The organism is Pandoraea bronchicola, assembly GCF_902459805.1.
GTDB classification, from domain to species: Bacteria; Pseudomonadota; Gammaproteobacteria; order Burkholderiales; family Burkholderiaceae; genus Pandoraea; species Pandoraea bronchicola.
The window spans coordinates 57,332-114,142 of the sequence record NZ_CABPST010000009.1; the positions used below are offsets into that span (position 1 = coordinate 57,332).

Genomic DNA, 56,811 nt, shown 5'->3' on the forward strand with positions numbered 1-56,811 from the left:
ACGTTCGGTGTCCTTCATCTCGCGCCGCTGTGGCCAACGTTTCTCTCAAAACACCCGCAGGTGTCGCTCGATATCACATTGAGCGATCGCCTCGTGGATATCGTCGACGAAGGCTACGATCTCGCGATCCGGATCACGCGTCTGCCCGATTCGTCGCTCGTGCATCGACGCCTCGCCGGCACCCGGATGCTGCTGTGCGCCTCACCCGGCTACCTCGCGCAACACGGCACACCGAAGCACCCCAGCGAACTCGCCCATCACGAGACGGTGGGCTACAGCTATTTCTCGCACCGGCGCGAATGGCGCTTCGACGGCCCCGATGGCCCCGTTTCCGTGCGTACGCACGCGAGACTCATCGCCGATAACGGCGACACCTGCCTGGCGGCAGGCGTGGCCGGAGCGGGCATCCTTCTGCAGCCGGCATTTCTCGTGCAGGACGCCCTGCGCGACGGCCAACTCGTCGAGTTTCTGCCCGAATACACCCAGGGCGAGACGGGCATCTACGTCGTCTATCCGTCGCGCAAATACCTGAGCGCCAAGGTTCGCGCCCTCATCGATTTCCTCGCTGAGGCCTTCGCCATGCCCGGCTGGCGGGCGATCGACCGTCGCTGACGAACCAGAACTTGCCTGCATCCACCGCGAAAGCTCTGCGAATCACCTGCAACTGACAGCGAAAACACCGGAACGTGACGGTTATTTCTTGCCTTGGGCAAATGTCACTTATACTGGCGGGCCTGTTGTCCCATTTCATATATTTTGGAAAACCTTTTACTGATCGTCGCTGCGATCCTGCTGGTGTTGCTCAACGGCTTTTTCGTGGCGGCGGAATTCGGCCTCGTCAAACTGCGCCAGACGCGCGTTCAAGTCATTGCCCGCCAACGTGGTTGGCGCGGCCGTATCCTGGCCAAGGTTCACGGTCAGCTCGATACGTACCTCTCTGCATGCCAGCTCGGCATCACCCTCGCATCGCTCGGCCTCGGCTGGATCGGTGAGCCCGCCTTCGCGCGCATTCTCACGCCGATGTTCGCCATGCTGGGCGTCAGCTCGGCGGAACTGATTCACGCACTCGCCTTCTTCATCGCGTTCTTCACGATTTCGTATCTGCACATCGTCGTGGGCGAACTCGCGCCAAAGTCGATGGCGCTGCGCGTGCCGGAAGCCGTGTCCGTGTGGACGGCAGCACCGCTTTACGCGTTTTACTGGCTGATGTACCCGGCCATCTGGGTACTCAACCACAGCGCCAACCGCCTGCTGCGATGGACCGGCCTCGATCCGGCGCACGGCGCCGATGCGCATTACTCGGCCGACGAAATCAAACTGATCATGCGCCGGGGCGCGTCGAGCGAAAAACTCTCCCGCGACGACTGGAACGTGGTGGCGTACGCCATCGACTTCAGCGATCTCTCCGTATCCGACCTGATGCATCCGATGAGCGAAGTGGCCGCCTTCCGCCGCAACGCCACCTTCGAGCAGAACATGGACACGGCCTATCGTCACCGCTACAGCCGCTATCCGTTCTTCGACAACGATGGCGAGACCGTACTCGGCGTGGTTCACCTGAAGGACCTGTTCCTCGCGGAGCATCACGGCCAGCCTATCGAGGATCTTGGCAGCATGGCTCGCCCGGTCGAGCGTGTGCGGCCCGACATGCCTGCACGCGAACTGTTCGGCCGCTTCCGCCGGGGTGCGCCGCACTTTGCCGTTGTGGGATGGCCGGACCAGAAGCCCATCGGTTTCCTGACGCTGGACAACTTGCTCTCTGCACTGGTCGGCAAGATCCGCGACGAATTCCGTCAGACGGAAGACGATTGGACCCGCATGGAAGACGGCACGCTCATCGGACGCGGCAGCTTGCCGATTCTGACGCTGGAGCGCTCGCTGGGCATCGAGATCCCGAGCGAGCGCGCGGAATCGGTAGGCGGGCTGATCATGGATACGCTGGGTTATCTGCCGCGCGAGGGCCAGAAGATCGACTTCGAAGGCTTCTCCGTGGTCGTCAAGAAGATGCAGGGCCCGCGTATCGTGCTCGTGCGCATCTATCCCGATGGTGTACGCGAAGCGCGAGGCGAGCCGCCAGTCCATGTGGCGGTGCAGCAACGCGACGAGTAATACCGGATTGATCCCCGTGATGTCGCTTGCCAGAATACGCACCATGCGAGACATGCCCGTCAGAGGCGAAGTCGCAATGCGCTGAAGCGGGCACAAGGCAGCACATGAAGGGCCAACATAGCCACGGGAGGCGATGGTGGACGACACGGGGAAGTTGTCTCTCGACGCGCTGATCGGCACTTGCTACGACGGGGTGCTCGATGAAGCATGTTGGGATCAGGCGTTGCGCGATTTCAACCAGTTGGCTGGCGGCACCGGGTTTCATTCTGTGACGTGGGATCGCGCGCGGCACTGCGCCACGCGCGACGCTTGCTCGCTCGACGCGTCACCCGACATCATCCGCGAGTTCGTCGAAAAGCTCGCTCCCATCGATCCACGCGTGCCTCTGATACTGCGCCAGCCGGTCGGGTATGCCATGCGGTGCCACCATCATCTGAGCGATCGCTATGTGGCGCACAGCGAGCTATTCAACGACTTCCTGATTCCCAACGGCGTACGTTACACGTACGGCCTGCATCTTGACGGGGCCGACGGCACCAGCGAATTGCTGGCGATCCTGCGGGGTCCCGACCATGTGCCTTTCGAAGACGCTGACACCGCCCCCGAGCTGGAAATCGTCACGAAACATCTGGCGCGTGCGGCGCGTCTGCGTGCTGGCACGCGGCACCTGCAAGCGCAGGCGGCCATCGGCATGTCGGTACTCGATCAGTTGGAGATGGCCATCGTCATCACCGACGAGACGGGCCACGCGCACTACCTGAACGTGGCTGCCCATCAGCAACTAGGGGCGACGCGCAACGTGAGCATTCGCGGCGGGAAGTTCACCGCGCTGCTGCCGAGCGACGATCAGGCGGTGCAGCGTCTGATCGCGAACGCGACGGCGCCGATGCCCATTGCGGGCAGCCATCGTCTGCATGGCGACAAACAGCATTGGGTGATCACGGCGCTGCCGCTGCGCGAATCGCACGCTTGCGCAGCCCCCTGGCAGCGTCCGATGGTCATGCTCACCATCGGAGAGCTGGACCGGCGCGTGACACTCGGGCCCTACACGCTCAAGGTGCTTTTCGGCCTGTCGCCAGCGGAAGCCCGCCTTGCCCAGGCACTGTGCGAGGGCCGCGAGCTGATGCAATACGCCCAGGACGCCAACGTCGCCATCAATACGGCGCGCACACAGTTGCGTCATATCTTCGACAAGACGGGATGCCGGCGTCAGGCGGACCTGCTGCGGCTGCTGCACGCGATTCCGGCGCTGCGGATTCACGCGCCGGGCTGACGCAGGGCGGGCGCAACGCAAAAGGGCGGCCCCCAATGCCGCCTGGCCGCCCGGCCGCCCTTCGCGGTATCGCTTGTGGCATCCGTCAGACGGCGCAGAAACGAATACCCGAGGATGTCAAACGCTCAACCGCGCGCAAACGCCTTTCGATTGAGTTCGAGCTGCGTGATGAGCTTTTGCAGACGCGATTCGGCAGTGCGCGAAAGCGCAATGAAGCGGCAGCCGATGTGGTATTCGACGTCCTTCGCGAGCGGCACGCTGCGAATGGCACACACTTCGAGATCGACCTGAACGGTGCCGTAGTCACGCAATTCGATCTCGACGTGCATGAGCATCGAGCCCTTCGGGATCTCGGCGGCCACGTCGGACTTCGTGCGCAAGCCCACGCCTCCCAGCGAAAGATCGAACACCGACAGACGCATCGGCGTGTCTTCCGGAAATTTGACCGTGCACTGATACGGATCGAGGATCGGCGTCTTCACCCGGAAGTAATCGCGGCGCTGCAAGCGTACGAGCGTTTCCGGATACGACGAATAAAAGGCCGGATACCCTTCGTACTCACGCTCTTGCACGTCGCCGATGGGGAAATGCACCTGAATGCCTTCCGGCACGCCAACGAACAATGCGCGCCTGTTGGCGAGCAGGGCCCGGTTCTCCGTCTCCACACCGCCCCAGTCGAAATAAAAGCCGCGGGCTTGCGGCTCGACCTTGAGCAAACGCGTGACGAGCTGACGCTGGCCGTTCGCGAAGTACACCGTCATGAAGTCGCCGCGCGTCGCCAGATGACGCAGCACACCGCCAATCTCCAGCGGGTTGCTGATGCGATACGAGTCATGCAGTTGAGACTCTTCGTCCGTGGGCGCCGGTGTCACCTGCGGTTCTGTCGTTTCCATACCTGATCTTCTATTTATCCCCGTGACGGCCACGCAAACCGTCCGTATTAAAGCCTTTGCAACCCGCGACACCTCGTGGCATCACCGCAGCATGAGTGCCAAGCGGTACTCACTCGCCGTTTCATGCATCTGGTCATGAACGTTAACGGCCGCAGGCCGTAAATATTGAGTGTCCCGGCGCATGAATCTGCCGCTCCCCGAGCCGTGCGCCACACCCGTGGCGCTCCGATGCGCCCGTGTCGCCAGATCAGCGATGGACCGCCGCCATCAGTGCGCCGAAGCCCATGAACACGCCGCCGCTGATGCGGTTGAACGCCTTGAGCACACGGGCTTCACGCAGGTACGGCGCAATGCGCAGTCCGCCCGTGGCATAGACCAGGTACCAGCTCACCTCGATCACGGCAAACGTGCCGAGCAGAATCGAGAATTGCGGGAGCTTGGCCGCCGTCGGATCGATGAACTGCGGAAGGAACGCCGCAGCGAACAGAATGGCCTTCGGGTTGCTTGCGGCCACCAGAAAGCCCGCTTTGAACAACTTGCCGAAGCTCGAGTCGGCTGCCAGTGCAGGCGCGCCGAGATTGGCTGCCGCTTCCTTGGTGTCGACCGGCGAGCGCCAGCTCTTGTAGCCGAGATAAATCAGATAGGCCGCGCCGAGATAGCGCAGCGTGTCGAACAGCATCGGCCACGCCTTGAGCACCGCGCCCAGGCCTGCCGCCGAAATCGACATCATCGCGATGAGTGCCGTCATGCAACCGGCCATCGTTCCCAGCGCCGGACGCAAACCATGACGCGCGCCATGCGTCATGACGAGCAACATGTTCGGCCCCGGTGTCGCCGAGACGAAAAAAACGGTGACTACGTATAGCCACCACGTTTGCAGGCTCATGATTGCCTCGGAAAAATGCTTACGCGAATTCGATCAGGCATTGTAGCGTCGAACCGTGACGGTGGCATCGTTCGCGTGCACGTCTCATGCGAATCGGAAGGGAATCAAAAAGACAAACAGGCCCGATGACTTTCGCCATCGGGCCTGTTGATCGCGGGACGCCGCCTCGCCCTAAGGCTGGCGCGGCATCACGTGAAAGCGATGAAGCCGCTTAGATCGGCTTGATGTTCGCAGCTTGCTTGCCCTTCGGGCCAGTCTTCACTTCGAATGACACGCGTTGGTTCTCTTGCAGCGACTTGAAGCCGTCAACCTTCACTTCCGAGAAGTGAGCGAACAGGTCTTCACCGCCGGCGTCCGGGGTGATGAAGCCGAAGCCCTTTGCGTCGTTGAACCACTTAACAATACCGGTTTCCATGTTTTTTCCTAATAAAACAATAGCCTGGGGTCGGAATGACCCCTCCAGCGCTGACAATCAAGGGAAAATGAAGGACTAGAAACCAGCGAGAAGCAGGAAAACTACGTCTGACAACAACTTCGCGGCTTGACAATCTGCAGTTGGTTTTATACGTGTAGCGCCGACGCTTGTCAACAGGGGAAATACTGCAAATTGCGTAACAATTTCCGCAAATAGCGGGGAATTTGGGCACTCTTCGGGTGTCCGAGCCGGTGCCGCTGCCCGTACAATGGGCGTTTTGTCCCGTGTCCATGCTGTTGTCGCGCGTCTTGTCCGCGTTTTGCGCTGTTCGAAACCACTTTCCTGTGGTTTTCCCCTATTCGGCGCGCATTGCCTGACGCATTGCCTAAACGGCACTTCGAGCGACTGCCATTGGGCCTCTCACCTGCCTACGGATGGAGCCTACCCGTCTCATGTGCCCCTCGTGGCCGCAATCTGAAGTACGAAAGTCAAGCCGACCGCATTGGCTCGCCCGTTGTCGCACGCATGTGCTGAGTGTGGCCGTTTGTGCGACGCTCGCGGCCTGCGCCGGGTCGCCGACCTACGGTCCGGTGCCTGCCGGAAGCTACCGCGTGCAGTCGGGCGACACGCTTTACGGCATTGCCCGCAGCAATAATGCCAGCACGGCCGATCTGGTGCGCTGGAACGGGCTGACCGACCCCGACAAGATCGAAGTCGGTCAGGTGCTGCGCGTCGTGCCGCCTGCCGGTTCGTCCAGCCCGCCAGCGGCAGCCGCCTCGACAGGGGGCAGCGCGCCGTCTGGCACCGCCCGGCCGCGACCGCAAGCCAAGTCGGCGCCGAAGCCCGCTCCCGCCGCGCCACGCACGGCGACGAACAAGATTCCAATGGTCTGGCCGGCCGACGGCCCGGTACTGGCGAATTACAACGGCAGCAGCAACAAGGGGGTCGACATCGGCGGCAAGCCGGGCGATCCAATCTACGCAGCGGCCGCAGGCAAGGTTGTCTACGCCGGAAGCGGCCTACGAGGTTACGGCAACCTCGTGATGGTGCAGCACGACAACGGCTATCTCACCGCCTACGCCCACAACCGGGCCCTGCTTGTGAAGGAAGGCGCATCGGTCAGCAAGGGCCAGAAGATTGCCGAGATGGGCGACACCGACTCGCACGGCACCGTGAAGCTGCACTTCGAAGTGCGTCAAAAGGGCACGCCGTTCAATCCGCGCGACTTCCTGCCGTCACGCTGATCCGGTTCGCCTGGGCGAAGGCCTCGAAATAAAAACGGCAAGGCGTAATGCCTTGCCGTTTTTCATTCCGTCATCCCTGATGGGATGGGCACATCAGGCCGATGCGAGAAAGCCTTGCGAGAGCCCGTTGGCGCGTGCGTCGCGCCAATCGCGATGCGCACGCGGGTCCGTCCACACGAGCAGATGCAGTGCCGCGAGCGCTCGCGGATCGTTGAGCAACTCCCATTTCTGCGTGGTCGTGAGCTTGGCCGGTCCCTTGAGCAGCGCTGTCTCGACACGGCCGGCGCGCACGGCGTCGCGCTTCGCATCGTCGCGGGTCGGCACCACGCTTGCGGCGACGAGGGCATTGGCCATCGGATCGATCACGGCATCGACAAAGTCGACGCGCTTGGCGGCTTCCTCGGTGTACTTCTCCGTCATGCGGAGTTCCTTCGGCGGCCACGACTCTTCCGGAATCAGGAACAGGCGGGCGCGCTTGAAACCGCGTCCGAGTGACACACGGCTGGAGAACACCGAGACAGGAATCGAAATCATCATCGACCCGACGATCGGCATCAGCCACCAGATGAAGTCCGGGTTGAGCCAGTAGACGACGGCGCCCCATCCCAGCCCGATCAGCGTTTGCAGACCGTGGCGGCGAATCGCTTCGCCCCAGTGCGTCTCGGCGTCTTCACGCGGCGGCGACTTCCATTGAATCGCAATGCCCGTCAACGCAGCGAGCACGAACTGCGTGTGGAACAGCATGCGTACGGGCGCGAGGACGGCGGAGAACACCATCTCGATGAACATGCTCACCGTCACCGCAAACGCACCGCCGAAACGCTTTGCGCCCTTCACCCAGATCAGCAGCACGGCCAGAATTTTGGGCAGGAAAAGCAGCGTTGCCGTTGCCGAGAACAGGGCCAGCGCCCGCTCGGGATGCCACTCGGGCCAGACCGGGAAAAGCTGACGCGGCGTGGTGAAGTACTCGGGCACGACCAGCGTGTGTTTGGCGAGCAGGCACGTCGAGAGGATCAGGAAGATGAACCACAAGGGCGCGGAAACATAGGCCATGGCCCCCGTCACAAACACCGCGCGGTGCACCGGATGCATACCCTCGGCCAGGAACAGGCGGAAGTTCATCAGGTTGCCCTGACACCAGCGCCGGTCGCGCTTGAGTTCGTCGAGCAGGTTCGGCGGCATTTCTTCGTAGCTGCCGGGCAGGTCGTACGCAATCCATACGCCCCACCCTGCGCGCCGCATGAGCGCCGCTTCGACGAAGTCGTGCGAGAGAATTGCGCCGGACATCGCCCCTTTGCCCGGCAGCGGCGCGAGTGCGCAATGCTCCATGAAGGGCTTCAGGCGAATAATCGCGTTGTGGCCCCAGTAATGCGCTTCGCCCAACTGCCAGTAGTGCAGGCCGGCGGTGAACAGCGGGCCGTACACGCGCCCGGCGAACTGTTGCAGACGGGCATAGAACGTTTCGCGTCCGGCCGCGAGCGGCGCGGTCTGAATCAAACCGGCGCTCGGATGCGCTTCCATCATGCGCACGAGTTTGGTCAGGCACTCGCCGCTCATCACGCTATCGGCGTCGAGCACGATCATGTAGCGGTAATCGCTGCCCCATCGGCGGCAGAAGTCGTCGAGGTTACCGCTCTTGCGCTTCACGCGACGCTGGCGGCGACGATAGAAGATGCGGCCAAAACCGTCGACCTCGCGGCACAGTGCCTGCCATGCGTCGACTTCGGCCGTGCAGTTATCGGCCTCATTCGAATCGGACAGGATGAAGAAGTCGAAGCGTTCGAGCGAGTCGGTCTTCGCGAGCGACTCGTACGTCGCGCGCAAACCGGCGAACACTCGACCGACATCTTCGTTACAGATCGGCATGACAATCGCAGTGCGCGCGTCGGGCGCAATTGGCGCATCGCCCGCGGCCATCTTCGAGATCATATGGCGCTCGCCCCCGAACAGCAGAACGAAGAAGCCGAAGATCGCCGTCCAGAATCCGGCGGAGACCCAGCCGAAGAGCAGCACGAACAACACGAGCACCGCGAACTCAAGCGGATCGGCCCCGTGATACGGCAGCACGGATGCCATGAAATGCGTGGCCAGCGCCGTCTGGGCGACCATCAGCGTGAGCAACATCCAGCGACGGCGGCGGCCTGCCTGCGACCACTTGCCCTTGGGATCGGGCGCGTCGCGCACGAGCGGATCGGGGTCTTGGCGGCCGATCAGTTTGCGCCACAAGCGCACGAGCGGATTGAGCGACCAGGCACGCGGGATGAGCGACGTGCGACGCACTGGCGGCGCAAGACGCAAGGTCTGCACACCACGCACCTCTTTCAACCCGGCGGCGGCCGCCAGCGATCCGCCCTCCGTGATGTCGAGGCGCACCGGTTGCGAGGCGAGCACCGCATCGCTGCCGGATTCGATCTCGGCGATATCGTGCGGATGCCACACGGTCGCAGTCGCAGCGGACGTGACGACGCCGGCGTCGTTCTGCGCCGTCGCCTCACCGGTGTGAGCCGGCGTATCGCCCATGGGCGGCAACGCCTCACCCGCGCCGTTCGTGACACGCGCAGCGAGCAGGCGCTGCAAACGGGTGAGAACGTCGAGCGAATCGCCACCGTCACGCTGCGCTTGCGCAAGCAGGGCACGACGTTTCTCGGCGGGCAGGGGCAGCCGGTCGACGTAAAGCTCGTCGACCGGAATGTCGGAGCGGTCGCTCACTCGGGGGGTAACAGGTAGCTCCACGTTTCGGATAGGGTATTACTGCCGTTGCGCAGGTAAGCGCGCATTTCGACGGGTTTCTCGGAATCGAGGCGGCGCATGCGTAGCATGACGCGATAGCCTCCCGTGACGTCATTGCGCTGCGTCTGCACTTCAAGGATCTTGCCGTTGCCGTCGATGGACACGTTGCCTTCGACCTTGGCGTCATCCGGCAGCTTCTTTAATGCCGGGCCCTCGAAATCGAGCGCAAACAGCAGACTGTCGTCTGGTTTTCCCCGGTAGCCGTGCCCACGCCGGCTTTGCGACACCCACGCCATCGGCGGGCGCTTGTCGTTATCTTTCTGCCAAGAGAGCCGGTATTCGAGTGGATACGGTTGTTTGGGTTTGGGCGGCGCATCCGGCACCCAATACGCGACGATATTATCGTTGGTCTCGTCGGGCGTCGGGATTTGCACCAGCTCCACGCGGCCCTGCCCCCACTTGCCCTTGGGCTCGACCCAGGCGCTCGGGCGCGATTCGTAGTGATCTTCCAGATCCTGATAGTTGGTGAAGTCCCGGTCACGCTGCACAAGCCCGAATCCGGCCGGATTCGACAACGCGAAGGACGACACGAGCAAACGTTTCGGATTGACCAGCGGGCGCCAGATCCATTCGCCCGTACCCGACTGGATCGAGAGGCCGTCGGAGTCATGCACTTCCGGACGATAGTCAGCCACCGCTGCGGGCTGGTTTTCGCCAAAGAAGAACATGCTCGTAAGCGGCGCAATGCCCAGCTTGGTGACGTTCTCGCGCAGGAACAGTTCGGCCTTCACATCGACCGTCGTGTCCACGCCGGGACGCAAGGTGAAGCGATACGCGCCCGTCGCGCGCGGCGAATCGAGCAACGCGTAAATCGTCAACTCTTTGGCGCCGGGGGCAGGACGCTGAATCCAGAATTCGGTGAAGCGCGGAAACTCTTCACCGGAATTGAGCGCGGTGTCGAGCGCCAGCCCGCGTGCGGACAAGCCATATGTCTGGTTCTTGCCCAGCGCGCGGAAGTAGCTCGCGCCGAGGAAGACCATCACTTCGTCTTTGTACTTCGGCGTGTTGACCGGGAAGTGGACGCGGAAACCGGCGAAGCCCAGACCGCGCAATTGCTTCTGGTCGACTTTAAGCGCCCCGAAATCGAACATATCGGGGCTGTAGCGCAATTCACGCACGGTGTTACCCGTCAACTCGTTAATCTTGACCGGACGGTCGTAGTACGAGCCTTCGTGGAAGAACATCAGTTCGAACGGCAGCTTCTGCGCACGCCACAGCGCCTTCTCAGGCTTGAAGCGAATGTTGCGATAGCGGTCGTAGGTGAGGTTCTGCAGCGTTTTGGGCAGATTCGGATCTTTCGGCTTGTAGCGGCTGTTCGCGAGCGTGCGCGCCTCTTTGGCGACATCATCGAACGAGAAGGCATGCGCCGCACCGCCGGCCAGCGCGCAGACACTTAGCACACTGGCGAGCACCAGGCGCACGGCTCGGTGGGAAATCATGCGGGGAACCGCGTTGGGCAGGAATTCCATCGGCAGTGGGGGATAGCGTGAAACGCGCGTGCCGACCGTAGCCAGCGTGCGCCGAACGCGCAATTTTACCCGTTCATTCACCGATTGACTAAAGATGCATCGGCAAAACCTTCGAAGCGGGCGCTCACATTACCCCAATCGTCCGCCGGGACGCCGCTCCCCGCGACATCATAAATTTGTGACGATTTGTGACCAATGGGCAAAACGGTAAGGTTTCACACGCTTTCCAATCCGATTCGGGTCATGTGAACGCCTTTTTTGCGCCATTTCCATGCCACTTGAAGCGCATTTTCATCCGGTCCCGGCCACACTCACCGATTCGCGACAGCCAACAACCCGCCAAGCGCCATGAGCGCTCCGCCAATGCTGCGTCGGACAATGTCCTGACGCCGCACCATCGCCGCACGCATCCAACCCGCCGAGAATCCCAGCGCGACGAGGCTGAACCACGCCCAATGCGCGAACGACATGAATGCCCCATAGGCCAGCCCGAGCGCCCATCCCGTCCCCGGATGGACGACCTGCGTGAACGTGCTCACCACGAACAACGTCGTCTTCGGATTCAAGGCGTTCGTGAAGAAGCCCGTGCGGAAGGCGCTCGCGGCGTCTTGCCACGAGGTGCTTCCCGAAACGCCTGCTTCGACACAACGCGCCGAAGCACCCGCCGCCCCCTCACCCTCCATGACGTCCGCCACCGGCGAACGATCTCGCAACGTTCGCCAACCGATGTAAATCAAATACGCGGCGCCAATCCACTTGATCACCGTAAAGAGCCGCGGGATCTCCGCGATCAACATGCCTACGCCTACCAGAGTGTAGAAGACATGGACCTGCACACCCGCCGCAATGCCCACCGCCGCCCACATCCCCGCCCGCCGGCCATGCCGCCAACTCGCCCGCGTCACCATCGCGAAATCGGCCCCCGGGCTGATGACCGCCAACACCGTTATTGTCATTACTGCCAGCAGCTCTTGCATGATAAAACCTCACCGAATAAACCCCCGACGGCCCGGAGCCCCGTTCCGCCGCTCAGACATAAACCCAACTCGCTGCAGAACGGGGCCCCGGGCCGTCTCCCACAATTATTCCGGCCTCATGTTGCTTATGATGTCCGGAATTTGGGGTTATTCTGGCGGGATCTTCACGCCAGGAAAAACGATCTTTGTGCAGGGTTATTCGTGATAATTTCTCACCTATGAATCGATCGCTGCCGCTGAATGCCCTTCAAGTCTTCAACGTCGCCGCCAGCGAACTTAGCTTCGCGCGCGCCGCCGACCGCCTGTTTGTGACCCACGGCGCCGTCAGCCGCCAAATCCGTACGCTCGAAGATGCCCTCGGTCTGCCTCTCTTCGAACGCCGCAATCGCGCCGTCTTCCTCACCCCCGCCGGTGAGCGCCTGCACACCACCACCCGGCAAATGTTCGAACAGCTCGCCTCGACCGTCGCCAGCCTCCGAACCACATCACCCGCTCGCGCGCTCGTCGTCTCCTGCGAGCCCACCCTCGCCATGCGCTGGTTCATTCCCCGCCTCGGCGCGTTCGCCCAGATGCACCCGGACATCGCACTGCATCTCCACTCCGCCGGAGGCCCCCTCGATCTGGCAAGCGCTGGCGTAGACATCGCCATCCGGCGTAATGATTTCTTCTGGGGACATACGCTGGTCGCCGAGCCTCTCGCCGATGAATGGATTGGCCCCGTCGGATTGCCCGCCTCGTTCGATACGCCCCACCTCAAGCAACTCCACACTCGCTCACGCCCTCACGCATGGCAGGACTGGCATCGAGCGACCTCCCCCCGGCAGACGGCCGTCGACGAAGCCCCACACCTCAATGCGAGCCGCACAACGGCAACACCGCCGTTCGAACACTTCTATCTGAGTTTGCAGGCAGCAGGGGCCGGGCTAGGAACCGCCATCGGCTCTGTGTACATGGTGAGCGACGAACTCAACGCCGGACGCCTCGTCGCCCCCTACGGCTTCGTGCGCGATGGCTCAGCCTACGTCGCACTTGCCCGGGAACCGTTTGCCGAAGACCCCGCGCGCGAGACGCTCCTGCACTGGCTACGCGCCACCCTCGCCGAATCGGCGTCGCAATGGATCTCCGGCGTGGCACCAGCGCACACACGCTGATGCTGGCCGCCTACCGGCGGCTATCGTCGGGCACACGCTCCGGCGGCGTGGCAGCAGACACAGGCCGTGGCATCGGCGCCGGTGGCGGCCCGCCCGCAGCAACCGCAGCCTCCTCCGACGGGGAGACAACCGGCGGATCCCCCTTGGGCAACATGCGCACGCCGCGCCACCGCCCCCAACGGTAATAGGCAAGCGCCATTACCAGCGACACCGCAAAGCCGATCGGGAAGCTCCACCAGATGGCCTCCGCCCCCCACGACTTCTGCATCTGCCACGCGAAAGGCAGCCGGATGACCCACTGCGAGACGAACAGGATCACGAGCGGCGCCGCCACCGCCCCCGTCGCACGCACCACGCCGAAGAGCACGATCGTCACGCCGAACAGCACGAATGACCATGCCACCACGGCATTGATGTGCTGCGCGACGGAGATCGCATAGCCATCGCCCGGCAGGAAAGCATTCATGAACTGTCGATTGAAGAGCAGGATGGCCACGACCAGGGTTCCCGTCATGACGAAGTTCAATCCGACGCCCACACGTCCGATGCGCGAGACGCGGCCCCACAGCCCCGCCCCCACGTTCTGCGCCACCATCGACGACACGCCCGCCCCAATGGCGAGTGCCGGCATCTGAACATACGTCCACAATTGCGAGGCCACGCCATAGGCCGCCGTGGTCTGCGATCCATAACCATTGACGAACCCCATCATCACCATCGCCGACGATGAAATCACCACCATTTGCAGCGCCATCGGCAAGCCCTTGACGACGACCAGACGTAACAGACCGGGATCGATGCGCAGGTATTTCCAGTCCTTGCGTTGCAGCCACAGCGGATCGCGGCGCCGGTACAACGTGTACATCAGCGCAGCCAGACTCACGGTCTGCGCGATGAGCGTTGCCCCTGCCGACCCCGCGATACCAAACGGCGGCACCGGTCCCCAGCCAAAGATCAGCAGCGGATTGAGCGCGACGTCGAGTCCCGCCGAAAGCAGCATGAAGCGAAATGGGGTTCGCGCATCGCCCGCCCCTCGCAACGCCATCATCACGAAGTTGTAGAAGTACATCACCGGCAGCGCAATGAAGATGATGCGTAAATAGGCGACGGCGAACGCGCGAGCATCGCTCGGTGTTCCCAGCGCGTCCAGCAATTCGGGCGTGAAGAGATAGCCGACGATGGCGACGGCGGTCGACATCAGCACAAAAAAGGTTGCGCTCGTGCCGACGATCCGTTGCGTGAGTACATGATTCTTCGCACCGACGGACTGGCCGATGAGAATCGTGTTCGCCATGCTGATGCCGAACACCACCCCCAACAAGAAGAACAGCAGAATGTTGGCGTTCGACGCTGCAGTGAGCGCCGACTCACCGAGAAAGTGCCCGATCCACATGATATTGATCGAGGCATTGAGCGACTGAAGCACATTGCTGCCCAGCACGGGCAGCGAGAACCAGAACAAGGTCTTGCCGATGGGGCCGCGTGTGAGGTCATGTTCGGCCATGGCGCTTTTACTTCGTGTCGAACTTTACGCCGGGCGCCGGCACGGGCACCGCACATCGGTTCATACGCAGGTTGTCGAGAAAGCGCTGAACCAACGGCAGCACCTTGGCCTCGATATCACCGTGCCCGTAGCCGAAACCTGCGAAGTTGAAATGCGTGGCGCCATCGACCACGGCAAGCCAGTGACAGCCCGAAGGCAGATCCGTGTACGGCTCGGTGCGCGTCTGCCATTTGCCATCGAGCGGCGCGTCGCGCGTGCCGGTCACGAGCAACATCGGCTTGCGGATGTCATGCCATGCGCCCGCCGGAAAGATCGGCCCCGGCCCCTGCGGCGACAGTGCGATGTAGCCATCGAAACGATCGTCGCTATCGAGCCCGAGTTTGTTCTTCGCGCCCGCTTCGATCATCACCGTGGCCGCCCCCATGGAATGACCGGCGAAGACGGCCGGTCCCGAGCGGCACTGGGTTCGCGCCCAATGCAACGCCGCTCCGGCGTCTTCGAGACGGTCGTCATACGCTTCGGGGTCCGTAGTGAGCGCCAGCAATCCGTCACGCAACCCGCCATTGCGCACCCGATCGCGCAATGAGTCGCGTCCGCTTTCCTTATGCGCCATCGTCACCGTCAGCCAGCCATATTGAGAGAGGGCGCGCCCGAGCCAGGCCAGCGCATCCCGGTCATCGCCCGCACCGGGACTGAGTACCGCCACCCCATTACATGCAGACGCCGGCCGGAAGACATGGAGATTGGCGTATCCGCCGTCGCTGCGCAGCACTCGCTGGTCGACACCGGTCGGCGCAGTGGGCGGAGGTGCGGGCGTGGCGGGAGGTGACGCGGCAGGTGCGGGGGCGGATTTCACCGCCGGGCTGCCCGGCAAGGTCGTGTCGGCAGCCAAAGCGAGAGCGGGGAACGAAGCCAGCAAGGACATGCCGAGGCTGCAGGCACCGAGTGCGACGAGCATCGTCGCGAACGATCGTCCCACGGCCCTGCGCGACATTCCGAGCATCCGTTCTCCCCTGGTATCTGGCAGCACACAGCCACCCGGGCCACGCAGGCCGGCCGGGCCGGGAACAACGGTCTCGCGCCGAAGCCCCGCTGCGACATCACATGATGGATCATCTTAGCGCGGATTGCGTACGGTCTCGCATGAATTTTGCCTGCGCGATACCTGTCTCGCGTGCGCAACGCGCGTTTTGTGTGAGTCGCGCGGATCCTGCGTCACACGCATCAGGCGCGCTGATGACGGCCGCCGTGTGCGTCGCGCGACAAGCCGAGTGCCGACGCATACCCTGCCGGATCGAAGCGCCACGTCAATGCGATCAGCGCCACGTTGAGGACGATGAGCCCGGTCCATGACGGAACGAAACTCCCTGTCGCCGCCAGCACCGCGCCGGCACCGAACGGCGCCAGTGCCGCGATGCAAAAACCCACGCCCTGCATGAATGCCGCGAGCGCGGCGGCGTGACGCGGATGCGCGTGGTGATCGAGCGCCAGTACGAGCCCAAGCGAGAACGTACCGCCCAACCCGAACCCGATGGCACCGATCCACGCCCAAGGCGCAGCCTGTGGCGCAGCCACCAACCCCACGAGTCCGCCGAGCGTGGCCATGAGTGCGAGCGTCAGCCAGCGCCGGCGATCGACGTTACGGCGGGCAAGCCACGGCAACGTCAGTGCCGCGACCACCTGACATGCCGTCAGCGCCGCCAGCAGTGCGCCGCTGCGCGTCGCGCTCATGCCGTGCTGCTGATAGAACGGCGGCAACCACGCGACCATCGTCGTGTAGGTGCAGTTGATGAGACCAAAGTAGACGGCAAGCGTCCACGCGCGATGCTTGCGAAGCAGTTCGAGCATCGACGGCGCCCCACCGGCAGCATACGCAACGCGCTCACTCGCCCCCCGGCACGCCGCCCGCAGGTCTGCTGACGTCGTCGCCGCGGCCACCGCCGGTTCCGCCGCAGACCGCGCTAACGGCGCGCGCCACCAGGCAATCGCCGCCACGCAAACGACCGAAAACCACATGCCCAGCCCGACGCGCCAGTCCCCCGTCTCGGACGCCGCCCATGGACTTGCCGCCGCCCCGAGCCCGCCGCCGCCCATGAGCGCCGCCGAGTACAAACCCATCATCGCCGTCATGCGTGCGGCACTGTAGTGCGCCTTCACCACACCGGGCAGCAACGCCTGAATGATCGCGATGCCGACGCCCGACGCCAGCGCCGTGGCAATCATCGTCGCGGTATCGTCGGCCGCGAAACGTACGCCGCAGGCCAGCGCAAGCGCCGCCAATCCGAGCAGCACGCCACGACGTTCACCGAAACGGCGCGTCAATCCGTTCGCAGCAAAGGCACCCGCGCCCATCGCGAGTACCGGCAACGAGGTGAGCAACGCCGCCACGGGATAGGTCATCCCGGTCGCCTCGCGGATCTGCGGCAACAGCGGACTGACGGACGTCAGCGTCGGCCGCAGCGTCAACCCGACCGCGACGATGGCCAGCCAAAGGGTCATACCTCAACACCCTCGCTCACCACGACGTGACCGTTCGCCACCACCCAGCGCCGCGGCGCTCGCGTGACGATAGCCTGCGCGGCATTCATCGCATCGACCAGCACCAGATCGGCGCGCGCCCCGGCATGCAGCCCATAGTCGTCGAACCAGCAAGCCCTCGCCCCCTGATGGGTAACGCAATCGAGCGCGATCTCCAACTCGTCGTCACGGCGCAGGTTGTAGCGCAGACCGATCATCATGGCGCGCTCGAGCATGTCGGGTGTGCCGTACGGTGTCCACGTGTCGCGAATGCCGTCGTTCCCCCCCGCGAGCGGAACGCCCGCGCGACGGCACGCCATGAGTGGCGGCACGATGCGCGACGGCGGCGCCATCGTAATCAGCGCGACACCGGCATCCGCCAGACGTGCGAGCAAGGTATCCGCACGCGCCGCCTCCAGTTCCCCCAGGCAAAACGCATGCGACACGACGACCTTGCCTTGCATGCCCAGCGCGACAATGCGCTCGAGCATCAGCTCCAGTGAAAACACACCCATCTCGCCCGGTTCGTGCAGATGCATATCGACAGGGCAACCGTGCTTGTCGGCCAGCGCAAACATGGCGTCGAGCGATGCCACCGGGTCGCGGTCGATGGCGCACGGATCGAGCCAGCCCAGTACATCGGCCCCGCGCGCGAGCGAGTCGTCGAGCAAGGCGAGCGTGCCGTCGCGGTCCAGCACACCGGACTGCGGAAAGGCGACGATCTGCATGTCGAGCCTGTCCGCGAGCGTGTCGCGCGTAGCGAGCACGCCATCGAGATGGCGCAGACCCGCCTCGGTATCGATATCGACGTGCGTGCGCAACCGCGTGGTGCCTGCCGCGAGGAACGCACGCCCAAGCGCGAGCGACGCTGCCCCCGCATCGTGCCCGCTCTCGGCGCGCCAGCGGCGTTCGTTGTCGATGCGATCGATCAGCCGCGAGCCGCACTCGTTGACGTACCACGGCATGCCCCACACGGTCTTGTCCAGATGCGTATGCGACTCCACCAGACCGGGGAGCAGCAACGCACCGCGCGCATCGATCTGACGGGTGGCGTTATCTTGTGCGACAGGTAACGACGGCGCGATCGCCGCGATCCGCCCGTTCTCGACGCGCACCTCGACCGGCGCGCCATCGAGCCCGCGTGCGTTGCGTATGTCCAGTGTTGTCATGCCTTCCTCAAGTTGATTTCCGTAGCAGCGCTGCGTGAGCGCGTGAGCAAGCTCACCCCTACGAACGTCACCGCATTCACCGCGAGCGCCACGAGACCCATGTTGATCGACCCCACGGTATCCGGTGCCCCGGGCATCAGCGTGCGCAGATTGACGTCGAACCCCACGGCCGCAGCCAGCACGACAGCGCCCGCACCGATACCCGCAAACGCACCGTACTTGTTGCCGAACGGACGCGGCAGCAAGCTGGACACGAACGACGGGAACAGTTGCGTCAGCAAGCTCGACGCGAAGAGCGCCAGCGCCACGAACGTTGCACCGCCACGCAACACGAAGCACACCGCGACCAGCCCGAAGACCGGCAGCACGCGCTTGGCGAGCTTGCCCACGAAGGCCTCACTGGCGTGCGGCGCAAAGCCGTCACGGTAGATGTTCTTCGCGATCAGCGTCGACGCATTGAGCAGAATCATCGAGCCCGGCACGAGCGCGGTCAACACCCCGACGCCGCCGATCACCCCGACGAACCACGGCGAGAATGTCTGCTTCACGATACGCAGCAACGCCAGATCCGAATCCGTCCCGGTAAGACCCGGCACTTGCAGAATCGCGGCAAAGCCCACGAAGAACATGAACGCAATGACCATCTGATACAGCGGCATCAGAATCGTGTTTTTACGCACGGCGCTCTCGCTCCTGGCCGCATATACCGACGTGAACACGTACGGATACAGGTAGTAACCGAGCGACGTGAGCAGGATTGTCGAGTTGTACCAGGACAGCGTCAGGCCGCTGGTGGGCATCTGCAGGAAGCCCGGACGCGCCGCCTCGATGCGGTCGAACATCTCGCCGAAACCGCCGAAGTAGTGCAGCGGCAGATAGAGGCCGAGGAACACTGCGATCACGAGAATCAGAATGTCCTTGTAGATCGCAATGCTCGCGGAGCCGTGAATGCCCGACACCGTGATGTACAGCACCATCGCGATGGCCCCGCACCAGATCGCCACGGCGGGCGGAATCGTGCCGTACGAGGACTCCGACACAATGATGCCCAGCCCGCGCAGTTGAATGATGAGCAGCGCCGTCATGCCGAGCACCGCGACCAGCGAGACGACGACCCCCAGGGCACGGGAACGATACGCCGTGGCGAAGAAGTCCGAGAACGACACGCAGCCATGCCGCGTCGCATGCCGCCACGCCGCCGGCAACATCCAGTAGCCGAGCAGGTAGGCGAGTGCGCCATAGGCGAGGATGTAGAACGCGGGCGGCCCCTTGCTGTAAGCCCATCCGCTCGCGCCAAGGAACGTGAACGTCGAGAAGGCTTCCCCGGCCATCAACAGGAAGACGAGCAGCGTGCCGAAGCCACGGCCGCCCACGGCCCACTGTTCCAGACTCATCGTGCGGCCGCGCCGTGCGCGCAATCCCACGAAAAGCGCAAATGCGAGAAACGCCGCGATAACGGCCAGCGCGGCATTCATGATGCAGCTCCGTCGTGTTCGCGCAGATCCTTCGCCGGGGCGCTGGATGCCTCGCGCGATCCGTCAAAACGGAACATCACGACCATCACCACCGACGTGAGCAGCAACCAGACGATATTCCACGTCATCAGGAACGGCAGCCCAGCCAGCCGGGTGCCCACGTGTTCGGCGAGCCAGCCGCCGCTGTAAAAGGCTGCGATGGGAAGCGCAGCCAGGCAATGCACAGGTTTCATGACGTCTCCAGACCCAGAAAGGAATCAACGGCCGGCCACGCGAACAGGTTCGCCGCCGGCCCAATGGCTTGGCCACTTCGTCCGTGTCCGGAGATTGGCACTTCGCGTCGATTTGCCATATCATCAACCAAACACAAATAAATGGTTAACCATTTTTGTTGACCATTATCGGTAACGATTTGCCGAAATGCAAGATCGCGATACCGAGAGGGCCGAAACCGAGGGTTTTCCGGGAGGGGGAACCGGGAGATCGAGGGGGCCGGGTACAATGCGCCCCACATCTACGTGAACCGCGACTTTCAAGGAGATCAGGCTTGAGCCGCACCGCAGCACCGGCGTCGCCGCGCGACGCGTCCCGCACCGAGGCAACGCTCGATACGGCCCCGGATCTCCCGGCCGGCGGCGACGGCGCATCGGGCAGCGCGGGTCAGCAGATCGAGGCGCGCGTCTATCTGACGATCTCGCAGGCGCTGCTCTCGGGCAAGCTCCGGCCGGGCATGCCGCTGCGCGAGCGCAATCTGGCGCAGGCATTCGACTGCACGCGCGGCGCAGTGCGCAAGGTGCTTGCCCGGCTCGGCTTCGAGGGCAAGCTGGTGCTTGAACCCAACCGGGGAGCGTTCGTGCCGCAGCCGTCGCTCGACGACATCCGCCAGACTTACCGCGCACGGCGCGTGCTGGAAACCGGGGTGATCGCGAGCATTTGCGGACAGTTGAGCGCGTCGCAGCTCGCCGCGCTCGACGAACACGTCGCGACGGAAGCCCGCTCGCATGCCGACGGTACGCACGAGCGCTCGATTCGCCTCGCGGGTGAGTTTCATCTGAAGTTGATCGGCATGGCCGGCAGCGCCGAACTCGATGCGTTCGCGCGCCAGCTCGTCGCCAAGACCGAGCTTTACAAAGCGCTGTACGACCCCGCGGAGTTCATGCACTGTGCACCGACGGAGCACGCCCAGCTCGTCGGCCAGTTGCGTGAAGGCAAGACACAAGCCGCCATTGCCCTTGCGGCGGCGCATCTCGATGAACTTGAAGGCCGGGTGCTCACCCGTGCCGCCGCCGCCGAGACACCGGACTTCCGCGCCATCTTCGCCGAGGCCTTTGCGGGCGCAGCGTCCTGACGCTTGCGGCAATCCGGTAGTGCCGGTAGCGAAGGTAGCGCCGGCAGTGCCGACACTGCGGGCTGTCGCCCGTCAAGCGGCGCGGCAATCCCACCACGGGCATGGGGGTCGCATGGCACACACCCCGCATTCAGGGGTATATTTCGCCTGTTTGCAACGGGCTGCGGCCCGCCTGCCACTTTCGCCCCCGCCCCCGCTTGACGCACGAAGGCACGAAGCCCGAAGGAAGCCCATGTCCCATCTGGTAGTTCACGGCGGCCAGCCCCTGCGCGGCCGCATCACCCCCTCCGCCAACAAGAACGCCGTTCTCCCGGTGCTTTGCGCCACGCTGCTCACCGATCAGCCGGTGCGCCTCATCGGCGTGCCCGAGATCACCGACGTTCGCAAGATCCTCGATATCTTCCGTCAGCTCGGCAGCGACGTGAGCGTCGATTTCGAAGCCGGCACGCTCGACGTCCATCATCGAAATACGAAATTCGATCCGCGCACCGACCATTTGCCGGAAGAAATGCGCTCGTCGATCATGCTCGTGCCGCCGCTGCTCGCACGGTTCGGCGTCGCGCGTATCGAAGACAACATCAAAGGCTGCACGCTCGGTGTGCGTGAGATCGATCCGCATATCGAAGTGCTGCGCCATTTCGGCGGACGCGTCGAGCGCACCGAAGGGTCGCTGCTCATCCATGCCGACGAAGCGCGCCCCGCGATCCACCACTGGCTCGATTACGCGTCGGTGACGACCACGGAGAACTTCGTGCTGTGCGCGGCATCGGCCAAGGGCCGCTCGCAACTGAACAACGCGGCGTCGGAGCCGCACGTGCAGGAGTTCTGCCGCTTCATGCAGATGCTGGGCGTGCCCGTCGAAGGCGTCGGCACCTCGCAGCTCGCCATCGAAGGTGTGGAACGCTTCGGCGGCGGCGAATTCCGCTTCGCGGAAGACTTCCATGAGATCACCACGTTCCTGGCGCTCGGCGCCATCACCGGCGGCGAAATCACGGTCAAGAACACAGCACCGGACCAGTTCCCGCTGATCGACCGGACATTCGCCAAATTCGGCGTCAAGGTCGAGCACCGCGACGGCTGGTCGACAGCCACCGCGCCAGGCAAGCTCAAGGTGCAGGCGCCTTTCACGCAGAACATCCTGACGAAGGTGGAAGCCGCACCGTGGCCGTATTTCCCGGTCGACCTGCTGCCGATCTTCATCGCGCTGGGCGTGAAAGCAGAAGGCAGTGCGATGTTCTGGAACAAGGTGTATGACGGCGCCATGGGCTGGTCGACCGAGTTGTCGAAGTTCGGTGCGCATGTGTTCCAGTCCGATCCGCATCGCCTCATCACGTTCGGCGGCGTGCCGCTCTCGCCGGCTGTCGTGGAGAGTCCGTACATCATCCGCGTGGCGATTGCGCTGCTGATGGTCGCGGCGAGCATCGACGGTCAGTCGACCATCAAGAACGCCCAACCGATCCGGCGCGCACATCCGCGCTTCGTCGAAAACCTCTGCTCGGTGGGCGCGAACGTCGTCTGGTCGACGCCCGAGTAAGTCAGCCGCTTAGCGCCGACGACCGGCTCCCCTCCCGGGGGGCCGGGCTCGCCAGACGGGGCACGCCGACGGCAGACGACCCCCCGATCGCCCGCGCACCGGTCCTCACCCCAGCGAACCCGACGGCCGACCTTACCTGAGCCAGTCTCGTCAGCAATCGCCTCGCCTTTGCCCGACGGCACGTAACCTTTGCTCGGCGGAAAAATATTTCGCGAGCGCCGGCATCGGCGCCGCAACGGTGAAGCGCGGTCCGGCGAATATGAAAGAATGTCGACCATCATGAGCCATCGCCCCCCGCCTCCGCAACCGCTCGCCACGTCCACCCCCCGTGCGCCGGACAACGATTGGCCCGCCTCGCCGCATGCCCGTCAGTTATCGGGCGTGCGAGTGCTTGTCGTCGACGACAATCAGGAAGACCGCATGCTGCTGATGGATTTCCTCAGTCAGCAGGGTTGTCGCGTCTATATAGCGCAGGACGGCCGCGACGGCTACACGAAGGCCCGCACGGTGCAGCCCGATCTGATCCTCATGGACATCCGCATGCCCGTGTGCGACGGGCTCGGCGCCTGCCGCCTGCTCAAGGCCGACCCCGGCACTCGCCACATCCCGCTGATCTTCCTGACGGCCGCCGCCCTGCCCGGCGAGCGCGTCGCCGGACTCTCTGCGGGCGCGGTCGATTACGTCGCTAAGCCATACGACTTCGAGGAAGTGCGCCTGCGGCTGTCGATCCACCTCAAAGCCACGGCCCCTGCGCCGCTGCCAGGCCCCGCGAGCGAGCGCAGCAAGCTTGCGCCACTGCCGGTGCAAGCGCACACGCTCGACGCCGTCCTCTTTCGCGCCACGCGCGCGCTGCTGCTCGACCGGCTTGACGCCACGCCCGAACTCGCTGGCCTCGCCAGCGCGGTAGGCACCAACACGCGTCGTCTGAATCTCGCGTTTCGACGCTGTGTCGGCGTGACGGTATTCGACTTCCTGCGCGAGGAACGCATGAAGGAAGCGCGCCGTCTGCTCGCGGAGACGTCGCTCGACGTGCAGGACATTGCCGGTGCGGTCGGATTCGGCAGCGCTGCCAATTTCGCAACGGCGTTTCGCGAGCGCTTCGGCATGCCGCCGAGCGGTTTTCGCGAGCTTGGCGCTCCCCTCACGCCCATGCCCGACACTGCCGGAGCGCCCCCCTCACCATGAGTGTCGTGCTGTTCGATACACCGGCGCCAGGGCTGCGCCGGCCTCTCGTTGCCTGGCTCACCCTGACCGCCGTCTTCCTGACGCTGCTGCTGCACGGTGCCATTGCCTTTGCTGCTCCGGCCGCGAACTCACCGGCCTCGCCCATCGACCTCGCGAGCGCACCCTCACCGCTCAAGCTCGACACGCAACTGCGTCTGCTGGAAGATCCCTCCGCGCGCCTCGACGCCACGCAGGCCCTGGCCGCCCCCGGCTGGCGCGACGTCACCCCGAGCATGCTCAACCCCGGTTACAGCCGCTCGGCGTTCTGGCTGCAAGGCAGCGTTGCCAACCTCGGCAAGGAATCGGTCACACGCTGGTTGAGCGTCGGCATCGTGCGGCTCGAGGACGTGCGCTTCTACTCGATGCCCGCCGGTAGCACGCAACCGACCGTCACCTGGCTTGCGGGCCATACCGTGCCGCTCAAGCGCCACCCGATCGTGTCGGAAACCTCCGTATTCCCCATCACGCTCGCCCCCGGCGACCGGTTGACGTTTCTCGTACGGGTCGAAACACGCTCCTCGGTCAGCATCGTGCCGCAGCTTTGGCGTCCCGACGACTTCCGCGTCATCGAATCGCGTAACGTGATGATCGCCATGCTGCTCGCCGGCTCGATGATGTCCATCGCGCTCTACGCCTTCGTGCTCGGCATCGCCCGGCGCGACAAGGTGTTCTTGCTGCTCGCACTCGCCACGGTGACGCAGATTGCGCAAGACATGGCGTTTCAGGGCTACCTGTATCGCTTCCTGTTGCCGCAGGGCGGCGAATTCATCGTGCGCGCGCCCAGCTTCTTTTCGCCGATGACTGCGGGCTTCTTCAGCGCGATGGTGCTGAACTTCACCGTACTTCGCCGCGTAACGCTATGGCGCTGGACATATCGCGCCATGATCGGCGTCATGGCGGGCATGACGGTGTGGGTCGCGTTCGGCGATCACCGGACCGCCGCCTTCACGCACCTGCAACTACTCTCCGTATTCAACGTCATCTGGGTCGTATCGCTGATCGATGGCTGGCGGCGCGGCTCCGCCAATGCGCGGCTCTGCCTGCTCTCGTTCTCGCCCGGCTGCGCCGTGCTGTTCTGGCGACTGGCGATCATCAACGGCCTGCTGCCGGAAGACTGGATCGCCAACGCAGCGCTGGGATGGAGTGCGAACGTTTCCGTGCTGCTCATGCTCACCATCATCGTTGCCGGACGCTCGCGCGAACTCGTGCGCAAACAGCGCGCGGCGCAGCATGCGTTGCTCCAGGCGCGTCGCGAGGAGCAGGCGCGGCTCGCCAACGCCGTCGACACGCGCACCCGCGAGTTGCAGGCCGCCCTCATCGCCGCAGACGAGGCCAACAGCGCGAAAAACGACTTCCTCGCACGCATCAGCCACGATCTGCGCACGCCATTGACTTCGATCATCGGCTTTGCCGATCTGGTGCAGTCCGGCGGTCGCGAAGACGCCGACCGGGGGCGCATCATCCGACGCAGTGCGCACCATATGCTCGCCATGGTCAACGATCTGATCGAGTATGCGGGCGGCGGCACAGCCGACGCGTTGCAAGTCGCGCCGGTCTACACCCATGCGTTCATCGACGGCATGGTGCACGAAGGCATGAGTCTCGCGCGCAAGCATGACAACGTCTTCCTGCTCGATGTGAGTCCATCGCTGCCCCCGCTGCTCGCATTCGACGCCAAGCGCGTGCGTCAGGTGCTCGGCAACCTGCTGGACAATGCCGCAAAGTACACCGCGAACGGCACGATCTCGCTATCGCTCTCGGCCACACCGGACCCGACGCGCGCCGGCATCGTGCATGTGCGCTTCGCGGTGGAGGACTCCGGCTGCGGCATGGCGAAAGACGATCTGTCTCGCATCTTCGAACCGTTCGCGCGGCTCGACCGGGCGCGACGCTTGCCAGGTGTGGGTCTCGGGCTTGCCATCGTGCAGCAGTGGGTCGAGCGCATGGACGGCACCATCACGCTCGACAGCACGCCGGACGTCGGCACGCGCGTGGCATTCACGCTGCCACTGCGCCTGGCGCGCGAGGCAGATCTCGTGCCGCAGTCGTTCGCGGGCGCGACCCATGCCCTGCCGCCACTCGATGGCAGCGGACATCATCTCTGGCTCGCCGAAGATTCACCCGAGATCCGCCAGTTCCTGCACGACGAACTCGCGAGTCTGGGCTTCACGGTGCGTATGTTCACCGACGGAGAGGCACTCATCGCCGCATTGGACAATCCGGCGCAGACACGACCGGATCTGGTCATCACCGACCACATGATGCCCAACGCCGACGGCCTCGCCGTGGCTCGCGCGACACGTGGCCGCTGGCCCGAGGTACCGGTACTGGCGATCTCGGCGTCGCCGCAGATCGTCGCGGGCAGCGGCTACGATGCCTGCCTGCTCAAACCGATCGAATTGGCCGATCTGCGCAATGCACTCGCCCGCCTGCTCGACCTGCATCGCGACGACGCGCTCGCTGGCGCCGCGCAGCGCGGCGATGCGAACCCAGCGGACGATATGCCGCTGCTACGCCCATCGCGCGAGCATCTGTTGCAGGCCCGGCAGTTGATCGCCATGGGCGCCATTACCGATCTGATGGACTGGGCGCGACGACTTAGCGATCAGGCACCGCAGTTCGATGGCTTTGCGCGACACGTCCATCAACTCGCGCAGCGCGGCGATCTGGCCGGGCTGAGTGAGTTGTGCGCCGCCTCGTCGGCAGAGGTGACTGCATAGACCGCGGCACAGACTACAGCGGCACGCCCTGGAGCGTGCCGCTGTTCAGATGATGGTCGTGAGTCCGATACCGGTTCAGTCCCTGAGCGGCTTGTGCGCCGTCTCGCGCGCGGCGAGCAGCGCGATGGCCGTGACAGCGAGCGCCGCCGTGACGTACAGGGAAACTGAGACCGTCGTGCCGAACTCCTTGTACAAGCTCACGATGATGAGCGGCGCGAAGCCGCCGCCGAGAATGCCGGCGAGCGTATACGCCAGCGACGAGCCGGCGTAACGCACACGCGTCGGGAATTGCTCGGTGACGAAGGCCGCCTGCGGGCCGTACATGATCGCGTGGATGACCAATCCGATGACGACCGACAGCACGATCAGCGCCGGATTGGCCGTATCGAGCAGCACGAAGAATCCATACGCCCAGATCGCCGCGCACAGCACACCGAAACCGTAGACGGGCCGGCGGCCCAGCTTGTCCGAGAGCGCGCCGAACAGGGGCACTGTCAGCGCATTGCACGCCGTGCCGACCAGCACCGCCGTGAGTGCGAGCGGACGCGACAGATGCAGCGTGCCCGTCACATACGTCAGCGTGAACACCACCATCAACGCATAGAGCACATCCGAGCCGATACGCGATCCGCCAGCCACCAGAAGATTGCGCCAGTGAGAACGGAAGACGTCGGCAATCGGCATTTCTGCCTGACGGTCCGAATGCTGCATCTCTTCGAACATCGGCGTTTCCTCCACACCGCGCCGCACCCACAGGCCGAAGGCCACCAGCACGAGACTCAGCAGGAACGGCACGCGCCAGCCCCATGCCAGGAAGTCATCGGGCGAAACAGACAATGTGATGAGCGCAATGAGGCCGGTTGCGAGCAGCGTGCCGAACGACGGGCCGACCTGCGTCCACGAAGCATTCAGGCCGCGCTTGCGCTGATCGCCATGCTCTACCGAAAGCAACACGGCACCGGCCCATTCGCCGCCGAGCGCCACACCTTGCACGAAACGCAGGGCGACGAGCAGCACCGGGCTCCAGATACCGATCGACGCGTACGTCGGCAACACGCCCATCAGACCGGTGGTCACGCCCATTACGACGAGCGTCAGCACAAGCACCGCGCGCCGGCCGATCTTGTCGCCTAGATTGCCGAAAACGAAGCCGCCGAGCGGTCGCGAGACATAGCCCACGGCGTAGGTCGACAGGGCGAGAATGGTGCCGGCCAGCGGATCGAGCGACGGGAAGAAGAGATGATTGAAAACCAGCGCCGCGAGCGTGTTGTAGACGGTGAAGTCGTACCACTCGAGCGTGGTGCCCACCATGCTGGCCGTGGCGAGACGGCCCTTGTTGCTGCGCGACTTTCCGGTGGTGGCCGCCGCTTCGCGCGCGTCGCTGGTATTGGAATACGTTGTCATGGAAGTCTCCAGGGTGTCCGCGAGTTCCGGCCAATTGCCGGCCCCCGCGAGAGGGCAGCGGGACGTCAGTCGTCGTTGGCGCCAAGGCGCCACAACATGGCGAAGCGGGTGACTTCGCTGGCCGGCACGCCGTAGGAGGCGGCGAGCGTTTCAGCGGCGGTGCGAACCCTGTCCGGGTCCGTGCCTTCGATCAGCACGACAGCGTCGGCGGGAGGCAACGGGGCGTCCTTGGCGGTGAGCGAGACCGACAGCACCGGCACGGTGACTTGCAGCGTGGCACGCACGATGCCGTCACCCTGCGCCACCTCGGCGAGCTGCGCATCCAGACGCGGACGCGCCTGAGCCACCACAGCCTGCGTCATCACGAACGCGGCGAGCATGCCGCCCTGCCCTTCGCCCGCTTCGACATCGAGCGTGCCGACGCGGCGTTGCGTGCCCTGCATGCGTGCGAAGTTGCTCAGGGACCATGCCGTCTGATGCTCGAAGGCCTGGGCATACGGCTCGCTGGTGAAGACGGCGGCGTCCTGTGTGCAGTAGAGCGCCAGATACGGGCGGGCGCAGTCGTGCAACGCCTTGAAGCGACGGGCGAACTGAAAGCCCGGAATCGCCACCCGTTCCTGCATGTGTTCGCGGTCGTACCAGCGGTTGAAGTCAACTTCGAAGGCCGGATCGATATTCGTCCAGATGCAGAGTTGGGCGCGTGGAGCAGTGGCAGTCATGAGGCAATCCATCGGTTTCGACAATCGGGGGGCCGGCCGGCACGCAGGAGCGTACGGGTCGAGCGTCTAGCCGAGTGTGCAAAACGGGCGGAAATGCGTCCAACAAGAAATCAAATTCGCCGCGACAGCAAATTCTTATGACTCGCGGAGGTGCCTTGCCGGACGGGGCCAGCGCAGAGGGAAATACGGCGGCCGGGCGATGGCCGCAGGCTCAGGATTCGTTGGAGCCCCATGCCGGCGCGGTCATGGCGGCGGCGGGCGGAATGGCGATGTCCGGCCCCATGTTCAGGGCGAACTCGCTGGCCGTGCGTTGCGCAAGACGCGCGACGTTTTCGGCGAGCAGCGCCCCGGTACGGAACGACCCGACGAGCGGCAGATTGGGAAAGTTGGCGTTCACGCGCAGCAAATGCAGGCTGTGTTCACCCAGTTCACGCTGAATGATCGCGGGCGGCAGCATGGCCACTCCGAAACCGTCGGCTACGAGCCGGATGATGGCTGCCACCGACGTCATGCAATTCACCCGCACCGGCCGCTCCGCAGCGACCGAAAACATGCGCTCGAGTGTCTTGTGCGGCCCCGAGTTACGCGAAAAACTCACCAGGGGATACGCCGCCAGATCGGCCACATCGAGTGTTTCCCCTTCGAGATTGAGCTTCGGACTCGCCACCCAACGCATCGGAAACTCGGCGAGCGCCAGGTTTTCGACCCCGGCACCGTGCTGAACGTCGGTTTGCAACACCAGGTCAAGCGTGCCCGCTTCGAGCTGCTTGCACAGGTTGATGGTCGTCTCGCTCGTGACTTCGATCTCGAGCTGGGGGTAGTCGCGGTGAACGCGTGCAGCGAGATCCGGAAACCAGCTATGCACGATCGACTCGACAACCCCGATCTTGAGCACGCCCGGCGGCATGTCCGGATCGCTCAGTTCACGCTTCATCTCCTGCCCGAGCATGACGATGCGTTCGGCATATGCCAACGCTTTCTGCCCGGCCGCCGTGAGCGTGACCTCGCGGGCACTGCGATCGAACAGGCGCACCCCGAAACTCTGCTCCAGCGACGCGATCCGGCTGGACACACCCGCCTGCGTCGTATGCAGACGTTCGGCCGTCAGCCGGAAATTACGCAGCTTGGCAAGCCAGACGAAGGTTTCGAGAAAGCGCAGATTCATGCGGTGTATCGGGGGCGAGGAGGCGGCACGCGTTAAGGAGTGCCTCATTCTAGCGGGAACAGAAAAGCGGCAAGCCAACGCCCGTCGCGAAGCATCCTGCGTGGCTCCTCCAAAGATTCTTGTTACGTCGAACGTTCCCGTCATGTTTCGTTTCCGTAACGTTTTTCGACAGGCTCGGGTGGCGAGCGCTCTCCATCCCTTTAAAAATCAGATAGTTAATGACCTCGAGAGGTCTGGCACGCGATTTGCAATGAGTCATTCAACGGCCCGCCGAGGCCGGAGGGCCGAATTTCTGGAGACTGTCATGGCAACCGCCCACTTCCGCCGACCGCATCCGACAGTGGAACTCGCGCGCTGCGTGTTCCGGCAGCATTACATCCGCATCATGCAGGCCGATCAGCCGGGCAACTACGCGGTACTGGTCGATGTCTGGCCCATGGATGGCCGGATTTTCTCGAGCATTGATCAGGCCAAGCACGCGGCAATGCTGTTCATTCGCGATCTGGAAAACGACTGAGTCCACGTAAGTGATTCCGCGCCAGCGGCCCTGGCGCGGCCAACGAGACGAGACCTTCATGAAACATCACCCCACACGCCACCGCGCCCCCGAGCGCCACGCCCTGTCCGCTTTGCCGCGTCCGGCTGCCAGTCAGCACGTGGTACTCGCCCCGGCCAGCGACCCCTACGCGCGAATCGCGGTCGAGGCCTATGCGCAAGCCTGTGCCCACGAACAACCGTGGCTGGCCGAAGCCCTGCAGCGTCAATACCAGTTGGCTGGAGGCACCCCATCGAGCGCGGCCGCCCTCTGGCGTGCGTTTCACGAAGCGCAGCGGCAGGCACGCGAAGGGGAATCGTACGATGAAGCGGCCTGGACGCACGTGGCGCTGCATCTGTGCGGGGTGCTGGGGGCGATGAACTTGTAAAGGACGTTCGGCGCAATTCCCTCCGATTTTGCTCAGGGCGTTGCGCCCGGCCGACGAAAACGCGTCGGCGCAGGCATTTCTGGCATACTTCGTGCAAAGTAAATCCCCGAAGTCCGCCTGTTACCCAATGAGCAAGTCTGACGCGTCGGCGCTAACTCCGAGCCGACATCCTATTGCCACGATTTTCGGCACGCTACTCCTGCTGTTTCCCGCCGCCGCGCTTGTCGTTCCGCGCGGGGGGAACACGGTGATGTTCCTGGCGCTGGCGCTTGGTGCCGCCCTCCTCCTGACGGATCGTAAGCGCGGCGAGATTTCCTCGCTCATCAAGACCTGTCCCCACGTCCGGGTGCTCATCGTCTCGTTGTCCCTGCCGTTCTTCGCGATCCTGGCGGACGAGGTGCTCCACGGCAAGATCGTCGCGAATACGCTCGACTCTCCTGTGCGCTTCCTGCTGGCCACCATTGTGTTTTTCAGTCTGCGCAGGATCGTGGATGTCATCCCGAAGTGGGTCGATCTGACGTTCGGGGCCGGGGCTATCTGCGCGGCAGTCATGGCCTTGTACTCAACGGCCGACCTGCTGACCGCGAGAGCCGAAAGCTCGTTTCTGAACCCGATTCATTTCGGAGATATGGCGCTGCTGCTCGGCGTTCTCTCCCTGGTCTCAATTCACTGGCTCTCCCACGACAAACCGTGGACGGTCGCTTTCAAGATTCTCGGCGCCGCTGCCGGCTGCTATGCATCGTGGGCGAGCCAATCCCGAGGCGGCTGGATCGCGCTGCCGTGTCTGCTGGCGGTGTGGTTTTTTTGGCACAAGCATCCGGTCAGCATGGGCAGGCGAGCCGCTATTGCGCTCATCGCGTTAGTTTTGTTGACCAGCGCCTTTGCGTCGTCGATGGTTCGGGAGCGGTTCGAGGCCATCCGGACGGATCTCATCGGCCTGTACGCGGGGCAGCCCGATTCGTCCACGGGTATCCGGCTTGAATTGTGGAAAGCCGCAGGGAAACTTATCGAGGCGAAACCCTTGCTCGGATTGGGCGCCCACGGTTATCGCGACGCCATGCCCGCCATGGCCGCAGCCGGCATCCTGACCCCGTTGGCCGCCGATTATGGGAAGGGTGAGGTGCATAACCAGATCCTGGCATACGTGGTCGATTACGGACTGGTGTTCGGCTTGCTCAGTATTCTCGGTGTCTACATTGGGCCAGCCTATTTCTTCGTCAGGTCAGCCAAGATCCGGCATCGTCCCAGAGAGCATCGCGCTGCGCTGATGGGACTGATGACGGCGGTCGCTTTTGCCATATTCGGCCTCACCGTGGAGACCTTCAATCTGAAGGTCACCGTGGGCTTCTATTCGACGATGGTGGCCCTGTTCGCCGCCTTCGCCTATCCTGTCGACAACTCGGTCAGGACGACCGACGACAAGATTCCTGCCGCCCGGAAATAACGCTGTTCCCAACATGCTAAGCATTCTGATCCCGACCTGGAACAACCTGCCGTTCCTCAAGCTGTGTATCGATAGCGTCCGCCGCCATTCGGGCGAAGCGCACGAAATCCTTGTTCACGTGAACGACGGCAGCGACGGCACGCTCGACTGGGTACGGGAACAAGGTCTGCGTCACACCCACAGCAGCGGCAACGTGGGGGTCTGTCTGGCGCTCAATCAGCTCGCGCCGCTGGCGTCGCACGATCAGTTGCTTTTCCTGAACGACGACATGTTCGTCACCCCCGGCTGGGATACCGCGCTCATCGACGCCGCCCGTACACTCGACACGCCCGTGTACTACCTCTCGTCGGTGATGATCGAACCGAACGCCGGCGTCAGCAAACAGGTGATCTCGCGGGACTTCGGCACCACACCGGAAACGTTCGACGAGACCGCCCTGCTCGCCTTCGCGTCCTCGCTTGGCCGTGCCGACGTCAACGGCGTGCCGACACAGCCCACCCTCGTGAGCCGCAGTCTGTGGCATCTCGTCGGCGGCTACAGCATTGAGTTCGGACCGGGCATGAGCAGTGACGACGACTTCCTGATGAAGTTGTGGCTCGTCGGCTGCCGCACATTTCGCATTGTCGGCAAGAGTGTCGTGTATCACTTCGGCTGCCGGTCGACGGGCCGTGTCGTCAAGAATCGCGGCAGCCGCGAGTTTCTGATGAAGTGGGGGATGACGCAGGCAGAGTTCAAACGCGACTATCTCGATCTGGCGGGCACGCCGGCCGGTGCCGCGTTGCCCAATGTCCCCCGGCCCAGCGGCAAGAGCCGTATCAAACGCGCCCTGCACGGCAGCAAGCCGTATCCGCTCGAAGATCTTGAGCGCTGGGACGCCAACGTGCCGCATCACCTGAAGCTCGACTGAGCCGCACGGCACATACCTTCCCACCGGCCGACGCGCGTCGGCCGTGTTTCCTGCATGTCTTGATACGCGTCGCCTCAGGCACTCAATGCCGCGGGTGACGAATCTTCTCCCACGCGTGCTCAAGGCGTTGCACCGCACGGTGATCGGGGTGTCGCGTCCACCAGACACCCAACTCCCACACCATGCCGGCCAGCAACGCGATGACGACCAACGCGCCGATCGTGTACCAGATCTCACCGAATGAGGTTGCCATCACGGCCTCCCGAAAATGCTTCACGGACGACCAACGGCCATCCGTGATTTCATTTTAGGCGACCGAACCCGGCTGGCGCGCCGGGTCGGTATCAGGCTTGTGCGCCACCCACGGCGGCAAGGATCAGAGCTGGCCCATCGCCAATTGCACCGCGAGGCTGCTCACCGATACGGCGGCCCACACGCCGAGTCCCAGCAAGATGGGACGCACGCCGGTCGAGGCCATACGGCGCAGGTTCGACGACAGACCGATGGCCGTGAGAGCAACGATGATGAGGAACTCGGCGGCGTCGTGAATCCACGGTTGCAGTTCCGCCGGCACCAGGCCCGCCGTGCGGACACCCGACGCGATCAGGAAGCCAAGGATGAACCACGGGAAGATGCGGGCAAGACTGAAGTTACCGGCCCCGGCACGTTTGGCGCGGTATGCCACGATGGCCGCCAGCGTCAGGCAGATCGGGATGATCAGCGTGGCACGCGTGAGCTTGACGATGGTTGCGTAGTCGCCCGCCGCCTTGCTGTAGCTATAACCGGCGGCCACCACCGACGACGTATCGTTGATCGCCGTCCCCGCCCACATACCGAAACCGAGGTCCGACAGATGAAGCATGTGACCGAGCATCGGGAACAGCAGCACGGCCGCAATATTGAACAGGAAGATGGTTGAGATCGCGAAGGCGGTTTCGTGGTCGTCCGGCTTGACGATGGGCGTGACGGCCGCAATCGCCGAGCCGCCGCAGATCGCCGTGCCCACGCCGATGAGCAGCTTGAGCTTGTCGCCCACGCCAAGCAGGCGGCCGAGCCCCCAGGCCGACAGCCCGGCAGCGGTAATCGTGACCGCCGTGACCGCCAGCGATTCGAGCCCCGTATGCGCCACTTGCGACAGGCTCAGGCCGAAACCGAGCGCGATGATCGACCACTGGAGCACATACTTCGAGGCGAACTTGATGCCCGCTTCGTAACGGACACCGGGCGAGAACACGTTGCGAACGATGATGCCGAGGAGGATGCCGAATACCGGGCCGCCGATGAGCGGCATCTGACGGCCGAGTAACAACGCGACAAAAGCAATCACCGTCGAGAGAATCAGACCTGCCCACGGATTTTGCTGATCCGGCACCAGCGTTTCGGACCGCTTGGCCGTCGCGGGGTGGGGGGTATGGGTTTTGGTGGTCATCGCAGGCACTCCTCTGGAATGACTGCAAGTCTAAAAACTCCCCTTCAATAATAAAAATCGTTATATCGGATACGATATATCCAAATAACCGATAATTATTTCTCCCACGCATAACTCGCTGAATCGATGGAGTTTTTCGTATTCGGCGCAGATGTCCACGGGTGCAAACGTCTGCGAAGGGCCGTTACACTCGTCCTAGCCGCCACGAAGAGCGTCCAGCATTCCTATCCGGAGACCGTGCCTCATGTCGCAAGCTGCTGCCCCCCTCGCCCGCCGTGCCCAGTGGTACTTCGATTTCGCGTCCCCGTTCGCCTATCTGCAATTCGAGCGTTTCGACACACTGCCCCGCTCGCTCGCCATCGACCTCAAACCGATCGTGCTGGGCGCGGTCCTCGCGCATCTGCAAACGCAGGGGCCGGCTGAGACACCGCACAAGCGCATCTTCACCTACCGGATGGCACAGTTCCGTGCCGAGCAGGATGGCATCGCGTTTCGCATGCCGCCGGTGCATCCGTTTCACCCGATCCGCGTGCTGCGTCTGGCCGTGGCGCTCGGAGCGACCCATGACGTGGTTCGCACGATTTTCCGGTTCATCTGGGCGCAGGGGCGCGACGTCACCGATGCACAAGGCTGGCAGGACCTGAGCGAGCGCCTCGGCCTTTCCGCCGACGAGGCCATCGCGCTGGCCGAAGCGCCGCAGGCCAAGGCAGACCTGCGGGCAAACACCGACACGGCGATTGCGGCCGGGGTGTTCGGCGTGCCGACGTTTGCCTATGACGGGGAGCTGTACTGGGGAGACGACGCCACGGCGTTGTTCCGCCACTGCCTCGCCCATCCGGAATGGCTGCGTTCGCCCGACGTGGCGCGTTTGCAGCAGGTCACGGTCGGCGTGCGGCGCGAACGCTGACGCCTGCCGCCTGAGCGTTATTTCGCCCCGCCGAGGACCAGCGGCAGCGGCACGGCATCGGCCATCGCGGCATAGCCTGCATCGCTCGGGTGCGTGCCATCACCACTATCCAGGCGCGGCAGCATGCGAGTCGGCCGTGCCGGATCTCGCAGGGCGGCGTCGAAATCGATCACGCCGTCGAAAGCCCCACCTGTACGCACCCATTGGTTGACGGCCTCGCGCACCGCCTCGCGCTCGGGCGGCAGCTTGCCCGGGGGAATCGTCGTTCCGAGAATGCGCAAATTGCGCGAACGGGCCGCGGCAATCAGCGACTGGTACCCGGCGATCATGTCAGGGGCGCTCACGATCACGTGCGGCACATCGCAATCGAGTCCGCTATGGGGCGGTACATAGCCGAAATTAATGTCGTTGATGCCGATCTGCACAACAATCGTTCTTACGCCCGGCTGCTCCAGCGCGTCGCGCCGGAAGCGCGCAACGAGGCGTTCGCCGTAACAGGCCGAATCGTGCAGCAAGCGATTGCCGCTGATGCCGAGATTGAGCACCGCGATGTCACGGCGTCCGGCACTCTCCAGACGCCGCGCCAGCACATCCGGCCAACGGCGGTTCGCGTTCAGCGTGCTGCGCATGCCGTCCGTGATTGAGTCGCCGATGGTGACGATGGCCTGTGCGGGCACTTCCGGCACCACACTGAGTCCGGCCAGCCATAGCGTATTCGTAAAGCGTGTGGGATAAGCCGACGCCTGCGCCGTGTCGACGAAATCGCCCGCATCACTCAGGAACGCGGTCTGCTGCGCGATCTTGTGCCACGTTGTCGGCGGCTTGGCTTCCCGCGTGAGCAGACTGATCGCCAGCGGTGTCCCGGCGCGCACGGCGAAGGGCAGCGGGTCGCTCTCGAGCGCAGCGCCCGGTGCGATCCGCGCCATCGGCTGACCGCCGAACGTCAATACGCGAAGGCTGGCGGCATCGACCGCAGCTCCCCGCACCGACGTTGCGAGGCTTGCGCGTTCGATCACCAACGGTTGCGTGCCATAGGCGTTGGAAAAGCGCACGCGGACATCGTTGCCGGAAAGGGTGGGATAGACGATCTGACGGACCGTGCGTCCACTCACCGCCGGCGCCCGGTTGAACGACGGTGCCGCCGGATGCTGCGCCACGGCTTGCGGCGCCGTCGCCCACGCACCGACGCGAGCGTTCTGCGCGAAGACCTGCAACGGCGCGCCCGTCATCGCCACGGCGAACAACGCGCCGCTCAACGCAACACCGAGCGCTCGCAGCGCTCCGGGCGTTCGGCGCAAACCGTCGGCGGAAGAAGACCGGTGGATCAGAAACGTCGGGAGCATCGGGACAACGTGGACAATTCGGCCGGTACCGTCCGGCGACAGCCGCCATTGTGCCTGATTGTGGCCAATGGCAAATGGCTGACATGGCTGCCGCCGATACCGGCGCCACACCCGGTTTGATGTGACGAAACCCGGCGGACGGAAAACTCAGCGCGTCGAAATAACGATCGCAACGCGCCGGTTCTGCGCGCGGCCGGCGGGCGTGCTGTTATCGGCCACGGGGTTGCGCTTGCCGGCCCCAATGGTCTGAATTCCGGCGCGCGGCATGCCCGCGTCGACCAGTACATCGGCCACCGCATCGGCACGACGCCCCGAGAGTTGCTCGTTGTAGGTGTCGCTGCCTACCGAGTCGGTGTAGCCGTAGATGCGGACCTCGTTCAGACCGACCTTCACGAGCGTTGCGCCGATGCGCAAGACAGTCTGCCGCGCACCGTCGCGCAGCACGAACTTGTCGGTATCGAACAGCACCGTGTCGGACAAGCCGAATTCCCAGCCTTCGTCGGTCTGCCTAAAGCCCTCCGCCTTCAGGGCCGCGATCTGTTCGGCCGTCAGTCCGTGCACCGGCGTGGTCTGGCACCCGGCCAGTGCGCCCAGCCCCACCAGGCAGACGATGCCCAACAGCTTTCGAGCCAACGCGCTCCCGCAAGCGATGGCACGAACGATGGAGGCCGCTGACACACGGGTCAGCGGGCGTGAGCGTAAGTTGTGTGTATCAACAGCGAAGTCCAAAGCAAAATCCCCATTGCGTTGTGTAATCCGGTCGTCATTTGTGTTTACGGTGTCTTTCAGCTTAGGTGCTGCGCGCCGCCTTATCTCTTGGGGCTTTCCGCAACATGCCAGGTGCCGACGCCGGCACGCTTGGCCTGATACATTGCCGCGTCCGCCACGCGCAGTAGTGCAGGGGCGTCGCTGGCGTGCGTCGGGTACAACGCCACGCCGATACTCATCGAGGTGACAATTTCGCCGCCGTCGGGCAGCACAATCGGCTTTTCCATCGCGACGAGCACGCTCTGCGCAAGCCGCACGGCGTTCGACGTCTGCCGTACTCCCGGCAACATGACGGCGAACTCATCGCCGCCCAGGCGGGCGACCAGATCCCCCTCACGCAGCGGCTGACGCAAACGCTCGGCAATGGCCACGAGCACAGCATCGCCGGCATCATGCCCCAACTGGTCGTTGATTTCCTTGAAGCGGTCGCTGTCGAGATAAAGCAGCGCGACGTGCGTGCCGAGCTCGCGTGCGTCGGCGAGGGCCTGTGCAAGGCGCGATTCGAAATACGCGCGGTTCGGCAGCCCTGTCAATTGATCGTGATTGGCCTGATGCGCGAGCGTGGCGTTCTGCGCACGCAAATGATTCTGCCAGCCCTCGAATTCGTCGAGTAACGCGTTGAAGTCGTCGCCAAGTTCCTTCAGCTCGGCCAGTGGCGTGGCTGCGACGCGCTGATGGAACGCTCGCTCCCGGCGCACCGCATGCGCCACTTCGGCAAGTGCCCGCAGCGGTTTGACGATATCGCGATGCATTCGCATGGCGAGCACGTTCGACACGGCGAACGTCACCAGCAGGCAGGCGAGCATGCCGCCCACACCACTCATCAGGAAAACGAAGAATTGATGCCCCTCGCCCTGCACCTCGACGTAGCCGACGATTTTTTCGTCGTGACGAATTGGCAACGTGACGGGGCCGGGCAGCGCAACCTCTGCGACCATGCGCTCGACTCGCGCAAAGGTGCCGCCATCGCGCCTGCGCCACAGCGCAAACTGCGCATTGTTCGCATCGAGCACGCGCACCTGAAAGACGTCTTCGTCAGTGGCGATAAGGGCAATCGCCTCCTGCGCGGCCACCCGGTCACCGAATACGACCGCCGCCTCGGCGGTATAGGCAAGCGAGCGCCCGATGAGCATCAGATTGTTCTCGGCATACGCGCGCAGGGCGAGCCATGCCACGAGTGAGAGCGCGACGGCGGCGAGCACGACCGCAGAAACGGCCAGCCGCAAGTGCGTGCGGCGCAACACCCGCTGCAATGACGGCCCGCGGCGGCGGGCCGGCGCTTCGGTCATGTAGGGCTGAGCGGCGGGCGGCGGATCATGAGCGTCACCGGCCGGTGCGTCGGAGGAAATGTGAGGCGGCAGCAGCCCGGCGACGGGGGTGCCTGAACCAGGAGACATAGGGGGGACTGGGGGGCGTTGGGTCGTCATGGTGTCCCCACTTTTCGTGCCAGCTTCAGCACGTTGGGGTGGACACGTACGCCGCTGCGCGCGACGGTGTCGAGGTTGATGTCGAAAGTCACCCTGTCGGGATCGACATTCAGGCAAAACATCGCCCCGAGCGTGCATGAGTCGTTGCGCTCGCTGATCGTCAATATGGGATGACCGGCGATGTTCGCCAGTAATTGCCGGCGCTCGGCGTCGCTCACGGCGCCGAGATATAACGCGTCGCACAACGAACCAATTGCTGGATCGGCGACGGACATGCGTTGCGCCTCGACCGGAACGCCGCTACTCGGCAGCGGTCCCGAGAGCAGGTCGCGCGCGTAGTCGGTGTTACCGCTCACGCACAGGCGCACTTTGGCCGGAGTGCTCGGCCAGCGGGTAAAGCTGATGATGCCGAGCACCACCTGTCGCACGTTGGCTTCCCGCGTGCTGGCGGACGCGGCAGTCTCGGGCGTCTGCGCGACAGCATAACCGGGCGCAGCCCAACAAACGAGCAGCAGCAAACACGTCAGACGCGCGTGCAGACGACGAGGCAGCCGACGTTCTCGCCAGGTGCCTAGTGCCTTACCGCTCGTCGATGTCCAGACGCAATGCAACGCTGTCTTCCTTTGCCGAAAAGTGGGTCGGGGCGGGCATGCAACGCCATATCCGACTGGCGTCCCCCACAGCCTTCCGCTTGAATCAGGCCGCATGATACCGAAGGGTTCGGCCTCAGGCCAAATGAATTAGACGGGCAGAAGCGGTGCCCGCCGGCACATTGTCCTCACCTGCCGTTGCCGGTCGACGCGACTTTCGGCAAACGACCATGCACAGCATGCGCGTACCGGCGCATTTTCGGAACCCCCTTTCCCCCCGCGTTTTCCCTTGCCCACACGCGTTCTCCACGTGGCAGAATGGCATTCATAACCATTTGATAAACAACGGGAATCGAGAGATCAGATCGCTCGATTATCGAGATAAAAATCGCGACGCCAGGGAGGTGTTGCATGACGTTCCTGAACTCCGGCCGGACCGGCTTTCGGGAGGCACCGGCATGAACGATCCGGTACCTCGTCGGGTGCCCGACGTCCAAGCCGAGTTGAGCCGTGCCGCGCTCGACAGCGCGCCCTATGCCATGTTCGTCTGCACCGACGATGGCATGCTCGAGCGCATGAACGCCGCGTTCACCCGTCTGACGGATTATCAGCCGGCGGACCTGCTGGGCAAGCGCAGCTTCCTTTCATTGCTCGATCCGTCGGAACTGGCTCGCCGCCGTCTGCCCGCGCTGGCCAGCCTGTCGGCCGACGAAGCCGTGCCTTACGACGACGAATGGCATCTGCTTACCCACACGCGCAGTTGGCTGCCGGTCCGCCTGGCGCTCTCCTGCGTCGAACATGCCCCCGGCGAGCGGCGTTGGGTCGGCATCGTGCTCGACCTCTCGCAACAGGTGCAGGTCGCGTCCCGACTCTGGTACGTCACGCATCACGACCCCGTCACGTCGCTGCCCAACCAGACCTTGCTCAACGAACGGCTCGAGCTGGCCATCCATCGATGCGCACGTCAACAGGTCGGGCTGACGGTCCTGCTCGTTGAACTCGATCACCTGCGCAAGCTCCGCAGCACCTTTGGCCCGCCGGCCGCAGAGCTGGCGCTGCGCATCGCCGCCGAACGTCTTCGCGAAGCGAGCGGGCCCGAAGACGCGCTCGCGTGCCTGGGCGGCAGTCAGTTCGTCATCGTCACCAACGAAACGGGCGATGGCGCACGTCTGTTGGCAGCGCGGATTCAGGCACGGCTGGCCCAATGGGTGGACGTCGATCAGAATTCCGTCGCGCTCGACGCGAGCATCGGCGCGGTCAGCTACCCCGACCACGGCCATACGCCAGAGACACTCCTGCGCCGCGCCCACATCGCCCTCGGCATTGCGAGCGCCGCCGGTGGCGGACTGCGCTTCTTCAGCAGCGAGATGGATGCGCAAACGCGCCGGCACAATGAACTCGAGAGCCTGCTGCGCGTTGCCGTACACGAACAGGCGCACTCGCAACTGCATCTCGTCTACCAGCCGCAGGTCAGTCTGGCGGACGGCGCGATTGGTCATGCCGAGGCACTCCTGCGCTGGCGTCACCCGTCGCTGGGCGCCGTCGGTCCGGCGGAATTCATCCCGATCGCGGAAACCGCAGGGCTGATCCTGCCGCTCGGCGAGTGGGTCATGCAGACGGCCTGCCGTGAAGCCAGCCGTCTATTGCGCCGGTGCGGGCAACTGCCGCGCATCTCGGTCAACGTCTCGGCGCAGCAGTTCGCACGGCAGGACGTCGTCGGCATGGTCGAGCGCGCCCTGAACGCCCATGCGCTGGAGCCCCGCTATCTGGAGATCGAAATCACGGAGACCGTGCTGCTCGGGGACTCCAGCGCCGCCGTCGATTGCCTGCGCTCGCTGCACGATATGGGGGTGGAAATCGCCGTCGACGACTTCGGCACGGGCTATGCCAGCCTTGCCTACCTGACGCGCTTTCCCGTCCATCGCCTGAAGATCGACCAGACGTTCGTGCGCGACATGCTGACGCACGCACCGAGTCACGCCATCGTGAGCGCGGTCATCGCCATGGCCCACTCGCTCGGTCTGCGCGTGACGGCCGAGGGTGTGGAGACGAAAGCGCAGGCGCAACGGCTCACCGAGCTGGGCTGCGACGAGGCGCAAGGCTACTGGTTTGCACGGCCCGTCGACATACAAGGCATCTACCATATCGTCGCGCCGCTTGGCAGCGGCGCCCGCCGCTGACGCGCGGAAGAGGCCGCGCCCAATGGCCTAGTTGATCTACCGGTTTTTGGCGCTTCCGGACAGGACATCGCTTCCCTAAGCTGAAGTCCCACTCGGAGGAACCGCCATGCCGCCTTTACCCAGACTGCCGCGCCCATTGCGCCCGTTGCGCCCATTAGGCCAATCTTCCCGGTCGACGCTCGTCGCCCTCCCCGCCGGCCGCACCGCCGCCACGCTCACCGCGCTGGGGGTCGCCGCCGTGGGCCTCGCCCTTACCCCGCCTGCGCAACGCGCCCTGCCGGGCTGGTTCGACACCCTCTGCTCGCTGACGATCAGCGCCAACCACACGATCTCCGAACGCCTTTCGCCGTCCCCCGCGAAACCTCGGCCAACGGCGATGGCCACCGCCGCGAGCGGCGGCGACGGTGCGGTGCCCCGGCCCGGCACGACCGTCAAGCCACTGTCGTGCGAGCCACTCGCAAACGCCCCCGGCAAGTCGGTGACCACCGCCATTGTCGAGTTTCCGCCACTCGCCTTCTCACCCCCGCACCGGCATCCCGGTGCAGTGACGGCCGTTGTACTCGAGGGCACCATTCGCTCGCAGTTGAACGCAGACGCGCCCATCACGTACCACGCCCATCAGACGTGGTTCGAGCCGCCGGGCACGCTGCACACGATGGCCGAGAACCCGGACCCCGTGCATCCGGCCCGTCTGCTCGCGTTCTTCGTGACCGAGGAGAACTGCGGCCCGCTCACGATCTACGAACCGGCGGCAGCGCCCTCATAAGGGAATGGCAGGCAATTGTTGCAGCGGGCCCCGCTTTTTCCGTTGGCATGGCGTGTCAAGACTCGCGCGCGACTTTAGAACGCGGTAAGGTACGTCGCGAAGGGATTCCCCCGAACGACGTTGCAACGAGGAATATCGTCATGAAAACCAAAGCCGCCATTGCCTGGGAAGCGGGCAAACCCCTGACCATCGAAGAAGTCGATCTGGAAGGACCGCGCGCCGGCGAGGTGCTGATCGAGGTCAAGGCCACGGGCATCTGCCATACGGACTACTACACACTCTCCGGCGCCGATCCGGAAGGTATCTTCCCCGCGATCCTCGGCCATGAGGGCGCGGGCGTCATCGTCGACGTCGGCCCGGGCGTCACCACGCTCAAGAAAGACGATCACGTCATCCCGCTGTACACGCCCGAATGCCGTCAGTGCAAGTTCTGCCTGTCGCGCAAGACCAACCTGTGTCAGGCGATCCGCAGCACACAGGGCCGTGGTTTGATGCCCGACGCCACCTCGCGCTTCTCGCTCGACGGCAAACCCATCTTCCACTACATGGGCACGTCCACGTTCTCGAACTACATCGTCGTGCCGGAAATCGCCGTCGCGAAGGTGCGCTCGGACGCGCCCTTCGACAAGGTCTGCTACATCGGCTGCGGCGTGACGACCGGCGTGGGTGCGGTCGTCTACTCGGCGAAGGTCGAAGCGGGGGCGAATGTGGTGGTGTTCGGTCTCGGTGGCATCGGTCTGAACGTGATCCAGGGCGCGAAGATGGTCGGCGCCGACAAGATCATCGGTGTCGACATCAACCCGGGGCGTGTGGAACTTGCCAAGAAGTTCGGCATGACACACTTCATCAACCCGAATGAAGTCGAGAACGTTGTCGACACCATCGTGCAACTGACCGATGGCGGCGCCGATTACTCGTTCGAGTGCATCGGCAACGTGACGACCATGCGTCAGGCGCTGGAATGCTGCCACAAAGGCTGGGGCCAGTCGTTCATCATCGGCGTGGCCGCTGCGGGTCAGGAGATCAGCACGCGCCCGTTCCAGCTGGTCACGGGCCGCGAGTGGAAAGGCTCGGCGTTTGGCGGTGCGCGCGGTCGCACCGATGTGCCGAAGATCGTCGACTGGTACATGGAAGGCAAGATCAACATCGACGATCTGATCACGCATACGCTGCGCCTCGATCAGATCAACGAAGGCTTCGATCTGATGAAACGTGGCGAATCGATTCGTTCGGTCGTGCTGTACTGATCTGCCGATCTGTTGTCCCCCACGTAACGCAAGCAAATACTGCCGTCCCGCTTCGTTACACATGAGCCCAAACCAATTGCCGATACGACCGGTCGAACCGGCATGCAGATTGGATGCGCGGGCGGGCTCGCGCGAAAGTTTCGCCGGGCCCGTCGCGTCGCCATGACAGGGAGACGAAGATGAACCCATGGACTTTGCCGCTCGTGCTCGCGGGCGTAACGACGCTGGTGGCGCTGCCGGATGTGGCGTCAGCGCAAGCGGGGCAGGCGGTGATCAATTCGTCCGCCAACGTGCGGGCGGGTCCGGCGACCGACTATCCGGTCGTCGCCCAAGCCGGGGCGGGCATGCCAGTGACGGTCTACGGCTGCCTGTCCAATTACTCGTGGTGCGACATCGGCCTGCCCGGCACACGCGGCTGGGTCTACGCAGGGCTGCTCAGCTATCCGTATCAGGGCAATCCGGTGCCGGTGCTCAACTACGGCACGATGATCGGCCTGCCGATCGTGACGTTCTCCATCGGGGCGTATTGGGGCAACTATTACCGCAATCGTCCGTGGTATCACGACCAGCGCTATTGGCATCGCCCGCCCCCCGGACCGCGTCCGCCGTCCTGGGGCGGGGGACGCCCGCCAGGGCACTATCCGGGGCCGGAGCCTCGGCCGCCGGGTGGCCACTATCCCGGCCCGGGCCCACGCCCGCCGGGGCATGGCGCGAGTCCTGGTCCCCGTCCGCCCGGACACGGCGCCAGTCACGGGCCGGGACCGCGTCCCCCGGGGCACAGTGCCGGTCCTGGCTCTCGTCCGTCCGGCGGCGGGCATGGTGGTGGGCATGGCGGAGGCAGTTCCGGAGGCGGTGGCCACGGTGGGCCGAACCGCTGATGCTGCCGGTCGCTCGCGTTGCGCCATTCGCGACGCGAGCGATCGTCACGCCCCTTGTCGATTCCCTCGTCACGCCCCTTTTCGCGCCCCGCTTCTGCCCCCTTTTTCCCGCCGTTCCCCATCGATGTGACCCCAAATTCAGCAACCGCTGCACGAGCGTTGGGAAAAGCGCTTAAAATGTGAGCAATTCCGGCCAGGCGGAGGTGCCGATCAGGCACCGATGGCCGGACCGCAGGACAGCGAGCCCTCGCCCCGCCGACGCCCCCGCGTCGACGTGGCCCTCACATTGCAGACCCACTTTCTCCGGTGTGCCGTTGCGAAAATCGCGACGCTCACGGCAGTCCGGCAGGATCCTCCGTAAGTCTCGATCGTGTTCGTCCCGCTGCGGCGTGCCCTTGGCATGCCGTGGTTGCCTGTCGTCATGCCGCATCCGGCACGCGCTACGCGCGCATGCCGATGACGGCGCGACTGCCTGTGCCTCGCGCACCGGCGGCGTTAGTGCGATGGCGTGGTTCGTGAAGCCCTGTGGCGATCCGCCAGGCATGGGAACGAGCGGCCACAAGCCCAGGGTGCCCTTGCAGCCAGGTCGCGGGACATGTCTCCCGCGGATTCCCCCGATGGCGCGCACAACGCGAACGCCAGGGGTACACGTTGCAGGAACCTTTTGCAGGTCATGAGTCTTTTTCGAACCAAAAATATCGAGAACATGCTGGTCGCGAGCCGCACCGGCAGTCTCAAGAAGGTGCTGGGCCCGGTCGATCTCGTTTTGATGGGCATTGGCGCCATCATCGGCACCGGCATTTTCGTGCTCACCGGGACTGGCGCCCTCACCGCCGGCCCCGCGCTCACCGTCTCGTTCATCATCGCGGCTACCGCCTGCGGCTTCGCAGCCCTGTGCTACGCCGAATTCGCCTCGACGATTCCCGTTTCAGGCTCCATCTACACGTATAGCTACGCCACGCTCGGCGAAATCGTCGCGTGGATCATCGGCTGGGATCTGATGCTCGAGTACGGTCTGGCGTCGTCCGCTGTGTCGGTCGGCTGGTCGGGCTACTTCCAGTCGCTCGCGGCCGGCTTCGGCCTGCATCTGCCGGCCGCCATCACGGCGGCGCCGGGCAGCGTGCCGGGCGTGTCGACATTCATCAACCTGCCGGCCGTCGTCATCATGCTGCTCATCACGTGGGTGCTGTCGTACGGCGTGCGTGAGTCCGCCCGCATCAACAATGTGATGGTGGCGATCAAGATCGGTGTGGTGCTGCTGTTCATCGCCGTGGGTGTCTGGCATGTGAAGCCGGCCAACTGGACCCCGTTTATGCCATTCGGCACCAGCGGCATGTTCAACGCGGCGGCCCTTGTGTTCTTTGCGTTCATCGGCTTCGATGCGGTGACGTCGGCTGCCGAAGAAGTTCGCAATCCGGGCCGCGATCTGCCAATCGGCATCATCGGCTCGCTGATCGTCTGCACGCTGCTTTACGTCACAGTCGCCGCCATCATGACCGGGATCGTGCCCTTCGCGCACTTCGCGGGCGTGGACCATCCGGTGTCGCTGGCACTGCAATACGCCGGTCAGAACTGGGTCGCGGGCTTCGTCGACCTGGGCGCAATCCTCGGCATGACGACGGTGATTCTGGTGATGACCTACGGCCAGACGCGCATTACCTATGCCATGTCGCGCGACGGCCTCCTGCCGCCGATGCTCTCGAGCATTCACCCGAAGCACAAGACGCCGTTTGCCGGCACCTGGATCATCGGCGTGGTGTTCGCCGTCATCGCCGGCTTCGTGCCGCTGGGCGTGCTAGCCGAGTTGATCAACATCGGCACATTGTCGGCGTTCGCGCTGGTGTCGGTGGCCGTACTGGTGCTGCGCCGCACGCATCCGGACCTGCCGCGTGCGTTCCGCGTGCCGGGTGTTCCCGTCGTGCCGCTCATCTCGGCCGGCCTGTGCCTGTTCCTGATGGCGCACCTGCAGGCGGCCACGTGGATCGCCTTCGTGGTGTGGCTGGCCATCGGCATGGTCATCTACTTCACGTATGCGCGGCGCAACGCCCTACTGCACAAGCACGGCGACACCCGGCACACGCCTGCCTGATTCTCGTCACCCCGGCTGTACCCGCCTCGCGCGAGCGCGCGAGTGCGCGTATAGTCCGTCACAGGGCTCGCCGCGCACACCGATGTGCCGCGAGCCCTCCCGTCACAACGGCGGGCGCTGTCTTCCCGCATCACGCAAGTCGTTCGTCCTTGGCTCCCCTTGCTGCCGTTTCCTCACGTCCCTGCAAAGGAAAAAAAGAACATGCGTCGCTATGTCCTGCTTGCCGCTGTCCCCGCTGCCTTCGCTGCGGGCTTCCTCTCCTCCCACCTGATGCCCGGCGCCATGGCGCAGGCCACGGCCCTGAGCGCACAGATCATCGACGTCGGCGCCATGACCGACGAGCAGATCGGCAAGCTGGTGCCCAATGTCGGCACGTTGCGCACGCGCACCCTGGTCGCCACGCCCAACGGCACGATTGCGGTGCAAAGCGGCAACGTGCCGCGCCACACCCATCAGGATGCCGACGAAATTCAGTACGTGATTTCAGGCAGCGGCACCTTCTGGCTGGGCGACCAGCAACGCGAGGTGCATCCGGGCGATCTGATCGTGATTCCGCGCGGCACCGTGCATGCGGGGTCGCAGAACACCAGCGGCGAGTTCAAGGTGCTGGCCGTGAAGCTCCCGCCGCAGGCCCCGAACGATATCCAGTTCGTCAAATGACGGCGTAACGAGCGCGGTGGAGGGGGGGAAAGTCCCCTCCCGGCTGCGTTCGGGCGGGATCAGCCGAAATTTCGATAGAGCCACACGGCGCCATAGCCGATCGCAAACATGGTGAGCAGCAGCGGCACCGAAATCCGCAATACCTGAATGACGAGCGGACGCGGTGGCAGATCGTCGTCTTCCGGCATGCGAGCCGCCTCTTGCAGCGCGCCGGTACAGAGCGCCGCCGCGACAGCACTCGCGAAGACCCAGAACGTCTGGTTGTAGAGCAGCGCGACGAGCAACAGCGTGAGCGCAACGTTGCGGCCGTGATAGATCAGATTGACGGTAGTGCGAAAGGCTTGCGGCGACATGTCGGTATGGCGCAGGCACGTGCGTTGAGGCCGCACCGGCGCAAAGGTTCTTGTTATCTGTCCTTTTGACCACGGCACGCCCGGCGGCGTATCGCGGTGATCGAAAGCGCAGTCATGCTGAACTGAGCTTATCCACACTTAACGGCTTTCGCCACCGTTGTCTTTAACCCGCAACGGCATCTGCACGCCCAACGCGGCGATGCAGGGCGTCATATGAATGCGGTATCCTCCCCCGCATGACTGCCCCCGCATCCTCCCGACGCCTGAGCGCATCCCGGCAAACCGACGACGCGACCCTCGATGGTGCGCCGGAGCGAGCCATCTACGTCATCGTGGCGCATCCGCGCTGGCGCGACTCGCACGTGAATCGCCGCATCCTCGACGCCGCTCGCAGTATCGCGGGGGTCGATGTCAACGATCTGTACTCGACGTATCCCGACTTCAGCATCGACATTGCCGCCGAGCAACGGCGCGTGGCCCGCGCCGACCTGATCGTGCTGGTTCACCCCATCTATTGGTACAGCATGCCGCCGCTGCAGAAGCTCTGGCTCGATGAAGTGCTGTCGTGGGGATGGGCGTACGGTCACGACGGCCATGCGCTCGCCAACAAGGATCTCTGGCTCGTGGCCAGCACCGGTGGGCCGGAATCGAGCTACCGCCCCGAGGGCTACAACCAGCATGACTTCTCCGCGTTCCTGCCCGCCTACGAACAGACGGCGCGCCTGTGCGGCATGCGGTTCCTGTCGCCCCATGTCTTTTATGGCGCCCGGCGCAGCGACGATGCCACGCTCGACGCTCATGTGAGCGCGTTTGCCGGCCGGCTGGCGACCTACCCGCAATGGCCGGAGCTGATCTCGATGGCAGACGCCCCCGAGTGTCAGGACATTCCGGCGACCGACCGGCCGAGCGGCGCGATGGACCTCGCGAACACGAACGACGGCGACTCCACGAGCGCCAATGCAGGGAGGTTCGCCTGATGGAACACGTGCCCGCGTGGCTGCTCGCCAGTCTGATTTATCTTGCGGCGGCCGTGATCGTCGTGCCGCTGTCTCGTGCCTTGGGCCTCGGCGCGATCATCGGCTATCTCGCTGCCGGGATCGCCATCGGTCCGTGGGGTCTCGGTCTCGTCTCGCGAGTGGAGGACGTACTGCACTTCGCCGAATTTGGCGTGGTGCTGATGCTGTTCCTTGTCGGCCTCGAACTTGAGCCGCGACGGCTGTGGAATCTGCGGCGGCCGATCTTCGGATGGGGATCGGCGCAGGTTCTCGGCTGCGCAGTGCTGCTCTTCGCCGCAGGCATGGCGCTGGGCGCGCCGTGGCGCATCGCACTCGTTGCGGCACTCGGCCTCGCGCTCTCGTCTACCGCCATCGCCTTGCAGGTGATGGCAGAGCGTAATCTGCTGGCGACCCCAAGCGGTCAGGCCGGCTTCTCGATCCTGCTGTTTCAGGACGTTGCCGCGATCCCGATCCTGGCGTTGCTGCCCCTGCTCGCCAACTCGTTCGACAGCCATGAGATGACGGGCACGGCACGCGCGCTCGAAGCACTGAAGATCGTCGGCGTGATTGCCGCGATCATCCTCGGCGGCCGCCTCGCGTTGCGGCCGCTGCTGCGCTGGATCGCCAACAGCCGCACGCCGGAGATTTTCACGGCAGCGTCGCTGCTGCTGGTCGTCGCCATCGCCACCTTGATGCAATGGGTCGGCCTGTCGATGGCGCTCGGCGCCTTCCTTGCTGGCGTGCTGCTCGCCGAAAGCGAATACCGTCGCGAGCTGGAAACCGACATCGAGCCGTTCAAGGGCTTGCTGCTCGGGCTGTTCTTCATCGCGGTCGGCATGAGCATCGACTTCGGCGTACTGCTCGCGCAACCGCTGCGCATGGTCGCCGTGGTCGTTGGCTTCATGGCCCTGAAGGGGATGGCCATCTACGGTGTGTCGCGGCTGATGCGACTGCCTTATCAGGAACGGCCGATCTTCACGCTGCTGCTCGCGCAGGGGGGAGAGTTCGCCTTCGTGGTGTTTCAGTCGGCAGGGCCTCAGGTGTTGCCGCCGGCGGTGTCGTCGTTCCTGATCGGCGCCGTCGCGCTGTCGATGCTGGTCTCGCCGCTGCTGCTCGTGGCCATCGACAAATGGCTGCTGCCGCGCTACAGCCTGAAGGGATCGCCTCGCATGAAGGAGATTGCCGAGCCGCAATCGGCGAGTGTCGTGATTTGCGGCTTCGGTCGCTACGGACAGATCGTCGGACGCGCGCTGGTGCCGCAGGGCGTGTCGATCACGGTGCTCGATCACGATCCCGACACCATCGAGAGCCTGCGTCAGATCGGTTTTCGCGTGTTCTATGGCGATGCGACGCGTCTCGATCTGTTGCGCATCGCAGGGGTCGCACAGGCGCGTGCCGTCGTCGTGGCGGTGGACGATGTCGATCAGTCGCTGGAGATCGCCGATCTGATGCGCGAGCACTTCCCCGGCGTGCCTGTCGTGGCTCGCGCACGCAACGTCGGCCATTTGTTTCAGCTTCGCGATCGTGGCGTGAAGCACATCGAGCGCGAAGTCTTCGAGTCATCGCTGCGCAGTGCGCGCTCGGTGCTCGAGGAGTTGGGTTGGCCTGCCGCAGAAGCGCGCGATGCAACGATGGCATTCCGCCGTGCCAATCAGCAACTGACCGACGAGATGTACCCCGCCTATCAGGATCGCAACAAGATGATCGCGACGGCGAAGGAAGGCCGCCGTCAGTTCGAAGAACAGATGGCTCGCGAGCGCGAACAACGTCGCGCTCAACGGCAGGTCACATTTGGTTGGGACGGCGAGACTTCGCCCGACATGACGCCTGCGCCGCCCGCATCGCCCACCGCCAAGACCTCACAGCCTGCCAGCGAAGCACGCCCCCCGGACGACAGCCGCGCCTGATCAGGCAGACGTCGCCCTCCGGGGAGGCATCGCCCGCCCAGTTACATGGCGCGGGCGAAACCGTCGAACGGGCGGAAATGCCCGTCGGCCGGCGCCGTCGCGTCAGCGCGCAGACGGGTTTCGGCCTCGCTCCCCGCCAGCCCGCGGTAGTAAAGATGCACGGCGATGGCCGCCGAGTAGCGGCGGATTTCCACGAGCGTGAGATGCGCATGCTCGGCCGACGTGAACATCAGATACGGCGATTCCGCTTCGATCAGGCCCGCGACCTGGTGCAGTCCGTGGCGGTGCAGCACCTCGGCGAGTTCGTCGCGGCTGCGGTGCGTGGTCGCATCGGTGGCCGGGTACATCATGCGCAGCAATACGAGCGGATGCTCGGCACAGGCGAGCGACAGCGCCTTGACGACGGCGTGGCTGTCGAGAGCCGTAGCCACGGCGTCACCTTCGGGACGATGCTGCGGAAAGAGTTGCTCAAGGGTCAGCGTCATGAGGAGTCCATTGCGAAAAGCTGCGAGACAGCCACAGCGGACTCCACAGTCTAAGCACCTGTGTGTCGCCGATATACGTCTTTCGTCGAATACCTGCGTTGCACGCGCTGCAACAATTACCAAATATTTCACGCCCCCCTGTCAGGCATCGTCACGCGCGCAAGCCAAATGTTCCGCCGGCGGCCGGCGCTATAGGCGGGGCGGGGGCTGCAGCGTCGTGCACAGCGCCATGTCGACGCTTGGTGATATGATTTTTGCCGACGCAGACAAGCCTCATCCCCCATGCGATATCCCGACCAGATGTCCGACACGCAAGCGGTTTCCGTCGCGCAAGCCGATCATGTCATGCGCCATTGGCAATACGATGTCGATGGCCCTGTACCAATTGGTTCGGACTCCCACAAAAGCATGTTCTGCCGCATGCTGCTGGAGTCCCACAACCCTTACAAGCCCTCGGTCATCGACTGGCCGGCGCTGCCGCCCGACGCTCGCAGACGCCTGACCGCCTTGCCCATCTGGGACATTGCCGTGCAGACCGAAGGCCGCGCGTCGATTCGGGTGAGCACTTACGCAGCCACGATCCAGGATCCCCTGCTGCGTGAAGCGCTCGTCATGGATGGCAACGAGGAGGCACGCCACAAGGCCGTGCTCTCCAAGCTGGTCCAGGCGTATGGGATTGAACTCGCGCCGGAACCCCCGTACCCGCCGCCCAACGACGCCGAGTGGGCGTGGATGAGAACGGGGTTCAGCGAGTGCATCGACAGCTTCGTCGCCTTCGGCCTGTTTCGTTCTGCCCAGCGCTCCGGCTATTTCCCCGACGCGTTAGTCGAGACGTTCGAGCCTGTCATCCAGGAAGAAGCCCGGCACATTCTGTTCTTTGCGAACTGGTTGGCGTGGCACCGGCGCAATCTCCCTGTCTGGAAGCGGCCGTGGTTCTACGCGCGCGTGGCGGCCGTCTGGGTCGCGTTGATCGGGGATCGCGTGGTGATCGCACGTGGCATCGACACTGACGGTATGGCCCACGACGCCAACTTCCTGGCGACCGGCGTGGCCGGCATTCGCGAGTCACTCAGGCCTCGCGATCTGATCGCGCTGTGTCTGGAAGAGAATGCTCGACGTATGGAGGGCTACGACAAGCGCTTGTTGCGCCCGACTTTCGTGCCAAAGCTGGCCCGCCTTGCGCTGCGCATCATGAAAGCCTGAACGCTGCGACTGGGGTGCCGATGTGTGCCAACGTGAAAAAAAGCCGTCCCGAGTTTCTCACTCGGGACGGCTTTTGACTTTGCTGCGACAGCCAGCGAACGATCAGCTGCCTTGGCTTACGTTCAGTTCACCGGCAGCGCGGGCGCGGGCCAGTTCCTGCTTCACGGCGGCGCGCGACACACTCGGGCCTTGCGCAGCGATGACCGGGTAGTCGACGTCGGTTTGCGCCATGAGACCCGCAGCGCGTGCCTGAGCCAGGTCGGCCTTCACTTCGGCGCGGCTCTTGGCCGGGCCCGACGCAACATGCACCGGATAGTCGGCGTCGCCGTGCGGGATCACACCTTGAGCGCGGGCTTGTGCCAGATCGGCCAGCACGTCGGCGCGCGTGAGCGGCTGACCTTGCGAGGCGACTTCAGGATAGTTGTTGCCATTTTCTGCTGCGTTGCTGGCAACGGCACCGAGCGAGGCCACGGCGGCGATAAGGGCGATAGCGATGTTCTTGCGGTTCATTTTCTTAACTCCTGTCTAGTTGCGACGACTTTCTTTTGCATTTGCGCCGTCGATGGAAGAAGTCTAGAACTCGCCGCCTCGATGAAAAACGCGATATTTGTCGAGGCACTATTGCGCCTTTCGACAAGAATCGATTGCACCAAATCGGTGCACAAAGACACTAACGATGCCGCAGCCCCCGGGAAAACGGGGGGCAAAGCGGCGTTGTAGAAGGAAATGCGCTCGGAAGCGATCAGTCTGCGAGCGATGCGCCAAGGGCGTCGAGCAGAAATTGCGTGCCGCGTTCGCGCGAGCCCGCATCGTCGTAGCCGTCCAGAAACGCGCCTTGCTCGGTCATGACGAGATGCGTGCCGCCGTCATGCGCCCGGAGATCGATCGTCGCGAGCGACGCGGATATCTTGCGGGTATCGAGGTGCATTTCGTAGGCGTAGACGAGTCGAGTATCGGGCACGACGTCGAAGTACACCGCGTCGAACGTCGACTCCATTCCGCTTGCCCAGCGCCCTTTCACACGCTCGCGGCCGCCCGGCCGTACCTCCATCGATCGCTCCACCACCGTCAGGCCCTCGCTGCGAGCGAACCAGCGATCCTTCGCTTCGCGTTCGGCCAGCGCGCGGAACACCCGGGCGGGTGAAGCCGGGTACTGACGCTCGATGCGGAAAGTCGAATGCACCACGCTGCGCTGCGCTGGCGCCCCCGCCTCGCGCATGACTTCGCGACCGAGCTTGTCCAACGTTTGCGCCCAGCCGGCGCCAGCGCCTTCGGGCATCCAGGCGTAGGCGGGATCGTGGACGGTATAACGCTGCTCGACATCCAACCGGGTGCCTTGCGCAACATCCGTGAATGCCGCCGTGGTCAGTGCGCCGAACAGGGCCGTTCCCTTGGCGTCGGTCACATCCATGTCGATCACCAGACGTTTGGGCGCATCGATCTCGACGAAGCGCCCGCGAATCCAGTGCGACTCGCCCTCCGGAGACTGCATCTTCAGCGCGAAAGCGCCGCCCACGCGGGCATCGATCGTCGCTTCGGGTACGGTGTAGCCGGTCGGGCAAAACCAGCGCTTCACGGCGTCGGCAGTTGTCCAGGCTCGAAACACCGTCTCGCGCGTGGCGGCGTAAGTCCGGCCAACGCTTAACGGACGCGGCTGCGCCGCCGGTGCTGCTTCACTTGCTGTCCTCATGAAAGTCTCCTTCGGGCGGCAGGCTGGCCAGATACTCGCCTAAACGATCGAGGTGGCCTTCCCACTCATGACGGCGCTGATTGATCCATCGTTCTGCAAGACTCAGCGCCTGGGGTTCGATCCGGCACGTGCGCACACGGCCAGCCTTTTCCGTTCGCACCAGCCCCGCGCTCTCGAGCACGGCGAGGTGCTGCATGACCGCCTGCAACGACATCGCCAGCGGCTGCGCGAGCGCACTCACCGACGCCGGTCCCTGCGCCAGCCGCGCGAGCATCGCGCGGCGTGACACGTCGGCCAGTGCCTGAAAGGTCAGATCGAGGGCGTTGTCATGGTCAAGCATGTGCTTGAGTATAGCCATTCAATAAAGTAAAGCAAGAACTTTAGTATTGGATCAAGTGATGATGTGGTGATCGCGGGCCCGCACTCGGGCCGTGTGCTGGCGGTGGAGGATCTCGCTCAGGGATTGCTCGATGGTCTCGGACATGGCGTCGAGCGCGAGGTCGTTCGGCTCCAGCCCGAACGGCTCCTCGATTTCAGCGCTGACGGCTTCGAGCGCGAAGAAGGTGTACGAGATGAAGGCCACGATCACCGGGGTCATCGGCCCGATGGAGTCGACCAGACCGAACGGCAGCAGCAGGCTGTAGAGATACGTCACGCGGTGCAGGATCACGCCGTAGGTAAACGGAATCGGCGTGGTAGCAATTCGCTCGCAGCCGCCGATGGCTTCGCCGAGGCGATCCAGATGCATCTCCATGACCTGCGCAAGCGGAGCGTCGATCTGCCCTCGCATCCGGCGCTCGCGCAGCCATTCGCCCGCCATCAGCAGGATCGTGATCGGCTTGAATTGCTTGCGTGCGAGGCACGCCACGTCGTCCTTGCCGAGCAGCCGCTCGAAGTCGGCACGGGGATCGGTGCCTCGCAACTGATGCCGCATGCCATGCACGAAGGCGATGAGATAGGCGACGAAGCGCGGCGAATCCGAGGTGTCGGACACCAGCGTCATCGACTGGCGGGCCAATGCGCGCGTCTCGTTGAGCACGCTGCCCCAGAGCATGCGGGCCTCCCAGTAACGGGCGTAGCTCGTGGTGTTACGAAAGCCGAGAAAGATCGCAAGCGTAATGCCGATCAGCGAGAACGGAATAAACGTGAGCGGAATCTTCCACTCGAAGACGCGCCCGTGGGCGAGCGTGACAACTATCGAAATGATCGTGGTGAATATGAGCTGCGGAGCGATCTTGGGCAAGATCGAGCCGCGCACGACGAAAAGCATGCGCAGCCAGTGCAGATTGGGTCGGACGATCATGGCAACAAAGGCGCTCTCAAGCGCAGAAAGACAGGCTGTGGGGGAAGCCGCTGCGGCGGGATGATACGCCCATATTGGCGGGTTTGAAATGATTGCAACCGATTGAAACATCGCTGTTCGCCGCGCGCGCGGGTCGTGAGAATGCCATTACGCCGTCTTGGCGTACATAAGGGCCAATAAGATCATGAACGTCCCACACAACACTTCTCGCGTCCCACCCGCCAGCCGCCCCGGCAAGACACGCGGACTGGCCGCCATCGCACTGCTTGCCGGACTCGCGGGCGTCATCGGCAGTTTGTCAGGCTGTGTGGTTGAGCCGCCACGGCCGGCCCCTGCTGCGCGTATCGTCGTGGAACCTGACCCCCATACCGTCGCCGTGCAACGGCGCGAGCAGATCGAGCGTCGAATCGGCAATGAGTCGCGCGATATCGACAATCATGTGAATCAGGGCTATTACCCGCCGCCGCGAGGTTATGAACTGCACCGCCGCCTCGACGCCATCGCACAAGAAACCCGCGATATGGCGGCCCAACACGGTGGCGGCCTGTCGGGCGACGAACAACGCGCGCTCAATCAGGAACTCGACCAGTTGCATCGCATGATCGCTGGCTAATGCCTGCTAGCACCTGCCAGCACCTGCTAGCGCCGCTACGTACCGCTGCCCGCCGCTGCACGGACGATCGGCGGCAAAAAAGCAAACGCCCGCCGGCCGCAAAGCCGACGGGCGTCTGTCCGTCTTGCCGGACGAGAATTACTTCACGTCCAATGCCTGCGCGAGCGTGACCGGGTCCTGGAAGATGCTCGAGAAGTCGAGCGCCCCGTGGCCGTTGGCCCGATGCACCTCGAAGATGCGCCGCGCCAGATCGCCAAGCGGGGTCGCCACATCACTCGCCTCGGCCGCGCCGTGTGCGAGGCGCAGGTCCTTCGCCATCAGATCGGTGGCAAAGCCGCCGGTGTAACCGCGCGACGACGCCGCATTCTCCATCACGCCCGGACACGGGTTGTAGACCTCCAGCGTCCAGTTGCGCCCCGAGCTTTGTTGCATGACCGCCGAGAGCACCTTCGGATCGAGCCCGTTGGCGATCCCCAGTCGCAACGCCTCGCTCGTGCCAGCCATCAGAATGCCCAGCAGCATGTTGTTGCACAGCTTGAGCGTCTGCCCGGCGCCAAGCGGTCCGCCGTGGTGGATCGCACGTCCCATGTTGCTCAGTAGCGGTCGCATGCGCTCGACGAGCGCCGCGTCGCCGCCCACCATGAAGGTGAGCGTGCCCGCGGCCGCGCCCGCCGTACCGCCGGAGACCGGCGCGTCGAGCAGCAATGTGCCCGGGCGC

At 64.2% G+C, this 56,811-nt stretch carries 52 protein-coding genes (2 of these 52 only partly in view); 24 read left to right on the forward strand and 28 right to left on the reverse strand.

Annotated elements, in window-relative coordinates:
• The 3 genes from PBR20603_RS16420 to PBR20603_RS16430 all read left to right on the forward strand — a co-directional run.
• Positions 1-612: the 3' portion of a LysR family transcriptional regulator gene (locus PBR20603_RS16420; protein ID WP_150560583.1), read on the forward strand. It extends 300 nt beyond the left edge of the window; 612 of the gene's 912 nt are visible here — the last part of the coding sequence; its start codon lies off the left edge, out of view; it ends in the stop codon at positions 610-612.
• Positions 613-756: 144 nt separating this feature from the next.
• Positions 757-2,109: a hemolysin family protein gene (locus tag PBR20603_RS16425; protein WP_150560584.1), complete on the forward strand. Its 1,353-nt coding sequence runs from the start codon at positions 757-759 to the stop codon at positions 2,107-2,109.
• Between the two features lie 133 nt (positions 2,110-2,242).
• Positions 2,243-3,382 carry a PAS domain-containing protein gene (locus PBR20603_RS16430; RefSeq protein ID WP_150560585.1) on the forward strand — a complete coding sequence of 380 codons (1,140 nt, stop codon included), beginning with the start codon at positions 2,243-2,245 and terminating at the stop codon, positions 3,380-3,382.
• 125 nt (positions 3,383-3,507) lie between these two features.
• Here PBR20603_RS16430 and PBR20603_RS16435 read toward each other — a convergent pair whose 3' ends face one another.
• The 3 genes from PBR20603_RS16435 to PBR20603_RS16445 form a co-directional block, all read right to left on the reverse strand.
• Entirely contained in the window at positions 3,508-4,275 is a 768-nt protein-coding gene (locus tag PBR20603_RS16435) for a flagellar brake protein (protein WP_150560586.1), read from the reverse strand.
• A 247-nt stretch (positions 4,276-4,522) separates the two neighbouring features.
• Positions 4,523-5,161, reverse strand: coding sequence for a LysE family translocator (locus tag PBR20603_RS16440; protein WP_150560587.1), 639 nt, complete (start codon positions 5,159-5,161; stop codon positions 4,523-4,525).
• Between the two features lie 211 nt (positions 5,162-5,372).
• Positions 5,373-5,576, reverse strand: a complete 204-nt coding sequence (locus PBR20603_RS16445) for a cold-shock protein (protein ID WP_010805153.1) — start codon at positions 5,574-5,576, stop codon at positions 5,373-5,375.
• Between the two features lie 536 nt (positions 5,577-6,112).
• Here PBR20603_RS16445 and PBR20603_RS16450 point away from each other — a divergent pair.
• Positions 6,113-6,820, forward strand: a complete 708-nt coding sequence (locus PBR20603_RS16450) for a peptidoglycan DD-metalloendopeptidase family protein (RefSeq protein WP_246174759.1) — start codon at positions 6,113-6,115, stop codon at positions 6,818-6,820.
• 93 nt (positions 6,821-6,913) lie between these two features.
• Here the strand turns inward: PBR20603_RS16450 and mdoH are convergent, their stop codons facing one another.
• The 3 genes from mdoH to PBR20603_RS16465 all read right to left on the reverse strand — a co-directional run bounded on the left by mdoH (position 6,914) and on the right by PBR20603_RS16465 (position 12,056).
• Positions 6,914-9,529 carry a glucans biosynthesis glucosyltransferase MdoH gene (mdoH, locus tag PBR20603_RS16455; RefSeq protein WP_246174760.1) on the reverse strand — a complete coding sequence of 872 codons (2,616 nt, stop codon included), beginning with the start codon at positions 9,527-9,529 and terminating at the stop codon, positions 6,914-6,916.
• On the reverse strand, positions 9,526-11,049 hold the full coding sequence (locus tag PBR20603_RS16460) for a glucan biosynthesis protein G (RefSeq protein WP_150560589.1): 1,524 nt from the start codon (positions 11,047-11,049) through the stop codon (positions 9,526-9,528). The genes mdoH and PBR20603_RS16460 overlap by 4 nt, the downstream gene beginning before the upstream one ends.
• 341 nt (positions 11,050-11,390) lie before the next feature.
• Positions 11,391-12,056: a LysE family translocator gene (locus PBR20603_RS16465; RefSeq protein WP_150560590.1), complete on the reverse strand. Its 666-nt coding sequence runs from the start codon at positions 12,054-12,056 to the stop codon at positions 11,391-11,393.
• Positions 12,057-12,274: 218 nt separating this feature from the next.
• Between PBR20603_RS16465 and PBR20603_RS16470 the strand changes: the two genes are divergently transcribed.
• Positions 12,275-13,207: a LysR family transcriptional regulator gene (locus PBR20603_RS16470; protein ID WP_217425972.1), complete on the forward strand. Its 933-nt coding sequence runs from the start codon at positions 12,275-12,277 to the stop codon at positions 13,205-13,207.
• A gap of 10 nt (positions 13,208-13,217) precedes the next feature.
• On the opposite strand, the gene PBR20603_RS16475 is transcribed toward PBR20603_RS16470, so the two are convergent.
• From PBR20603_RS16475 to PBR20603_RS16500, 6 genes are all read right to left on the reverse strand, one after another.
• Complete coding sequence (locus PBR20603_RS16475) at positions 13,218-14,711, reverse strand: MATE family efflux transporter (protein ID WP_150560591.1); 1,494 nt, start codon at positions 14,709-14,711, stop codon at positions 13,218-13,220.
• A 7-nt stretch (positions 14,712-14,718) separates the two neighbouring features.
• Positions 14,719-15,636 (reverse strand): alpha/beta hydrolase family protein, encoded by a 918-nt coding sequence (locus PBR20603_RS16480; protein ID WP_150560592.1) that lies wholly within the window; start codon positions 15,634-15,636, stop codon positions 14,719-14,721.
• A gap of 299 nt (positions 15,637-15,935) precedes the next feature.
• Positions 15,936-17,210: an MFS transporter gene (locus tag PBR20603_RS16485; protein WP_150560593.1), complete on the reverse strand. Its 1,275-nt coding sequence runs from the start codon at positions 17,208-17,210 to the stop codon at positions 15,936-15,938.
• Positions 17,207-18,397 (reverse strand): amidohydrolase family protein, encoded by a 1,191-nt coding sequence (locus tag PBR20603_RS16490; protein WP_150560594.1) that lies wholly within the window; start codon positions 18,395-18,397, stop codon positions 17,207-17,209. The genes PBR20603_RS16485 and PBR20603_RS16490 overlap by 4 nt, the downstream gene beginning before the upstream one ends.
• Complete coding sequence (locus PBR20603_RS16495; RefSeq protein ID WP_150560595.1) at positions 18,394-19,872, reverse strand: sodium:solute symporter family protein; 1,479 nt, start codon at positions 19,870-19,872, stop codon at positions 18,394-18,396. Before PBR20603_RS16495 ends, PBR20603_RS16490 begins: the two co-directional genes overlap by 4 nt.
• Entirely contained in the window at positions 19,869-20,105 is a 237-nt protein-coding gene (locus tag PBR20603_RS16500) for a DUF3311 domain-containing protein (RefSeq protein ID WP_150560596.1), read from the reverse strand. The genes PBR20603_RS16495 and PBR20603_RS16500 overlap by 4 nt, the downstream gene beginning before the upstream one ends.
• Positions 20,106-20,419: 314 nt before the next feature.
• Here PBR20603_RS16500 and PBR20603_RS16505 point away from each other — a divergent pair, with 314 nt between their 5' ends.
• The 4 genes from PBR20603_RS16505 to PBR20603_RS16520 all read left to right on the forward strand — a co-directional run bounded on the left by PBR20603_RS16505 (position 20,420) and on the right by PBR20603_RS16520 (position 26,698).
• Positions 20,420-21,220, forward strand: a complete 801-nt coding sequence (locus tag PBR20603_RS16505) for a GntR family transcriptional regulator (RefSeq protein ID WP_246174763.1) — start codon at positions 20,420-20,422, stop codon at positions 21,218-21,220.
• Between the two features lie 232 nt (positions 21,221-21,452).
• The gene (locus PBR20603_RS16510; RefSeq protein ID WP_150560597.1) at positions 21,453-22,754 is read left to right on the forward strand and encodes a UDP-N-acetylglucosamine 1-carboxyvinyltransferase; all 1,302 of its coding nucleotides are present in this window, start codon (positions 21,453-21,455) and stop codon (positions 22,752-22,754) included.
• A gap of 420 nt (positions 22,755-23,174) precedes the next feature.
• Positions 23,175-23,939 carry a response regulator transcription factor gene (locus PBR20603_RS16515; protein ID WP_246174785.1) on the forward strand — a complete coding sequence of 255 codons (765 nt, stop codon included), beginning with the start codon at positions 23,175-23,177 and terminating at the stop codon, positions 23,937-23,939.
• Complete coding sequence (locus PBR20603_RS16520) at positions 23,936-26,698, forward strand: ATP-binding protein (protein WP_150560599.1); 2,763 nt, start codon at positions 23,936-23,938, stop codon at positions 26,696-26,698. The genes PBR20603_RS16515 and PBR20603_RS16520 overlap by 4 nt, the downstream gene beginning before the upstream one ends.
• Before the next feature lie 75 nt (positions 26,699-26,773).
• On the opposite strand, the gene PBR20603_RS16525 is transcribed toward PBR20603_RS16520, so the two are convergent.
• The 3 genes from PBR20603_RS16525 to PBR20603_RS16535 form a co-directional block, all read right to left on the reverse strand.
• A complete protein-coding gene (locus tag PBR20603_RS16525) occupies positions 26,774-28,102 on the reverse strand; it encodes an MFS transporter (protein ID WP_217425973.1) in 1,329 nt (442 codons plus the stop codon).
• 65 nt (positions 28,103-28,167) lie between these two features.
• The gene (locus PBR20603_RS16530; protein ID WP_150560600.1) at positions 28,168-28,821 is read right to left on the reverse strand and encodes a DUF4286 family protein; all 654 of its coding nucleotides are present in this window, start codon (positions 28,819-28,821) and stop codon (positions 28,168-28,170) included.
• A 211-nt stretch (positions 28,822-29,032) separates the two neighbouring features.
• The gene (locus PBR20603_RS16535; RefSeq protein WP_150560601.1) at positions 29,033-29,986 is read right to left on the reverse strand and encodes a LysR family transcriptional regulator; all 954 of its coding nucleotides are present in this window, start codon (positions 29,984-29,986) and stop codon (positions 29,033-29,035) included.
• A 304-nt stretch (positions 29,987-30,290) separates the two neighbouring features.
• Between PBR20603_RS16535 and PBR20603_RS16540 the strand changes: the two genes are divergently transcribed.
• From PBR20603_RS16540 to PBR20603_RS16555, 4 genes are all read left to right on the forward strand, one after another.
• Positions 30,291-30,503, forward strand: a complete 213-nt coding sequence (locus PBR20603_RS16540) for a hypothetical protein (RefSeq protein ID WP_150560602.1) — start codon at positions 30,291-30,293, stop codon at positions 30,501-30,503.
• 58 nt (positions 30,504-30,561) lie between these two features.
• Complete coding sequence (locus tag PBR20603_RS16545; RefSeq protein WP_150560603.1) at positions 30,562-30,909, forward strand: hypothetical protein; 348 nt, start codon at positions 30,562-30,564, stop codon at positions 30,907-30,909.
• 127 nt (positions 30,910-31,036) lie between these two features.
• A complete protein-coding gene (locus PBR20603_RS16550; protein ID WP_150560604.1) occupies positions 31,037-32,353 on the forward strand; it encodes an O-antigen ligase family protein in 1,317 nt (438 codons plus the stop codon).
• Positions 32,354-32,366: 13 nt separating this feature from the next.
• Positions 32,367-33,260: a glycosyltransferase family 2 protein gene (locus PBR20603_RS16555; protein ID WP_150560605.1), complete on the forward strand. Its 894-nt coding sequence runs from the start codon at positions 32,367-32,369 to the stop codon at positions 33,258-33,260.
• 82 nt (positions 33,261-33,342) lie between these two features.
• On the opposite strand, the gene PBR20603_RS24190 is transcribed toward PBR20603_RS16555, so the two are convergent.
• Entirely contained in the window at positions 33,343-33,513 is a 171-nt protein-coding gene (locus PBR20603_RS24190) for a hypothetical protein (protein ID WP_158453314.1), read from the reverse strand.
• 123 nt (positions 33,514-33,636) lie between these two features.
• The gene (locus PBR20603_RS16560; RefSeq protein WP_150560606.1) at positions 33,637-34,689 is read right to left on the reverse strand and encodes a YeiH family protein; all 1,053 of its coding nucleotides are present in this window, start codon (positions 34,687-34,689) and stop codon (positions 33,637-33,639) included.
• Between the two features lie 244 nt (positions 34,690-34,933).
• Here PBR20603_RS16560 and PBR20603_RS16565 point away from each other — a divergent pair, with 244 nt between their 5' ends.
• Entirely contained in the window at positions 34,934-35,596 is a 663-nt protein-coding gene (locus tag PBR20603_RS16565) for a 2-hydroxychromene-2-carboxylate isomerase (RefSeq protein WP_150560607.1), read from the forward strand.
• A gap of 17 nt (positions 35,597-35,613) precedes the next feature.
• Here the strand turns inward: PBR20603_RS16565 and PBR20603_RS16570 are convergent, their stop codons facing one another.
• The 4 genes from PBR20603_RS16570 to yfiR all read right to left on the reverse strand — a co-directional run bounded on the left by PBR20603_RS16570 (position 35,614) and on the right by yfiR (position 39,652).
• A complete protein-coding gene (locus tag PBR20603_RS16570) occupies positions 35,614-36,825 on the reverse strand; it encodes an SGNH/GDSL hydrolase family protein (protein ID WP_174977955.1) in 1,212 nt (403 codons plus the stop codon).
• A gap of 261 nt (positions 36,826-37,086) precedes the next feature.
• Entirely contained in the window at positions 37,087-37,572 is a 486-nt protein-coding gene (yfiB, locus tag PBR20603_RS16575) for an outer membrane lipoprotein YfiB (RefSeq protein ID WP_246174767.1), read from the reverse strand.
• A 176-nt stretch (positions 37,573-37,748) separates the two neighbouring features.
• Entirely contained in the window at positions 37,749-38,996 is a 1,248-nt protein-coding gene (dgcN, locus tag PBR20603_RS16580) for a diguanylate cyclase DgcN/YfiN (RefSeq protein ID WP_150560713.1), read from the reverse strand.
• 134 nt (positions 38,997-39,130) lie between these two features.
• Positions 39,131-39,652 carry a regulatory sequestration protein YfiR gene (gene yfiR / locus PBR20603_RS16585; protein ID WP_246174769.1) on the reverse strand — a complete coding sequence of 174 codons (522 nt, stop codon included), beginning with the start codon at positions 39,650-39,652 and terminating at the stop codon, positions 39,131-39,133.
• Between the two features lie 530 nt (positions 39,653-40,182).
• On the opposite strand from yfiR, the gene PBR20603_RS16590 reads away from it, so the two are divergent.
• From PBR20603_RS16590 to PBR20603_RS16615, 6 genes are all read left to right on the forward strand, one after another.
• Positions 40,183-41,904, forward strand: coding sequence for a putative bifunctional diguanylate cyclase/phosphodiesterase (locus PBR20603_RS16590; RefSeq protein ID WP_150560608.1), 1,722 nt, complete (start codon positions 40,183-40,185; stop codon positions 41,902-41,904).
• 106 nt (positions 41,905-42,010) lie between these two features.
• Entirely contained in the window at positions 42,011-42,670 is a 660-nt protein-coding gene (locus tag PBR20603_RS16595) for a cupin domain-containing protein (RefSeq protein ID WP_150560609.1), read from the forward strand.
• A 140-nt stretch (positions 42,671-42,810) separates the two neighbouring features.
• A complete protein-coding gene (locus PBR20603_RS16600) occupies positions 42,811-43,917 on the forward strand; it encodes an S-(hydroxymethyl)glutathione dehydrogenase/class III alcohol dehydrogenase (RefSeq protein WP_150560610.1) in 1,107 nt (368 codons plus the stop codon).
• 179 nt (positions 43,918-44,096) lie between these two features.
• Positions 44,097-44,795 carry an SH3 domain-containing protein gene (locus PBR20603_RS16605; RefSeq protein WP_150560611.1) on the forward strand — a complete coding sequence of 233 codons (699 nt, stop codon included), beginning with the start codon at positions 44,097-44,099 and terminating at the stop codon, positions 44,793-44,795.
• A 673-nt stretch (positions 44,796-45,468) separates the two neighbouring features.
• Positions 45,469-46,884 (forward strand): branched-chain amino acid transporter BcaP, encoded by a 1,416-nt coding sequence (bcaP, locus tag PBR20603_RS16610; RefSeq protein ID WP_150560612.1) that lies wholly within the window; start codon positions 45,469-45,471, stop codon positions 46,882-46,884.
• Between the two features lie 201 nt (positions 46,885-47,085).
• Positions 47,086-47,544: a cupin domain-containing protein gene (locus tag PBR20603_RS16615; protein WP_150560613.1), complete on the forward strand. Its 459-nt coding sequence runs from the start codon at positions 47,086-47,088 to the stop codon at positions 47,542-47,544.
• A gap of 59 nt (positions 47,545-47,603) precedes the next feature.
• On the opposite strand, the gene PBR20603_RS16620 is transcribed toward PBR20603_RS16615, so the two are convergent.
• Positions 47,604-47,897: a hypothetical protein gene (locus PBR20603_RS16620; RefSeq protein ID WP_150560614.1), complete on the reverse strand. Its 294-nt coding sequence runs from the start codon at positions 47,895-47,897 to the stop codon at positions 47,604-47,606.
• A gap of 236 nt (positions 47,898-48,133) precedes the next feature.
• Here PBR20603_RS16620 and kefF point away from each other — a divergent pair, with 236 nt between their 5' ends.
• The gene (gene kefF, locus PBR20603_RS16625) at positions 48,134-48,874 is read left to right on the forward strand and encodes a glutathione-regulated potassium-efflux system oxidoreductase KefF (protein ID WP_150560615.1); all 741 of its coding nucleotides are present in this window, start codon (positions 48,134-48,136) and stop codon (positions 48,872-48,874) included.
• Complete coding sequence (kefC, locus tag PBR20603_RS16630) at positions 48,874-50,799, forward strand: glutathione-regulated potassium-efflux system protein KefC (protein ID WP_150560616.1); 1,926 nt, start codon at positions 48,874-48,876, stop codon at positions 50,797-50,799. The genes kefF and kefC overlap by 1 nt, the downstream gene beginning before the upstream one ends.
• Positions 50,800-50,840: 41 nt before the next feature.
• Here the strand turns inward: kefC and PBR20603_RS16635 are convergent, their stop codons facing one another.
• On the reverse strand, positions 50,841-51,284 hold the full coding sequence (locus PBR20603_RS16635; protein ID WP_174977951.1) for a hypothetical protein: 444 nt from the start codon (positions 51,282-51,284) through the stop codon (positions 50,841-50,843).
• Between the two features lie 300 nt (positions 51,285-51,584).
• Here PBR20603_RS16635 and PBR20603_RS16640 point away from each other — a divergent pair, with 300 nt between their 5' ends.
• Positions 51,585-52,487, forward strand: a complete 903-nt coding sequence (locus PBR20603_RS16640; protein ID WP_150560715.1) for a ferritin-like domain-containing protein — start codon at positions 51,585-51,587, stop codon at positions 52,485-52,487.
• A gap of 102 nt (positions 52,488-52,589) precedes the next feature.
• On the opposite strand, the gene PBR20603_RS16645 is transcribed toward PBR20603_RS16640, so the two are convergent.
• The 4 genes from PBR20603_RS16645 to PBR20603_RS16660 form a co-directional block, all read right to left on the reverse strand.
• On the reverse strand, positions 52,590-52,997 hold the full coding sequence (locus PBR20603_RS16645) for a DUF4148 domain-containing protein (protein ID WP_150560617.1): 408 nt from the start codon (positions 52,995-52,997) through the stop codon (positions 52,590-52,592).
• Positions 52,998-53,229: 232 nt separating this feature from the next.
• Positions 53,230-54,177: an SRPBCC family protein gene (locus PBR20603_RS16650; RefSeq protein ID WP_150560618.1), complete on the reverse strand. Its 948-nt coding sequence runs from the start codon at positions 54,175-54,177 to the stop codon at positions 53,230-53,232.
• A complete protein-coding gene (locus tag PBR20603_RS16655; RefSeq protein ID WP_150560619.1) occupies positions 54,161-54,517 on the reverse strand; it encodes an ArsR/SmtB family transcription factor in 357 nt (118 codons plus the stop codon). The genes PBR20603_RS16650 and PBR20603_RS16655 overlap by 17 nt, the downstream gene beginning before the upstream one ends.
• Before the next feature lie 51 nt (positions 54,518-54,568).
• Entirely contained in the window at positions 54,569-55,480 is a 912-nt protein-coding gene (locus PBR20603_RS16660) for a bestrophin family protein (protein ID WP_150560620.1), read from the reverse strand.
• Between the two features lie 184 nt (positions 55,481-55,664).
• Here PBR20603_RS16660 and PBR20603_RS16665 point away from each other — a divergent pair, with 184 nt between their 5' ends.
• Positions 55,665-56,093 (forward strand): hypothetical protein, encoded by a 429-nt coding sequence (locus PBR20603_RS16665; protein ID WP_246174770.1) that lies wholly within the window; start codon positions 55,665-55,667, stop codon positions 56,091-56,093.
• Between the two features lie 138 nt (positions 56,094-56,231).
• On the opposite strand, the gene mmsB is transcribed toward PBR20603_RS16665, so the two are convergent.
• Positions 56,232-56,811 carry the 3' portion of a 3-hydroxyisobutyrate dehydrogenase gene (gene mmsB / locus PBR20603_RS16670; RefSeq protein ID WP_150560621.1) on the reverse strand. Its footprint extends 350 nt past the window's final position, so only the last 580 of its 930 coding nucleotides appear in the window; its start codon lies beyond the right edge, outside the window; it ends in the stop codon at positions 56,232-56,234.

Coding starts and splice junctions, on each gene's coding strand:
- PBR20603_RS16615 (WP_150560613.1), top strand. CDS start 47,086: ATGCGTCGCTATGTCCTGCTTGCCGCTGTCCCCGCTGCCTTCGCTGCG.
- PBR20603_RS16525 (WP_217425973.1), bottom strand. CDS start 28,102: ATGACAACGTATTCCAATACCAGCGACGCGCGCGAAGCGGCGGCCACC.
- PBR20603_RS16590 (WP_150560608.1), top strand. CDS start 40,183: ATGAACGATCCGGTACCTCGTCGGGTGCCCGACGTCCAAGCCGAGTTG.
- PBR20603_RS16530 (WP_150560600.1), bottom strand. CDS start 28,821: ATGACTGCCACTGCTCCACGCGCCCAACTCTGCATCTGGACGAATATC.
- PBR20603_RS16655 (WP_150560619.1), bottom strand. CDS start 54,517: ATGCTTGACCATGACAACGCCCTCGATCTGACCTTTCAGGCACTGGCC.
- PBR20603_RS16485 (WP_150560593.1), bottom strand. CDS start 17,210: ATGACCCTTTGGCTGGCCATCGTCGCGGTCGGGTTGACGCTGCGGCCG.
- PBR20603_RS16480 (WP_150560592.1), bottom strand. CDS start 15,636: ATGTCCTTGCTGGCTTCGTTCCCCGCTCTCGCTTTGGCTGCCGACACG.
- PBR20603_RS16650 (WP_150560618.1), bottom strand. CDS start 54,177: ATGAGGACAGCAAGTGAAGCAGCACCGGCGGCGCAGCCGCGTCCGTTA.
- bcaP (WP_150560612.1), top strand. CDS start 45,469: ATGAGTCTTTTTCGAACCAAAAATATCGAGAACATGCTGGTCGCGAGC.
- PBR20603_RS16560 (WP_150560606.1), bottom strand. CDS start 34,689: ATGACCACCAAAACCCATACCCCCCACCCCGCGACGGCCAAGCGGTCC.
- PBR20603_RS16495 (WP_150560595.1), bottom strand. CDS start 19,872: ATGAATGCCGCGCTGGCCGTTATCGCGGCGTTTCTCGCATTTGCGCTT.
- dgcN (WP_150560713.1), bottom strand. CDS start 38,996: ATGACCGAAGCGCCGGCCCGCCGCCGCGGGCCGTCATTGCAGCGGGTG.
- PBR20603_RS16465 (WP_150560590.1), bottom strand. CDS start 12,056: ATGCAAGAGCTGCTGGCAGTAATGACAATAACGGTGTTGGCGGTCATC.
- PBR20603_RS16540 (WP_150560602.1), top strand. CDS start 30,291: ATGGCAACCGCCCACTTCCGCCGACCGCATCCGACAGTGGAACTCGCG.
- PBR20603_RS16440 (WP_150560587.1), bottom strand. CDS start 5,161: ATGAGCCTGCAAACGTGGTGGCTATACGTAGTCACCGTTTTTTTCGTC.
- PBR20603_RS16460 (WP_150560589.1), bottom strand. CDS start 11,049: ATGATTTCCCACCGAGCCGTGCGCCTGGTGCTCGCCAGTGTGCTAAGT.
- PBR20603_RS16470 (WP_217425972.1), top strand. CDS start 12,275: ATGAATCGATCGCTGCCGCTGAATGCCCTTCAAGTCTTCAACGTCGCC.
- PBR20603_RS16510 (WP_150560597.1), top strand. CDS start 21,453: ATGTCCCATCTGGTAGTTCACGGCGGCCAGCCCCTGCGCGGCCGCATC.
- PBR20603_RS16535 (WP_150560601.1), bottom strand. CDS start 29,986: ATGAATCTGCGCTTTCTCGAAACCTTCGTCTGGCTTGCCAAGCTGCGT.
- PBR20603_RS16640 (WP_150560715.1), top strand. CDS start 51,585: ATGTCCGACACGCAAGCGGTTTCCGTCGCGCAAGCCGATCATGTCATG.
- PBR20603_RS16500 (WP_150560596.1), bottom strand. CDS start 20,105: ATGAAACCTGTGCATTGCCTGGCTGCGCTTCCCATCGCAGCCTTTTAC.
- PBR20603_RS16565 (WP_150560607.1), top strand. CDS start 34,934: ATGTCGCAAGCTGCTGCCCCCCTCGCCCGCCGTGCCCAGTGGTACTTC.
- PBR20603_RS16635 (WP_174977951.1), bottom strand. CDS start 51,284: ATGACGCTGACCCTTGAGCAACTCTTTCCGCAGCATCGTCCCGAAGGT.
- PBR20603_RS16600 (WP_150560610.1), top strand. CDS start 42,811: ATGAAAACCAAAGCCGCCATTGCCTGGGAAGCGGGCAAACCCCTGACC.
- kefF (WP_150560615.1), top strand. CDS start 48,134: ATGACTGCCCCCGCATCCTCCCGACGCCTGAGCGCATCCCGGCAAACC.
- PBR20603_RS24190 (WP_158453314.1), bottom strand. CDS start 33,513: ATGGCAACCTCATTCGGTGAGATCTGGTACACGATCGGCGCGTTGGTC.
- PBR20603_RS16605 (WP_150560611.1), top strand. CDS start 44,097: ATGAACCCATGGACTTTGCCGCTCGTGCTCGCGGGCGTAACGACGCTG.
- PBR20603_RS16665 (WP_246174770.1), top strand. CDS start 55,665: ATGAACGTCCCACACAACACTTCTCGCGTCCCACCCGCCAGCCGCCCC.
- PBR20603_RS16430 (WP_150560585.1), top strand. CDS start 2,243: ATGGTGGACGACACGGGGAAGTTGTCTCTCGACGCGCTGATCGGCACT.
- PBR20603_RS16475 (WP_150560591.1), bottom strand. CDS start 14,711: ATGGCCGAACATGACCTCACACGCGGCCCCATCGGCAAGACCTTGTTC.
- PBR20603_RS16620 (WP_150560614.1), bottom strand. CDS start 47,897: ATGTCGCCGCAAGCCTTTCGCACTACCGTCAATCTGATCTATCACGGC.
- PBR20603_RS16545 (WP_150560603.1), top strand. CDS start 30,562: ATGAAACATCACCCCACACGCCACCGCGCCCCCGAGCGCCACGCCCTG.
- PBR20603_RS16660 (WP_150560620.1), bottom strand. CDS start 55,480: ATGATCGTCCGACCCAATCTGCACTGGCTGCGCATGCTTTTCGTCGTG.
- PBR20603_RS16595 (WP_150560609.1), top strand. CDS start 42,011: ATGCCGCCTTTACCCAGACTGCCGCGCCCATTGCGCCCGTTGCGCCCA.
- PBR20603_RS16490 (WP_150560594.1), bottom strand. CDS start 18,397: ATGACAACACTGGACATACGCAACGCACGCGGGCTCGATGGCGCGCCG.
- PBR20603_RS16435 (WP_150560586.1), bottom strand. CDS start 4,275: ATGGAAACGACAGAACCGCAGGTGACACCGGCGCCCACGGACGAAGAG.
- PBR20603_RS16570 (WP_174977955.1), bottom strand. CDS start 36,825: ATGACGGGCGCGCCGTTGCAGGTCTTCGCGCAGAACGCTCGCGTCGGT.
- PBR20603_RS16555 (WP_150560605.1), top strand. CDS start 32,367: ATGCTAAGCATTCTGATCCCGACCTGGAACAACCTGCCGTTCCTCAAG.
- PBR20603_RS16550 (WP_150560604.1), top strand. CDS start 31,037: ATGAGCAAGTCTGACGCGTCGGCGCTAACTCCGAGCCGACATCCTATT.
- PBR20603_RS16520 (WP_150560599.1), top strand. CDS start 23,936: ATGAGTGTCGTGCTGTTCGATACACCGGCGCCAGGGCTGCGCCGGCCT.
- PBR20603_RS16645 (WP_150560617.1), bottom strand. CDS start 52,997: ATGAACCGCAAGAACATCGCTATCGCCCTTATCGCCGCCGTGGCCTCG.
- kefC (WP_150560616.1), top strand. CDS start 48,874: ATGGAACACGTGCCCGCGTGGCTGCTCGCCAGTCTGATTTATCTTGCG.
- PBR20603_RS16445 (WP_010805153.1), bottom strand. CDS start 5,576: ATGGAAACCGGTATTGTTAAGTGGTTCAACGACGCAAAGGGCTTCGGC.
- PBR20603_RS16515 (WP_246174785.1), top strand. CDS start 23,175: ATGCTGCTGATGGATTTCCTCAGTCAGCAGGGTTGTCGCGTCTATATA.